The organism is Flectobacillus sp., from assembly GCF_049240685.1.
GTDB lineage: Bacteria > Bacteroidota > Bacteroidia > Cytophagales > Spirosomataceae > Flectobacillus.
On sequence record NZ_JBMLSD010000349.1, the window covers coordinates 1 to 57,671 of the forward strand.

A 57,671-nucleotide genomic window follows, 5' to 3' on the forward strand; every position below is an offset into this window, starting at 1 on the left:
TGCCCAGACATTGTTTTTAGCTAAATTTTAAGAAAATTCAGCTCCGAAAATAAATTCTATATTTTTTTGAAAAATAATTTAACTATTTTTCAAAATGCAAACTATTTGACCTCAATAGACGTTTTTATATTAAGCATCACAAAAAAGCCTTGCTATTAACATAGCAAGGCTTTTTTATTTTGGATTAATTTGAACATTTCAACACCGTTTTTTACTTCTTACTATCAGGCTTATCCTCTATTCCCAAAGTACTTATCGAAGGATTGATTGTTCGTGAGGTAATTACAATTTTGAAAATTTTATTCCCTGCAAAACTAAATTCTGCCACATATTTCCCCTTTGCTTTTAGGTTTCGATACACAGCCGTGTAATTCATTTTACTTTCCCAGCCATGCACCGCCAAAGCACCCAACAAATGGTCAAGGCATTTTTGAAGATTAGAAAAATAATTCAATACAGGCTCTTTGGTTCGAATAGTATTAAGCGAACCAATCGAGATTACGGCTACTTCGTAGATAGTTTGTTGTTTCATCTTGAAACCTTATGGGTTACTTGTTAATCTGTTATTTGAGATAAACTTGGAATCTTTATCTCCGTTTTCTCGTATTTGCTATCCACATCACAAGTCGTTAGAGAGTCTATTTAGATATAATTTTCAGCAATTTGAAAAAAATAAAATAAATATGAAAAATAATTTAACTATTTTTCAATACGTAAACTATTTAGGTTCTTCTGGCGTTTTACCTATATCAATCAACAAAAAGCCTTGCTAGCATTCCTAGCGAGGCTTTTCGATTTTTAAGATTTTAGCCTTTATGGTGGAGCTAGTCCATAAAAAAAAGCCAGTGAACAAATTCACTGACTTTTTCTTTTTGGGGTATATTGGATAGTTCCTTTACCTCCTTTTACTCCAATATATTTTATTGAGCAATGGCTGTAAATTCAATCTCTACTAAGTATTCTGGAGATACTAATTTAGAAATCTCATAGATCCCTGTTGTTGGTTTGATTTCGCCGAAATAAGCACCGTGAGCACGAGCAATATCATCAAACTTAGTAATATCGGTTGTGAAAATACGAGTTCTCACTACATCTTTTGTTGAAACCCCTGCTTCCTCTAATACTTTTGCGATACGTTCTAAGATATTCAATGTTTGAGCGTATGCATCGTCAGCTTTTACTTTTTCGCCATCTACAATAGCTACAGTACCAGATACTTCTACGATATTTCCGATTCTTACGGCACGGCAATAGCCCATTTTGTCTTCCCACGGTGAGCCCGTCAAGATATTTTGTCTAGACATACTTAATAATTGTTTTTTGGTTACGATACAAAGATAAGGTAAAAGCAGAGGGATATTTACTCAAAAAGGCATAAAAAAAGGCTCAAACTAATGCGTTTGAACCTTTACTATACCAAAAATCGTTGCCTTTACGCACGTACAGCTACTAAATTAGCTTCCATCAAAGAAGCCAATTCTTCTACAGTCTGCACTCTATCTATCTCTTGATCTGGTAATGTAATACCATACGTATTTTCTAAATAAGCTACTACTTCCAAGAACTCTAATGAGTTCATTCCCAAGTCGGCATAAAAGCGTTTTTGAGGAGCGATCAATCTCGGACTAATATAAAAATTCCGAGATAAAAACTTTGTTAATGTTTCTGTGCTGAATCTCATCGGTTTCTAAATTTATATATATTTTGACGATTGTTATGCAAGAATAACGAGTATAATTGAAAAATAGTGCCTTTATTTTAAGTTTTTTTTAGAAAAAATGAGAAAAATCAGTAAAACCATTCAAATATTATGCTTACAGAGTATTCTTGAACTATTTTGAGATTTATCTCATTCTTTTTTAAAAAATATTAAAAACAATTATGCTATTCTTACGAGTGATTATTTAGTGCTTGGTAGCTTCCTTTACGGGACTTATAGTAGGAGGTAGTAGCTTGTACATTACTGGGGTGACCAAGCGAGCTAGCAATGTTGAACTAATAATACCGCCAATCAAAACTAGCGCTAAGGGTGAGTACAATTCTGAATACTCAACTACCAATGGTACTAAGCCTCCTATGGCTGTTAACGAAGTCAGTACGATTGGCACAAAACGCACTTCGCCTGCTTCTCGAATCGCCTCCTCAAGTCCAAAGCCTTCTTCTCGAAGTTGATTGGTAAAATCTACCAACAATAAGGAGTTTTTGACCTCGATTCCTACGAGTGCGATAAAACCGATAACCGCCGTAAATGATAAGGTTTCGCCCCAAAGTAATAGCATCAAGATAGCTCCAACTATACCCAATGGAATTACCGACAATACAATCAGAGTAGATTTGAAATTGCGGAACTCCAATATTAGGATAGCTATCATTCCGAAGACAGTTATCAATACTATCACCCCTATGCCTCCAAAAGATTTTTCTGCATTTTCGGCCTCTCCTGCTACTCGGTACGAAAACCCTTTGGGAAACTTAAAGGCATTTAATTGCTTTATCAATTCTTGGTTGACTTGCGCTGTATTATAGCCCGATTTCAAAAAGGTTGAAACTGTCACATATCGTTCTTTGTCAAAGTGCAAAATTTGATTTTGTGATGTCTCTAACTTAATATCTACCAATTGTTTAAGCGGAATTGCTGTACCTAAAGCATTGTTGACATACAAACGATTAAATACATCCAAATCTTGTTGTACTCCTGTTCTTGGAATCGAGATATTGATATTATAACCGTCTTTTTGTCCATCTTCACGGTAAGTACCTACATTTAAACCTGCTATTCCTAAACGTACTACTCGGTCGATTTCGGCAGAGCTTACAGCCATCAATCCAGCTTTTTCTTTATTAACCACCACACGTATATCCGTTGGTTGAACTTTCAGTGGATTGTTTACATAAATGGCTCCTGGGTGATTAGCTAATATTTTCTCGATTTTAAAAGCTACATTTCTTAGCGTATCCAAATTTTCACCAAAGATTCTGTAAGCAATGGGGGCTTCTAATGGTGGTCCTTGTTCAAAATCTTTTACCTCAATTTTGGCATTTGGAAACAAGCCCATATTAGCACGTAATTCGTCGATTAACGCTTTTTTCTCAGAAGTCTCCATATCTTCGAGCAAGACAAAAATTTGCGCTCGGTTTTCGGATTGACCTCTTTCTACGGTATTGTAATAAATACGAGGATTGACACGCCCTACGTTTGAGGCAAAGTTTTTAATCTCAGGTACTTTCTTTAATTTTTCTTCTACATACTTCACAACTTTGGTCGTAGCAGCCATATTTGTTCCGACTGGCGTTTCGATATTTACTAAAAACATCGGTTTTTCGGAGGTTGGGAAAAGTGAAAAACCTAAGAACAATTTAGCCATCATCATCACCCCTACAAATACGCCTAATGCTCCTGCTAAGGTTGTTTTGGGATGTTTAAGACACCAATCCATTAATCGACCATAAGTAGCAGAAATGATTTTTTTCATTCCTCTCAAAACCATATTTCCTTCTGGATTATGATTTTCTGTTAATAAAACAGATGACAAAAACGGCACAATCGTCAAAGACACAATCATCGAAGCCAGTACCGTAAAGATTACTGCCATGGGTAAACTTCGAATAAATTCACCTGCAGCTTCTGGCAAGTTGGCAATTGGCAAAAAGGCAAAGCATAACAATACGGTACATCCTACAACCGCCAAGCCTATTTGTTTGGTAGCATCGATAGCCGCTTGTTTGCGTTTGATACCCATACGCATAAAGCGTTCAATGTTTTCAACAACCACAATAGAGTCGTCGACCAAAATCCCCAAAGCAACTATCATCCCTACAATTGACAATTGATTGATGGTATATCCAAAAACATTGAGCAATGTTAGACCAATAGCCAATGAAAGAGGAATCGAAATCATTACGACAATACTTGCACGCGTGCCCAAGGGCAATAGTGTGATTAATACTAGCAAAATCGCTATTCCGAAATCTTTAGCAAAACGAGTCAAACGTTTATCTACAGATTCTGCTTGGTCAAATACTTTTACGACATCGACACTTGGAGGAAGTTGAGCTTTGTATTTTTCAACTATTGGCTCAACTATCTTACGAATCGCAATAATATTCTGTCCTTGCTTTTGGCATGCTGTTACAAAAACACAACGGTGACCATTCAGACTTGTGATATGAGTTTCGTCTTCATAAGCAAATTTTACCTGAGCAATATCCTTAAGATAAACAATCTTGGTTCCATTCGTGTATACAATCGTATTCTGGATTTCGTTGAGGTCATTGTAGGCACCTGAGGTTTTTACATTTAGTTTTTTACTCGAAACATTGATACTACCACCAGGGATATTGACATTTTCGGACTGAATAGCACCCAAAACTTGATTAACAGGAATACGGTCATGCGCCATTTTCTCTAAATTCAACTCTACAGCTACCTTTCGAGCAGGAAAACCCCAAGATTTGATATTAGTCAGAGGTTTTACCTTTTCTAATTGTTTTTCCAAATCATCTGCATATTCTTTTAATTTGGAATAAGGTAAATTTTCGCTTACGAGTGCAAACTGATAAATATTTACATCGGTTGGTCTAAACTTTTGTACTCGAATGTCCAGAATTTCGGCTGGTAGGTCTTTTCTGATAGCATTTACTTCACGAACGATTTCCTGATATTTTTCTTCGGGATCTTGTTCAAAATCATATTCTATTTGAAATACAGCGGCTCCATCCAATATGACCGTACTTATGCGCTGAATGTTGTCTAGCTCATTAATTCTTTTTTCAAAAGGGTCAACTACTAGCTCTTCCATGTCGTTGGGAGTAGCTCCGGGATATATAATGGTAACTCCAAATTGGGGAGATTCAAACTCTGGGTCTTCGCCTCGTGGCATATTCAACAAGGAAAATAAACCAATAGAGAGCACCGCCAGAAATACCACCAAGGTAAACTGGTAATTTTTTACGGAAAATTCTGCGATTTTCATATATGATGAGTTGTCGGCATTAGTCGCTTTACAGTGACGTTATGCGCGTTTAGGTCTAAATAAAATTGATTTATTGTAAAAGCTTATTTCATCACTTTTACCTTTGTGCCCTCTACCAAATAAGCCGAACCATCCGTTACGACTTGACTCACACCCGCCAAACCATCACGAATAAATGCTTGTTGATTATTGACATAGGCAATAGAAAGAGAGATTCTTTTGGCCTTACCGTTTTCGAGCACATATACAAAAGCTTGATCGCCATTTCCTTCAATTATCGCATCTACAGGTACTGAGGCATACTGATGACGAATTGAGGGAAAAATAAGAGCCTTGGCAAATAAGCCAGTCGCCATTTTTTTACCTTGAGTACTAATTTTTAATTCTGCTTGATAGAGACCTGAGGCTTGGTCGGCACCTTGCGAAAGCGTGGTGACAGTTGCCAAAAATTTAGTATCAGGAAATGCATCGAGACTTACTTCGGCTTTATCGCCGATTTTGAGGCGAGTCCAATCTTTGTCGGCAATACCCACTTTTACCACCCAGTCGTTAGCGCCAGCGGCGTTTACAAAAAATACGGGGCTTCCTGGCGAAGCAAGCTCACCCTCATTCATCATTTTCTTTACCACTACACCACTAGTAGGGGCATAAATTTTGGAATACCCTTGATTGTATTGAGCTATTTGTAAGCTTTGTTTAGCAACACTCAATGAGGTCGTAAGATTTTGGACTTGTTCGAGTGTGGCAACCGAATCGCGATACAGCGCATTGACACGCTTTAAATCTCTTTCGATTTTACTTACATTTTCTTGTGCTTGTAAAACCTGTGCATTGATTTCAGTTAAATTAAGCGTTGCTAATAATTGACCTTTGGCAATATTTTGCCCTTCTTTTACGAAGATTTTTTCGATAATTCCGCCTGTTTTAAATGAAAGACGAGCTTCGTGCAAAGAGCTTATCAGGCCTGAAGCCTTGATAGGCTCTGTTGAATTGGCATTTGAAACATCTGCTAGTTTAACGGCCACTGTTTCATTGTCGGCCAAGGTTTTACGGTCGGTTTTCTTTTTGCCACAGGCAAATACAGTTGTGATGATTAGACCTAGAAGGAGGCTATTTTTTAGGGAAGTCAACATTTTTCAAGAGGATTTTAATTAGCCCAAGGCTAAAGAGATTTTTAGGTTTTTATTTATGCTTCGATTGCTATGTCTTTTTATTTCAAGTCATAGGCGGCAGCACTGCGTTCGAGGTCTACCCATTTGAGCCAGACATCGTATTGGGCAATTACTTGCTGTAGTTGAGTGCGAGTCAATTGTGTTTGAGCATCCAGTAGTTCTATAAAACTAAGATTGCCTTCTTTATAACGGCGCATCATATCGCGATAATAACGTTGAGCTGAACTTACCTGATTAGCCTTGGATTGATGGATTTCTTTGGCGGCAGCCAAAGCATTTTGTGCTAAGGTATTTTGTAAATCAAGTTGATTTTTGACTTGCTGCAACTGCGTATCTGCCGCGGCAACATCCATTTCGGCTTGTTTAACTTTGAGCTGATTGCGACCTGCAGAATAAACTGGCAAATCGATAGACACACCCACTAAGAAAAAGGCATTAGGAGAAATAAAATTCTTGTCAGCTGAGGCAATTTGGGCAAAACGTCCCTGCGAACCTAAATCAAGAGATGCTCCTATTTTGGGCTGATTGTAAGATTGGCTAAGTTTTAAGATTTGCTTATTGATACTCAAATTAGTTTCAAGCTTGTCGATTTCTTCACGGTGAGCTAGGTCTATTTTAGCAGAAATTACAATATTCTTAAAACTTGTATCAACTTTGATTTCCTGTGTAAATTCACGATTTAACAAGAAATTGAAATAGGCAGCTGCATTTTTCTGTGTTCCTTTGGCTGCTTCCACTTCGGACTCAATACTTGCTATTTCGTTTTTGGTACGAACAGAAACCGTCGCATTAGCCATGCCATTTTGAATCAGCGCTTGATTCACTCTTTCGCTTTCTCGCAGTAATCGTAAAGCGTTGTCATAAATGCTTAATGCCTCGGTTGCTTTCAAATAATTGAAATAAGCCATCTTTATATCCTTGACCAATTCGCGTTTATAGACATTAATTTCGGATTGTTGCAAACCTATCAGCTCTTTCTTGATGCTTTGATTATACTTCAGTTCGGCATTAATCAAAGGCATCGACGTTTTGAAACGCATATCATAAAAATCCTTTGGAATCAACTGCTCGCTTACGTTTGAGATTTGTGGAAAAGCATTCGAGTTGGTCAAACGATTGAGCGTCGTATACACAGGGTTTACTAAATCTCCTACAGGAATATCGATAGTACGACCACCCAAAGCAGAGGATAAGGTCGTATTAAAATTCACTGTAGGCTTGAACAAGCTTTTGGCTTCATCCAAAGCCCAAATAGCTTTTTGTAGCTGAAAACGTTGCTGTTTGAGCGTTTGGCTATTTTGTAATCCGTCTTGTACATACTGATTGAGTACTTCAGATTGTGCCATAGTTCCATAAGCGAGCCAACAGCACACCAAGGAAAGATAATACTTCATAGGTTTCATATATTAAACATTTGTAATTTTATAAACACTGTTTAGTAAAAGAATAAATAAAAAGCATTAATTCATGAGGAATCAATGCCGAATGGGCTTAAAGCTAAGGGGTTTTGGCTATCAGCACTAGTCATATAGTACACCAATATGAGCCGACCGCACAAAGCTGAATACTAAAAGCTGTCATAAGTCAGACCTGTGGGATATTTTATTACCCACAGGTCTTTCTAGGGGATTTTTAGATTTTTTCAGTTCAAGTAAACTGTTAAATCTTTACTGCTTAATTCACTTTGTAAATCCTTAAAATCAGTCAGTTACTGGTCTTTCAAAGATTCAAAGACAAAGTAACTAAAACTATTTAATAGTATTGCTTGTTGCAACCAAATTGGTTGTACATTTTGCAATTAAAATATCATCTTGGTTACGAATTTCGCCTTCTGCATGAGCGATTTTTTTTCCCATTCTTACAATTTTCGATTTTACACGAACGGTCTCACCTAGTCGTGCACTAAATAGATAATCTACCGAAAGGTTGACAGTGCTATAAAAAACACCATTGCCCATGATAAAAACAGTCATCCCGATAATATCGTCTAACATCGTAGCGGCAATCCCACCATGCAGAATACGAGCAGGGTTTACCATTTCTTCTCTGACCTGATATTCAATTTCGATACCATGCTCATGAACTCCTACTAGAACACCGTCAAGAAACTTAGCCACGGGCGAAATACTCTTTTCGGCTACACGAGTACCAATATATTCCTTAAAAACCTCTAATGCGTGTTTGTTACTCATTTTTCTTTTTTATAAGATTCAACATAAAGTCTAGCGACTCTCCTAGCATCTTCTCAAGTTGAATAGCAGGATTTAATTCACAAAATGGCTCAAACCGTCCTCTGATGTTCAATGACACCAAACCGTGTACATAAGACCAAATTGACATAGACAATACATCTATATCAGTGGGCAAAACAGAGCCCTGTTCGATACATAGTGCCAAGTTTTTCTGTAGTGCTATAAAATTTTCCATTCCACAATCCCAGCCAGCCTCTTGCTTTTTGAGAGCGTGCATTGGAGCTTCTTTAATAAACATCAAATCGTAAAGCTCAGGGTTTTCGAAAGCAAATTTTAAATAAATCAATCCTCTCGCACGTAGTTGTTGAAAACCATCTTCGATACTTTCAATGGAACGAGTCATTTCAGATAATTTTTCAAAACCTAATTCATGTACCGCATAAAACAACTCATCTTTGTCTTTGTAATGAAGATAAATTGTGGCAGGACTATACTCTATTTTATCTGCAATTGCCCGAATAGAAGCCTTATCAAAGCCTTCTTTAATAAAGATTTCTTTGGCAGCTTCCAAAATTCGCTGCTTTAACTCAAGCTTTTCGCGTTCTTTTCTTTCTAAAATACCCATTTCTTTCTAAACCAATCTTCTATGTACCAGCAAATTTACGCAAAGTGTACAGGCATTCCCAATAGGTAGCTGGCTTATTTCACTTTCGACCACACGGTGGTTCTTCCCAAAAGGGATACGCCTATAAAACCTCTAATTTCTAATTCATCAGCCTTTTTCAGTTTCATATTACAAGAATAGGTTTTACCGTTCTTGGGATCATAAATATTACCTTCTTCCCAAGCTTTACCCGTAAATTCAAAATTCTTTAAAATGACCAAACCCAGCAAAGGTTGATTGCGCAACGATGCATCAGGATTATTTACATCTTTTTTGGCAGCATCCTTTATCCACGAAAGCTTCCCATAATATTTTTCTCCTTGTTTGTAGATGAGCACTTTCCCATCTTTCGTCTCTGAAAGCCATTCGCCCAAAACAGCATCTTTTGAAGGATTTTGAGCTACTAAGATTTGTGAAAAAGCTAACAAGGTTGCGAGAATAAATAATAATTTTTTCATGAGTTTGTATAATAAATGGTTTTGTTTTAAAAGGTAGATGAATATATTCGATTGTTAAAGCTTGATTTCTACTTTGTTAGCCTTTAAAAGGTATCTCAACTTAAGTAAGTGGGCCAAATAGAGTTTAATCAGTCAGTCTTAGGCCTTCAAGTATAGGCTTTTGGCAAAACACGTAGTATAAACTTAGCAGGTTTTCTGCCGAATGCCTATCAAGCCTATCGCAGACAATATTAATTTTACTTTGCCTTACTACTTAGTATTATCAAAACTTCCAAAATGGTATATCCAACTACACCTCTTTGTCTTTATTAAAATTTAGCTCACCCTAACTAACTTATTTAAGGTTAGATAGTTCTGAATATCCACTAAGTTATACATAAGCTTCAAAGATTAATATTTTACCGTTAATCTTTTTTATAACATTGTAAAATTACTAAACAGTGTTTAGTAAACAAATTTTTGATAATATTTTTTCAAAAATCTATGAAAAATCATTTTTTCAAAAAAATTAAAACCCTAATAAACAGACACTTAAGTAAAAGTGATTATTATTTAAAGACAATCTAGTAAAATAGTAGTTTGTGCCATTTGGAAGATATTTCTAATTTTGCAAAATTGCACGTTCGAATTACCTCATTAATTGAATCAATCAAACAAATTATTTATTCTGAATAAGTGCAACAAGCACAACTTTGTTGTGCTTAAAACCAAATATTTAATCCCAGAAATTTCAAAAAATATGAATTACCAACTTAACCAGATTCCTGAGAGAACTGAAAAGCCACGTCAAAAAGGTTTGACAATGGTAATGGACAAAGGGCTTAGTCTCAGACAAGTTGAAGATTTCTTGGAGCTTGGCTCTGGATATACCGATATAGTGAAGTTGGGTTGGGCAACCTCATTTGTGACACCAAACTTAAAAGAAAAATTGGCTTTATATAAATCGGCAGGTATTCCCGTATATTTTGGAGGTACTTTGTTTGAAGCGTTTGTGGTAAGAGGTCAATTTGACGAATACCGTCGTGTTTTGGATCAGTATGGCATGGAATACGCAGAGGTTTCGGATGGTTCTTTGGAGATGGATCAAGACGAAAAATGTGGGTATATTCATACATTGGCCAAACAAGTAACTGTACTTTCGGAAGTAGGTTCAAAAGATGAAGCCAAAATCATTCCTCCATACAAATGGATTAAATTGATGAAAGCTGAACTAGAAGCTGGTGCTTGGAAAGTAATTGGTGAAGCTCGTGAGGGTGGCAACGTGGGTTTGTTCCGTGCTTCGGGCGAAGTTCGCCAAGGTTTAGTAGAAGAAATTTTGACAGAAATTCCTGAAGAAAAAATTATTTGGGAAGCTCCCCAAAAATCACAACAAGTTTGGTTTGTAAAGTTGGTTGGTGCCAACGTAAACGTTGGTAACATCGCACCAAACGAAGTTATTTCCTTAGAAACTATCCGTTTGGGCTTGAGAGGTGATACTTTCTCTCATTTCTTGGATAAAAAATAATTAAGATGCTCCAAAGAATGATTGGGCCAACTTACTTAGTGCCCAATCATTCTTCTTTATTTTTTGATTAAGATTCTCACTATCATTACGCACAAAGGTTACTCTTCAATACTTTTGTGATTTACTTTCACCATTTACTCCAAACCTCATTTGGACATTGTAAATCTTCCCAAACAATGGAAATCGTTCAATTTGTATTACAACTTCTCAAAGATCCTTTAACTGCCCTTACGCAGTTTATCACAGACAACGGTACGCTTACGTATGGTTTGCTGTTCTTAATCGTATTTGCCGAAACTGGTTTGGTAGTTATGCCATTGTTACCGGGCGATTCGCTATTGTTTGCGATTGGTGTATTGGCTGCTCCTGCCACAGGAGGCAAAATAGATATTACCTTTGTAATTCCATTGTTGATTGGTGCAGCGCTTTTAGGCGATAATGTGAATTATTTTGTAGGAAAATATTTGAGTGATTTTGTTAAATCAAAAGACAAAATCCTCTTCTTAAAACGTGAGCACATTGTTAAAACAGAGGAGTTTTACGAAAAAAATGGTGGTCAAACCGTTATTATGGCTCGTTTTGTACCTATCGTCCGTACTGTTGCTCCATTTGTAGCAGGTGCAGGTAGTATGAAATATGGCAAATACATTACATTCTGTGTAATTGGCGCTGTGGTATGGGTAACTTCTATTACTTTGTTGGGATACTTCTTGGGCAACAATGAGTGGGTAAAACACAATTTTGAGAAGGTTGTACTTGGTATCGTAGGTATTTCGGTATTGCCAATGATTATTGGTTTTGTAAAAAATCAGTTTAGTCAAAAGTAACTTATAGAAGAGGGTTCATGGATTTTCTTCTTATCACATAAAGTATTATTTCATCAAAGAGGCAAAAGTTTTCGTAACGATTGCCTCTTTGTTTATTTTTACGCTATGAAAAATTTATTTGCTCTTATTGGTTTTCCTTTGGGGCATTCGTTCTCGAAAGGATATTTTACAGAGAAATTCGAAAAAATTGGTCTTTCTCAGACCCATACGTATGAGAAATTTGAGCTCGAAAATATTGAAGACTTCCCAGCTTTGCTTCAATCACATGCAGGTGAGCTGAAAGGCTTGAATGTGACCATTCCTCACAAACAAAATGTGATGGCATATCTCGACGAAATCGACCCAGCCGCAAGCAAAATTGGTGCTGTGAATACCATTAAGTTTTTGGAAAATGGCAAAACAAAAGGCTTTAATACCGACTACTGGGGCTTTAGATGGACGCTCGAAAAATGGGATGCCTTCAATGAAATCGCTCCAAAAAAAGCGCTAGTACTTGGAAAAGGTGGTGCTGCCAAAGCCATTATCGTAGCCTTAGAAGATTTGGGTTTGGAAGTGCAATTGGTTTCTCGTACCAAAGAAAGTGACACCATCACCTACGAAGAACTAAAGCCAGAAATAATGTCTGAGCACTTGTTCATTGTGAATACTACTCCACTTGGGATGTATCCAAAAGTAGAGAATTGTCCCGCTATTCCTTACGAATTATTAAGTGAAAAGCATTTATTGTATGACATCGTATATAACCCACTCGAAACGCTATTTTTGAAAAAAGGCACTGAAGCTGGCGTGCGTGGTGTTCATTTTGGGCTAGAAATGCTACATGGACAAGCCGAAAAAGCATGGGAAATCTGGAACAGCTAGATAGGATTTTGGATTGGGAATTTTTGATTTTGGATTTAAACTTTTATTCTATTCAATCCGAAATCAAAAATCCCACATCCGAAACCAATTTTATTGTTCAATCGAATACCTCCACAAACTATTATCTCCTATTTCTTTTCTATCAACCAAACCTTTTGTTAGTATTGGTGCTGCGATGCCCTCTCCTATTGCTTGCGGACTTATCCAGCGATACGCTTCGTCCCACAAATGAGCATCAATACAAGACTGTAATAAGGCTCTACCACCTTCAACTATCACCGATTGGATTTTTCGTTGGTACAAATCATCTAAAATCATCGGAAGCCAAGAATTTTCCGAATTCATTTGGACATAGGAAATATGCCCTTTCTGTTCAGATTTGATGGAATTAAAGCAAATTGTAGGCGTTGTTCCTGCATAAATAGCCGAATCCTCCGCTACTTGTAAATGTTTATCAATCAACACTCTTATTGGATTTTTACCAGTCCAAAAACGTGTACTCAGCGAAGGATTATCGTATTGCGCTGTTCGTGTGCCCACCATAATGGCATCCTCCTCCGAGCGCAATCGGTGTGTCCAACGTCTGGATAAGGCGTTAGATATTTGTATAGTCTGGTAGTTTGGCAAGGCTATCTTACCATCCACCGACTCTGCCCATTTGAGAATAATATAGGGTCGTTTTTTTTCAAAAAAAGTAAAAAAACGTCTATTCAAAACACGCCCTTTCTTTTCCAAAATACCCGACACCACTTCAATTCCTGCCTCCCTCAGTTTTTGGATACCTTTGCCTGCTACTAAAGGATTGGGATCATCGTTACAAATATAAACACGACGAACGTTGTGCTTCACCAACAAATCGGCACAAGGAGGTGTTTTACCAAAATGCGAACAAGGTTCTAGCGTCACAAAAACCTCTGATTCGGGCAATAGGCTTTGGTCTTTTACATCTGCTACCGCATTTACTTCGGCATGCCAATGCCCATAGCGTTGATGCCAGCCTTCGCCAATAATTTTCCCTTGGTGTACAATGACACAGCCTACCATTGGATTTGGAGCAACAGCACCAGCACCCAATCGAGCCAAATCAAGTGCACGCTGCATATAGGCTTCTATACGAGCATCGCTCAAAACATGATTATTCATCGACATTTCCGTAATTTTGTATATTCATCTGTAAAAAGGAATGGCATTTCAAAATAAGTACATCCCTTAGCAACTTTATTTTGGTCAAAGGCTATTTTTCTGAAATAGTTTATTAGCGATATCTTTTCAGCATATTTTTACATTTACACAAAGCTAAAGCCCTGTACTTCCTAGCTAAAAATACTCTATTTCCCATGATTCAATCTTCCAAGCAAGTATATGCAGAATTAGTGGCCGAAATTACGGCTGTTTATTCAGAAAATGAAGCAAAAAGCATAGTCTATCTCTTACTAGATTCATTGCTTGGACTTTCAAAAACTGATATTCTTATCGACAAACCTATCGACATCCAGACAGATTTTAGGTCAATAGTTAATCGTCTAAAGGCTTATGAGCCCATACAGTATGTACTGGGGCTAGGAGATTTTTATGGTAGGCACTTCCACGTGAGTCCTTCTACCCTTATACCTCGTCCCGAAACCGAGGAGCTCATTGAGCCAATTGTATCTTTTGCTAAGTGTCTGAACCACCCTGCCGCTATCCTTGATATTGGCACAGGTACTGGATGCATTGCTATTACGATAGCCAGCGAATTAAAAAATGCTTCAGTAACAGCTTATGATATTTCGGAAGAAGCGCTCAAGATAGCCAACCAAAACAATCAACGACACCATGCTGGTGTGAATTTATGTCAAAAAGATATTTTAGCCCATCAATATGAAAAGCTAGAAAAACCTTTCGACATTATTGTAAGCAATCCTCCTTATGTAACCCTTCGAGAAAAAGAGGAAATGGAAGCTAATGTACTGGAATATGAACCTCATTTGGCTCTTTTTGTAGAAAATGATAACCCTTTGATTTTTTACAAAGCTATCGCCAATTATGCCTCTTTAAATTTGGTAAACAATGGTTTATTTTTTGTAGAAATCAATCAATACTTAGGACCAGAAACAGCTCAAGTTTTTATAGATAAAGGCTTTTCTTCAGTCACAATTATCAAAGATTTATTTGGACGAGATAGGTTCATTCAGGGTTTTCTTATAAAATAAAACGATAGTTACCTAAGTAAGTAAAGAGACGTTATTAGTTAATAGTATCTCAGTTATTGTAATATAATCAAAAGGTTATCCTAAACTTTTACCTTTGAGATATTATTGATTTAATCTTTGCCTGCCACGTAATCGTGTAGAATTAGATTTAAGTTTTTTGTTTTAGGTACAAGGCAAAGAGTGTACTTTAGGCTTCAAGCTAGGAGCTTTTGGCAATGGGATTTGGAAAAAGCATATCTGTTTTATTAAACCATTTTAACACTCTTTGCCTTCTGCCTAATGCCCAATGCTTTGCACCTACTGCCTAAAACTCAAGACTAAGATATAACATACTGATAATAAATGCCTTACATTAGAGATTCGCAACTCACAATTCAGCATTTATACTTAATCACCTCATCTCTCAGTCGGCTGATGCTTAAATGCTTCTGCTTCCAATCCCCTTCTTAGCTACATTAATTCATCAGGATTTTACTGAAGTAAGAATATCCTCCTTCTCTTTATCAGAAGCGTCTTTTTTACAAAATATAACAATTCAAAGAAAAAAATAAAATAGTATGCTTGCATAACAATTTTATTTTTCTTTAACTTTACCTATCGAATCAAAATCTCATAAACATATTACAATGAACCGTTCAATCAAGAAAGTAGCTGTATTAGGGTCAGGCATCATGGGAAGCCGTATTGCCTGCCACTTTGCCAATATTGGATGCGAGGTGCTCTTGTTAGACATCGTTCCTCGTGAACCCAACGATGCTGAAAAAGCTAAAGGTCTTACTTTAGAATCGCCTGCGGTACGTAATCGTATTGTCAATGAGGCATTTCAGAATACGCTCAAAGCTAATCCTGCCGCACTGTATTCTACGGCATTTGCTAACCGTGTCAAACTTGGCAACTTCGATGATAATCTCGCCGAAATCAAGAATTATGATTGGGTGATTGAGGTCATTGTAGAAAACTTAGCCATTAAAAAGAGTCTATTCGAAAAGGTAGATGCTCTTCGTAAGCCAGGCACGCTAATTACCTCAAATACATCGGGTATTCCGATTCATTTGATGGCGGAAGGTCGTTCAGAAGATTTCCAAAAACATTTCTGTGGTACGCACTTCTTTAATCCTCCTCGCTATTTGAAGCTATTGGAAGTAATCCCTACACCGCAGACTGATAGTAGCGTTGTGGATTTCTTGATGCATTATGGCGATAGATTTTTAGGAAAAACTACCGTATTGTGCAAAGATACTCCTGCTTTCATCGCCAACCGTGTAGGTGTTTACAGCATGATGAAAACTATGCAGGTAGTGGCTGAAATGGGATTGACAGTTGAAGAAGTGGACAAGCTAACTTCGGTAGTCGTAGGTCGTCCCAAATCAGGAACTTTCCGTTTGTCAGATTTGGTAGGTTTAGATACTACAATCAATGTTTCAAACAACCTATATGCCGCCCTCACACATGACGAGTCAAGAGATGCTTTTGTTTTACCAGAAATGATTAAAAAGCTTCAGGAAAACAAATGGTTGGGTGACAAAACGGGTCAAGGTTTTTATAAGAAAATTAAAGGTGCTGGTGGTAAGTCAGAAATTTTGGCTTTAAACCTTCAAACTTTTGAATATGAACCTTCTCAAAAAGTAAAATTCGATGTTTTCGAAAAAACCAAATCTCTAGCTTTAAAAGACCGTTTTGCTGTATTGTTAGCAGATAAAGGCAAAGCTGGAGAGTTTTATCGTAAAACCATTTTGGATGGTTTCAGATATGTTACCTATCGCATTCCAGAAATCGCTGATGAGTTATATCGTATCGATGCTGCTATTTGCGCAGGTTTTGGTTGGGAAATGGGCATTTTCGAAACGTGGGACGCTTTAGGTCTACAAAAAGGCTTAGAACTCATGAAAGCCGAAGGTATGAAACCTGCCTCATGGGTTCATGAGATGATTGAAAGTGGCGTAAACTCATTCTATAAAAAAGAGGGTGGAAAACGCCTTTATTACGACATTCCTAGCAAAAGCTACAAACTCATTCCAGGCACAGAATCGTTTATCATTCTTGAAAACCTCTCAGATGGTATCGTTTGGAAAAACGGCGAAAGCCATATCTACGATTTAGGCGATGGAATCCTTGGTTTAGAGTTCCGTTCAAAAATGAATACGTTTGGCGCAGGAGTTATCGAAGGCGTTCACAAAGCAATCAATCTAGCAGAAAAAGATTTCCGTGGTTTGGTAATTGGTAACGATAGCACTGAAGCTTTCTCAGCAGGAGCCAATTTGGCAATGCTATTCATGTATGCTGTAGAACAAGAATTTGACGAGGTAAACCTCATGATTGCGCAATTCCAGCAGACCATGATGCGTGTTCGTTATTCGTCGATTCCTGTTGTAGTCGCACCTCATACGCTTGCACTAGGTGGTGGTTGCGAAATTACCTTACACGCTGACCGTGTGGTAGCAGCCGCCGAAACCTATATTGGTCTCGTAGAAGTAGGTGTAGGGTTGATTCCTGCGGGTGGTGGTACCAAAGAAATGGCACTACGCTGTTCGGACCTCTATAAAGCTGGTGACCCAGAGCTCAATATTTTGCAATCAGCCTTCATGAACATTGCGACAGCCAAAGTAAGTACTTCGGGTTATGAAGCATTTGATATGAACTATTTCCGTCGTGGCGACGAGGTTGTGCTCAATCGCAGTCGTTTGATAGCAGATGCCAAGCAAGCCGCTATCGAGTTAGCAGAAGCTGGCTATACCCAACCGAAGCAACGTAACGACATCAAGGTACAAGGAAAAGCAGGTATCGCCTTATTCAAAGCAGGTATTACGTCAATGTTGATGGGTAAGTATATCTCTGAGCACGATGCCAAGATTGCCAACAAATTGGCCTATGCTATTTGCGGAGGAGACTTGAGTTATCCACAAAATGTTACGGAACAATACCTCCTCGACCTCGAGCGTGAAGCATTCCTATCACTATCGGGTGAGCGCAAGACTTTGGAGCGTATCCAAAGCCTTCTTAACGGAGGGAAACCGCTTAGAAACTAAGAGGGAGTATGAATGTAGAATTGCGAGTTGTGAATTGTGAATATAAAATACTGATAATTAAAATTTTACATTCAAAATTCACAAGTCATAATTCAGCATTCATACTTAAGTAAGTGAGCAAAATTAGATTTAAGTACTCGGCTGTAGGCTGTAAGCCGTAGGCCGTAGGCAAAAGGTCTTTATCATTTCATAAAAAACGCCTTTTTTCTTTAGCTTATAGCTTAATGCCTACAGCTTATTGCCTAATTTCATTTTTCTTATTCAAAATCCAGAATCAAACCATGAATGCATATATCGTTGCGGGCTATCGTACAGCAGTAGGAAAAGCCCCAAAAGGTACACTTAGATTCACTCGTCCTGACGAACTAGGAGCAGAAGTAATCAAACATCTTTTATCAACCCTTCCACAATTGGACCCAGTCCGTGTAGATGACGTAATTGTAGGTAATGCCGTACCAGAGGCCGAACAAGGAATGCAAATTGGGCGTTATGTAGCGCTATTGTCATTGCCCAAAGAAGTTTCTGGGTTTACAATCAACCGCTATTGTGGCTCGGGTGTTGAGGCTATCGCTATTGCTGCTGCTAAAATTTCAGCAGGTATGGCCGATTGTATTATTGCAGGTGGTGTAGAGTCTATGTCAATGGTACCAGTAATGGGTTATAAAACGGCTCTCAACTTTGATATTGCTCAAAAAACACCTGATTATTACATTGGCATGGGACTTACTGCCGAGCAAGTAGCCAATCAATATAATATCAGTCGTGAAGATCAAGATGCTTTTGCGTATGCTTCACATCAAAAAGCCATTGCGGCTCAACAGGCTGGTTTATTTGACCCTGAAATTGTACCTATTACCATCAAAGAAACTTATTTTGATGCGAATTCAGGTAAAAAGAAAACAAAAGAATCTGTCTTTAACAAAGACGAAGGTCCTCGTGCAGATACCAGTGTAGAAGCACTTGGCAAACTCAAACCTGTTTTTGCCGCAGGTGGTTCGGTTACGGCAGGTAACTCATCTCAGACTTCAGATGGCGCTGCTTTTGTAATGGTCATGTCTGAAAAAATGGTGAATGAGTTAAATCTAAAGCCTATTGCTCGTATGCTGTCGTATGCAACAGCGGGTTGCGAACCACGCATTATGGGTATCGGTCCTGTATTTGCTGTACCAAAAGCCCTTAAGCAAGCTGGTTTGTCATTAAATGACATTGACCAAATTGAATTAAATGAAGCCTTTGCTGCTCAAGCGCTGGCTGTAATTCGTACCTTGGACATCGACCCAAGTAAACTCAATCCAAATGGTGGTGCTATTGCATTAGGACACGCACTAGGCTCTACAGGCGCTCGTTTGTCAGTTCAACTATTCAATGAAATGCGTCGTCGTAATCAAAAATATGGTATGGTGACAGCTTGTGTTGGTGGTGGACAAGGTGTGGCTGGTATTTATGAGCTTTTGTAAACAGGTATCGGCTTTCGGCGGTGGGCTTTGGAAAAAGCATGTTAACACTCTTTACCTCGTGCCTGTTGCCTAGGCATTTTAAATCTTATTTTGCACGATTACTTAATTTGACTAGTGAGTGGTCAATATCAAATTAACTTGACTCTCATAGGCTCTATTTTTACGGAGTATGTTAGAAAATACATTCAGTTTTCTAGCATACTCCGTAAATCTTATGACTGGACACAACAAGTAAGGGGAATGCAGGTGTTTAGACTTCGTTACTCAACTTTGTTGACACATATTTAAACTGTTTAAAAAAATAAGTCCAAGACTAATTCTTGAACTAGTAATTGCGCTCGAAATGAGTTTTTCAACCGCCTTTTTTGAAATAATCACTCATGCGCTAAATTGCTAAATGTAGGAGTGACTCTTTTTGAATAGGAATATATCGTTTTCATTTACATAGGCTTTCTCTTAAAACCATAAGGACAATGTTTGCAGCCATTTTTACAGCAATATCCCCGCTTTAGGTGGTATTCTTTCGTAAATACCATAAATCCCTGCTCGTTATAATAATAATCTTCAGGCTCTAGTCCTCGATTAGCTTTTATCTTCCCTTCATTTTTCATATTCAAGTGTCAAAGTTAACAACAACCCAAACAATAGGTTGCTTGGGTCATGGCCTTTTTTATAGATTTTTCTGTCAATAGTTAGGTTATACCTTCATTTTTCCAACTTGTAGTTTAAGCAAAATGTTCAAAATATTGTATTTTTGTAAAAGTCATGCCAAGCAATTTTACATATCGTACCAATTACAAGACCATGTGCCCTCCTCTCACGACGAGTGCACTTTATGGGCATTTCTGTAAAATTCACCGAATATTAGAATCATCTACGCTACTCATCTACGTTATCTGGCTTTTTTCTGCTGTGTAATACCCTTCTAAAGTTTTGATACTTTAGACAAAAGGCTATGCTGTGATTTTACGGTAGCTGATTTTGTCATTTCTTTATTTTAATATCATTTGTAAAAAGACTAAAGCAATGGTAGCAGATACACTGTTATCAAATTACCTTTTTACCTTAAAGAATTACGACAATGAACATTTCAGAAAAATATTCAGAAGAACTAACTGCCACTGAATTTGCCATTACGCTTGAAGACCATTATGGTGCGCACAACTATCACCCGATGCCAGTAGTATTAGAGCGTGGTCAAGGTGTTTTTGTTTGGGATGTAGAAAATCGCCCGTATTTCGATTTTCTTTCGGCTTATAGTGCTGTAAACCAAGGGCACTGTCACCCAAAAATTGTGCAGGCAATGATTGAGCAAGCACAAAAACTCACGCTAACCTCTCGTGCTTTTTACAATAATCAATTAGGAATTTGTGAAAAATATTTGTGTGAATACTTTGGTTACGACAAAGTGTTGATGATGAACTCAGGTGCTGAAGGTGGCGAAACAGCTTTGAAATTGACTCGTAAATGGGCCTACAAAGTAAAAGGTATTCCACAAAATCAGGCTAAAACGCTTTATGCTTCAGGTAACTTCTGGGGACGTACCATTGCGGCTATCTCATCATCGACTGACCCTTCGAGTTATAACGATTATGGTCCGCTATTGCCAGGTTATGAAATCATTCCTTACAACGATTTAGAGGCCTTGGCTGAAGCTCTCAAAGACCCGAATGTAGCCAGCTTTATGGTAGAGCCTATTCAAGGCGAAGCAGGCGTTGTTGTCCCAGCGGAAGGATACCTTAAAAAAGCTTACGAATTATGTCGTGAGCATAATGTTTTGTTTATCGCTGATGAAGTGCAAACAGGAATCGCTCGCACAGGCAAGCGCCTTGCATGCGACCACGAAGGTTTCCAACCAGATATATTGATTCTAGGCAAAGCCCTTTCAGGAGGAACGTATCCTGTATCTGCGGTTTTGTGCCGTGACGAAATCATGCTCACTATCAAGCCAGGAGAGCATGGCTCTACTTATGGTGGAAATCCATTGGCATGTGCTGTAACAATGGCAGCGCTACAAGTTGTAAAAGATGAGAATCTTGCCGAAAATGCAGAGGCCATGGGACAAATTTTCCGTGAAAGAATGACACAGCTCAAAAATCAACGCCCAGACATAATCACAGAAGTAAGAGGAAAAGGTTTATTAAATGCGATTGAAATCAACGATACAGAGGAAAGCGAAACCGCTTGGAACTTGTGTATGGCATTTAAAGAAAAAGGATTATTAGCGAAACCAACACATGGTAATAAGATTCGTTTTGCCCCACCATTGGTCATCACCGAAACTCAAATGGACGATGCTTGCTCGATTATTGAAAAAGTAATTTTGGAGTGGAAATAGGTATCAGTGCTGAATAATGATTTGATAACTAGCATTTTGTCTTTTAAACAAAACTTATGTAGTGGCAACTCTTGCAGTTGCCACTACATAAAAAATACCAATGATAAGAATTCTTTTGAACAAGATAAAATCCTTAGTACAATCCTAATTATGAATTATGAGTATAAACTTTTAATTATCAAATTTGACCTTTAAAAGTTATTCCAGCTGTAGAGACGCAATGATTGCGTCTTTTGTAGTGGTACGTTGATTATACTTAATCTCTAAACTAAAGATAGATCCACTTTTTCAGACTTCACTCACAAAAAAACGTAACCACTCAATACTTTTGATATCAAATGATTACGTTTTTATTTGTAGCCCCGGCAGGAATCGAACCTGCATCTTAGGTACCGGAAACCCACATTCTATCCATTGAACTACGGAGCCTTGCCAAAATTTTAGCCTCGCAAAATTAAGAAAACTTCTCTAACTGTTTCACCAAAACCTCGAAATCTTTAGGATATGGCGCCTCAACGGTAATACGTTCGCCGTCCATTAGGTTAAAAGTCAATGAATGTGCATGCAAGGCCACACGTTTCATCAGAGGTAGTTCGTCTGTATTTTTCTTAAGGTTAAACCCTCTTTTCAAATCTGAAAGATATAATGTATCTCCCCCATAAGTTGGATCACTCACAATTGGAGCCTTCAAACAAGCCAAGTGAATCCTAATTTGGTGCATACGACCTGTAATAGGCATACACTCGATTAAGGTATGTTTACGATATACTTTAATAGTGTTAAAAATAGTCTCGGCTTCTTTACCTTTCTGACGGTCAATCACCACTTGAGTACCATCACGCTTTTGTGCAATAGGCAAATATACCGAAATCATATCCAAATCATGGATACCATTTGCAACTGCATGGTAACGCTTAGCCACCTGACGATGCTCAAACTGCATGGACAAATGACGATAAGCCGCAGGGTTTTTAGCAATAGCCAAAATACCAGATGTTTCTTTATCAAGGCGGTGGGCCAGCTGTGCATCATCAGAATATTCTTTTGCTAATCGCAAAATACTCTGTGAATTATCAGCCTGACGCTCGTCGAGAGATGAAATATAAGGTGGTTTATTTATAACTATGAAGTCGTCGTTTTCGAAAAGAATTATATCTTTGAAATTAATGCGCATAAAAAAAATAAATATTAGTAAGTTATCGTGCAAAATCAGATTTAACTTGAGTGCTTTAGGCTGTAAGCCGTAGGACATAGGCAAGTACAGGTCTTTTTCCTTTCATAAATACTCCTTTATTTCTTCGGAAAAAACATATTTATCGTTACTCAAAAAAATACACACTCGTTGCCTTGTGCCTTCAACAAAAAACTTAAATTTAATTTTGCTCTTTTACTTTGACTCAATATGAGCCAATAATCAAACGATTAGACAATACTGCAAAGTTCCTACTTTTTTTGCAAACTCTCGGTATCTTCCTGAAACAGTTTGTATTTTCTTTTGCAATGCCTTCATTTAAAGCTAAAAAAGGTGCAAGAAATATCCCGCACCTTCAGTATTATGTTTTTTAATCTTCTGCTTCTTGTTTTTTAATCGTAGCTAGCCTTGCAACAACTCATGTCGCTCGGGAGAACTAGCAGGATAATCCATTTTTAGCTTGCTTAATCTGTCATGAATGACTTGCGCTACCATCAAGCGCATATTTTTTTTATCATCAGCAGGAATCACATACCACGGCGAATGCTCGGTTGCGGTTTGGTCTACTAACTCCTGATAAGCCTCATGATATTCTTTCCAGAACGCTCTTTCTTTAACGTCTTGCTCCTCAAACTTCCAGTTTTTATCAGGGTCTTCAATGCGTTCGATTAGGCGTTTGCTTTGTTCTTTTTTTGAAACATTCAAAAAGAATTTGACCACTTCAAATCCATTTTGATGCAAATGTTTTTCATAATGCTTAATAGAATCGTAACGTTCCTCCCATACTTTCTCCAAGTCTTTGGTTTGCTCTTCAGGCAAGCGTTGTCCCTCTAACAAAATAGATGGATGAACTTTTACCACCAATACCTCTTCATAATACGAACGATTATGGATAGCCAATTGTCCTCTTTGAGGCATTTTGAGCATACTTCTCCAAAGGAAGTCATGGTCGAGTTCTTCGGCTGATGGGCGCTTAAAACTATGTACTACGATACCCGCAGGATTAATTCCTGAAAAGACCGCCTTAATGGTTCCATCCTTGCCAGCGGCATCCAAAGCCTGAAATATAATTACCATTCCATACCTTCCATGCGCATACATACGCGATTGAAGTCTATCGATTTTTTTATGAAGTTCAGATAATTGAGCTAAATAGTCGGCTTCATCGACATAGATATCTTGAATTTTGGTAGGAAGTTTTTTGATAGAGAAGTTTCCATTTCCATCAAAACAAAAGTCTTTTATTTCAGGCTTTGCCATAGTGTTTTTATTTTTCGTAAATACCTTTTGCTACTTTTTCGGTAATAGATTTAGGCGCTAACCAAGCCATAAAAGCCCCTAATTTATTAATGAACCCAGTTACTACTTCGGTAGAGCCTCCAAACATAGATTTTACTGCGATTTGAGCTACTTCTGTTGGCGTCATCATTACTTTCTCAGCTGCTTTCATTGCTTTTTCTCCTACTTCTGCTCTATCGTTAAAGTCTGTGGCTGTTGAGCCTGGGCTAATAGCCGTTACCGAAACAGCTGTACCATCTAACTCATGCTTTAGTGCTCGAGTAAAGTTGAGAACAAATACCTTAGTGGCTGCATAAATCGCCATGTGAGGCAAGGCCTGATAGGCTGTTGAGCTTGCAATGTTCATGATATATGATTTTGATTGACGTTTGAGCATCGGCAAAAATGTTTGACACATTTCTGTCAGGGTAAGCATATTCAAAGTCATCATATCACGATTTTTTTCGATAGAATAATGCCCTACTGGACCAACCAGCCCATAGCCTGCATTATTGACCAAAATAGACACTTCATAGTTTTTGGAATTTACCCAATCATATACTTGTTGAGCTACTCCAATTTGGGCTAAATCAATGGCTAAATAGTCTACTTCTACCTTATAACGAGATTTTAATTCAAAAGCCACTTTTTGAAGTAACTCTTCGGAGCGAGCCACCAATAGAAGATTGTATTTTCTACTAGCAAGTTCTGCTGCTATTTCTTTTCCGATACCTTTACTGGCACCTGTAACCAATGCGTATGACATAATAATGAGAATAGTCGGTTGAGTCTTATGATTTGCAAAATGCAATCCCTCAAAATTAACAAAGCCCCACCAAATGGCAGGGCTTCGTTTTGAATAATTTATCTAAAATTATTTTTTAGGCGCTGGAGTTGCAGGTGTAGCACCTGGCAACATTGTTTTCAAACCATCAGGATCTTCAGGTTTGATTTCGAGCGCTTTCTTAATAGCTTCTTCAGCTTTTACAGTGTCTTTCGATACTGTCAAGTAGTAACCAGCCAAATAGCGAAGAGCTTCGTAAGTGTCGTCTTTTTTCTCTTTGTAAGTAGTTGAGTTTTCTGCTTTAAGCGCATCAATTACTGTCAAATACTTCTCGTAGTAAGGAACCGACAACCACTTATCTCCTGTGTAGTCGATATAGTTGTTGGTACGAGCACGGAACAAATAGAACGGAGGCCATTTAGCATTGATTTCGATAGCTTTACCAAAAGCAGTATCACCCTTCATTGCATAAGAAACACGATTTACTGAGTCAGTTTTTGGTGTGTAAGCCGCAGCGAAGTAGTATGCTAAAGCAGCGTTGTACCAGTCACCTGAAGTAATTTGTAACTTCTTCTTAGTTTTCCAGTCGATTGACTTGAATGCAGCGTCAGCAGCATGAGAATATTTCTTTTGCTTATAACGAATCGAGTAGATTGACAAGTGGTGGTTATTGTTTGTATCTAATGGAGCCGCTTGCTCATAATAGTGAACTGCCAACGAATCGTTATTCAAACACTGATATCCTTTTGCGAAGTATACATTATCCAAGTAATAAGGTTTTACACCAGCTTTAACCATTTGCTCAAGGTTGTTGATACCATCTTGGCATTTGTTCAATTCGATGAACGAATAACCTTTCATACGGTAAATATCGTTATCTTTTGCACCACCTGCCTCTGCTTGGCTAGTAAATTCCATTGCACCTGTGTAGTCTTTTGCCAAGAACAACAATTTGGCAGTACTCAACAAAATCGTTGGGCTAGCTTCAGCTTTGCTAACATACTTTCTATAATACTTAGAAGCGTCTTTGTAACGATTGAAGATATTATAGTATTCACCAAAACGCTTATAAATTGGAGCGTAGTTAGAGTCAGTTTCAACAGCACTTTGGTAAGCATTCACTGTATATTGGTAGTTTTTACCACGAAGGTAAACTACCCCAATTTTTGTGTATAACTTAGCACTTTTTTCTTTGAAGTTAGCTTGTTCGTAAGCAGAAACAGCAGGACCACCATCGTTTTTGATAAGGTATGCATCGCCTTTTACGGTATTCATTTCAACTGTTAACTCCTTCACTTTAGTTTTTTCAGGAATCATATCAATCAAACGAATAGCTTCAGCAGGGTCATTATTTCCTTTGTTTGCCTCTTCACCATTGTTTACGTCATAGAACATTACATAGGCTTCAGCGATGCGGAATAAAACATCTGCATTCTTTGATTTTGTATCAGCAATAATTTTGTCAAAATCAACTTTAGCATCAGCTACTTTGTGGTTAGCAACTTTGATAGCTGCCAAACCCACTGAGTTGAGTGGATTTTTAGCATCAATAGTCAAACCTTTTTCGAAAGCAGCTTTCGCAGCATCAAGATGGCCTACACGCAAATTGTAATAACCTAAATAGAATTGGTTCTCTGCCGTCGGAGCAGCCGCTACCAAGCTCTCAAAAGTCGCCTTCGCTTTACTTGGCTGGTCTCCATCCAACTGCGACAAACCTTGCTGTACTGTTTGCGCATTTGCAGCACCTGCAAACAGTAAACTAACAGCCACCAACAGAGATTTCATCTTTACTTTCATTTGTGTAATTAGTTAGTTGGGATTAAGATTAATTAATAAATAATTTTATTTGATTTAGTATTTAGGAAAAGATCTAATCTTAAGTGAATAATCTTGTAAATTTTATAATGTTCCTTTTTGAAGTTCTAACACAAAATTAAATTAAAATTTCCAATAAAAAGGCAAAATTTTATTCTTTATAACTAGAATATAAGATTTATTAAAAAGGACTTAAAAATTCATTAGCAATTCATTGTCAATCAAATGAATAATAGTTCATTTTGATACAAAGACCTTATTCTCCAATTTTTACTGTACGAATTTGAATTGGTCTAGTCAAAGGTAAAAGCCCTCCTTTCAAGACAATTAGCTGCCCCTGGTCCATACACATGTAATTGATAAAGCCCGTACCTAAACCCATGTGTGATTCTTTCAAAACACATTTGATCACTCTTGTTAGCGGATATTTCTTTAGTGCTAAGTTATATCCAAAAGGTTGGAAGTAATCATCCTTTGTAGGATTTGCCTTGTCTGTTACTGACATCACATTAATATCTTTGATAAAACCCAGAGAAGCCGGATCATCACCATCACTAATCCAATTGGTACCGATAATACCAATAGCATTTGTATGAGTTTTTACATACTCGATGACTTCTTTATTTGACTTCATAGCAAAGAATGGTACTTTATCTTTTTTTCCAATACCAAACTTATCCATCAAGAAAGTCAAGTTACTTGAATTAGCATTATCAAAGACCAAAACAACATTCTGATTCGATCCGCCTTTTCCAAACTCCGACCACTTATTTTTTTTACCTTTCATCAGGTCTTCAACATCCTTTACGCTAATCAATGTGTCTTTGTTTGATTTATTCGTGATTAAAGCAAGTGCATCGCCCGCAAATTTGTAGCTACGATAAGTGATTCTATCATCTGTAAAAACCTGCTTTTCTTTTTCAGTCAAATCTCGAGCTACCACTACCATTCGAGCCTTATCATTGAGCATCATATTTATTGCCTCAGTTTCGGGCTTGTAAACTACATTAATTTTGGTGTATTTGTAACTTTGTTCGAAAGCGAACTTTTCGGCATCTAATATATTTTGAAATGACTCATCTACTGCCACTGTAATTTCTCCTTTAGCAGGGGTATCGGTAGGTGCATTTTCATTCGGACGATTACCAACATGCCCACATGAGGTAATTAAGGCACCGAGTACACCAAGAGCTGAAACTAACTTAATATACTTATTCATCGTTTTTGAGATTTATTATATTAACGAAGCACCTAGATGCGTCTATATATTTTCTTAAAATAATTCAATTTCATTAACTAACATTAACAAAGAAAACCTTTGTAATGGTGCATACTTATCTGAGCAAACAATAAGCCTTATCAACTCTTACCATCATAATAACGATACTGACTTTCCTCCTCTTCCTCCTCGTTATCTTCTTTATATTTTTCAATTGCTCGCCACCCCCTATAGAGTCCATAAATTATCAAAATTGCACCCCAAGCATAAGACCATTTTACATTTGGGAAAAATACCTGAGCAAAAGCTGAATCAGGCACAACAATCAGGAACACACCTATACCCACATAGGCAATCGACATAAGCCCAGCAATGATAATTACTGAAAGCGAATAATATTTTTGTGAATCTCTTTTTGGCATCTTTCAAAAAATTAAGTCCCTCTAAAAATGAAACCTGTCAGTTTCCTGACAGGTTTCATAATACTTTAAGACTATAAAAATGCATATTACTCCGACAATACGAAGTTGATAGGCACTGTAAATCTTGAACGAACTGGACGACCAGACTGTTTACCAGGATTCCATTTTGGAACCATTTTGATTACGCGAACAGCTTCTTCATCGCAACCAAAACCTACTGACTTCAATACTTCAACACCTTGGATAGAACCGTCAGTGTTTACAACGAACTGAACGTATACTTTACCTTGAACGTTTGCGCGTTGAGCAGCAGCAGGGTATTTAAGGTTTTTCTGCAAGAATTTTGCAAAAGCAGGAATACCACCAGGGAATTCAGCTTGTTGTTCTACCGCAGTAAAGATTTCTTCTTCAACTGGTTTTGGTGGTTCAACAGGAGCTTCTTCTTTAGCAGGTCTTGCATCTGGATCTACTGGAGGAGCGATATCATCGGTATTACCTTTAACGCTTTCTGTTGCAGTATTACCTTTGATGTTATCTACCTCTGGTGGAGGTTCAGGTTTTTGTACCTCTTCATCACGTTTGATTTCCGGAGGTAAGAACTTTGTAGTTGTTACTTTCGGAATATCTTTCGGTGGTGGTGGTGGCGGTGGTGGCGGTGGTGGTGGAGTATCCTGTTTTTTAGGAGGCTCAGCCACTTTCATCACCTCTGCAATCACCTCTGTCTTTTCGTTATCTTTTGGCGTCAAGCTACTAATAATAAATGGTAGAGCAAGCGCACCAGCGAAAAGAGCAGAACCTATCATTACTGACCTCTTGACGACAGCTTGATAATTCTTTCTCAAAAAATAAGCACCGTATTCCTTATTCTTATCTTTAAAGATTATGTCGTCAAGCGTTGCATTTGGGCTAATTACGTTTGACATATTTTCTCGTTTTGTTAACTCTGTTGAAATTCTTTTTTCGTTTTCAGAACCACAGAACTAAGATAAAACTATTTATTTAGTTTTACAACTATTTTATTAGTTTTATTTTAATTTCATTGGTGTGCTAACCTATTTGCCTGATTTCTTAATCATTTCCTCATCAATAGGAGTGATTTCAAGAAGAGCATAACGCTTGTTATCAGTAATTGCACACTCATCGAGCATATCCACCATGTTTTTATACTTAGCTTTTTTAGTTGCTTTGATAACGATGGTAAAGTTTTGTCCGACTTCTTTTTTCAATCTAAATAATACTTGTCTGATACCTTGATCTGAGTAGTCAGTTACTTGAACGACTGTAGTAGCATCACCTGGTTTACCTTGATAGTAGTAAACTTTATTTTCGTCTGGCAACACTGTAAGTGTTTCAGACGCTTTTACAGGAGATGTTTCCTTTGTCTCAGTTTTATCAGGCATACTAAGCTGCATTGTCACGGGCTTAGCCAACGTAGTTGTTAGCATGAAGAATGTGATAAGCAAGAAACCTAAGTCTACCATTGGCGTCATGTCAATCTTGGTAGACGCTTTCTTACTACGCTTTTTACCACCTTTCTTACCCCCACCGGACTGGTCTATTTCTGCCATAGTCGTTGAGTAGTTTTAATGTTGTTAATAGGATATCAATCTAGTTGCTTCGAAGGTTATGAGTACCCTACCCCACAATGCAGGGCAGGGTTAATAAACTACTGAGTACAACTTAATTAATTTCTTGGTTTGTTTTCAGGACCTGTGATCAACTGGAAAACGTTGATGTTTTGTTCTTGTAATGTACCTACAACCTGGTTGAAAACTTTGTAATTTGAGTTACCATCACCTTTGATAGCTACTTGTAGACTTGGGTTTGCTAGCTTAGCATAAGTAACCCACAAGAAAAGCTCGTTGTTTGCCGAATCGCAAGGGATACCTTGGTAGTATCCTTTAGCTTTCCATGCTGATGGTTTTTCTTCCAATACTTGTTTCATTGCTCCAGCAGGGTAGCCTACAATTTCAGAAGCCATAAAGTTTTTCTGCATCGTAGCCGATACCGGAACACCAACACGGTTAGCCATTCTTTCCAACATCATCTGCTGTGCTTCCTTATCGTCAACACCCAAGAAAATTTTACCATCTGGCGCAACTGAAATGGTAATAGTACCTTTTTCAGCAGGAAGCGGCTTTTCTGAGATCGACGTAGGAGGCGTAATGGAAACAGCTTCTTCAGGACGGAACTTGGCCGTCAACATGAAGAAGGTGAGTAACAAGAATGCCACATCACACATCGCTGTCATGTCCAAAGACACACTCTGTCTTTTTGCTTTTACCTTTGGCATAATGTTATTAATTTGAAAATTTGAGAAAACTTACATTTGAAAACAATCTTGGGATTCAGAAGAGTGAACTCTTCAGATTTTCAAATTGCCCAATTTTCAAACTATTAACTATGGTGAGAAGCGAAGTTTTGGTTAACGCTCAAACCAATTTCGTCAATGCTATAAGTCAATTCGTCAATTTTAGACGTAAAGAAGTTATAACCGATGATACATACAGCTGAAGTACCGATACCCAATGCAGTGTTTACAAGGGCTTCAGAGATACCGTTTGCAAGAGCTGTAGAGTCAGTTGAACCACCTGAGTTACCCAAAGCCGAGAACGCTTTGATCATACCGATTACAGTACCTAATAGACCGATTAGGGTAGATACTGACGCTAGTGTAGCGATAATAGTAAGGTTTTTCTCCAAAATTGGCAATTCTAATGAAGTAGCTTCTTCAACTTCTTTGCTCAATGCAGCCAATTTTTGTTCTTTGTCCAAAGAACCATCTGTAGTTAATTGCTTGTACTTCTTAACAGCAGCCAAAGTAACGTTACCTACTGAACCTTTTTGTTTGTCACACTCTTTCAATGCACCTTCAACATCATCCTTGTCCAAAGAAGCTTGGATTTTACGAACGAATGCGTTGATGTCACCTGTTCCTTTTGCTTTGCCAATTGTAAGCAAACGCTCAATAGAGAAAGTCAAAGAAATCAAGAAACATGTCATCAACACTGGTACGATGATACCTCCTTTGTAAACGATACCGAAGTAGTCACCTGGAATTGGGTGTCCGTCTGGGTTGTTGTTCTCAAAGTGAGAAGGATCTCCCATTACGAATTTGTAAAGAGAAAGTGCTACAGCAAAAAGAATCAAAATGATTACGCCCGCAGGAATACCTCCTGACTTTTTGTTTGCTGGTGCTGCTGGCTTTGGAGCAGCTGGTTTTGCTTGTTGTGTACTCATTAGTTTGGTAATTTGGGTTTAAGTTAAAAAACAATTTTTAGGTGATTTTTTAAAATAAATCTACAGAAAACTGTTTCAAGACAAAAGATTATTTCGATTGTTTTATGTTTTCTAGTAATGACAAAACTAACATAAAATTCTTTTAATTCTCATACCTCCATTATCAAGTTTTTTTTAAGAAATCTGTCACTATTACACAAACATTGTATTATAGTAATATTTTAAAGCCTTATCTAATATTTTTAATGTACTTTTTAAAGAATTTAATTTTTACAAGAAAATATATAAACTTTCAAACAATATCTTATTTCGGGTAAATCTTATCAAGGATTGTTTCAATTTTCTCTATTTCGTAAGTATTTATTACTGACTTTTGATAAGAAAAAACACTCATGTATTTTTCAAGAATTGGATGGCTACCCTCGAGGCGTATGTTAACTTTTGAGGATTTGTCTGCCAATATTGATATTATATTACCGACTCCGCCTAGATTGGCATCGCTGTCTGCTTCAATCAAAACAAAAATATTGGGCACTGTAGCAATACGTCCTTTCAACTGATTCAGAATGATATTTTCGGTGTGATTGTCGATATCGAAAGACTCATATTCGTTTTGCCATCCCTCCTCACAAATCAGGTCGTGTAAAGGATTTTTATATTTTACCTCCAGTGGATTATTTTTTACTTGAATATATAGCAATAATGTGTTCATTGTATTAATACTTTTTTCAGCTATTCGCCGTACCTTTGAGTGATTATTCCTTACAGATATGGCACAATACTATTCATATAATCGAGAAAACGCAAAACGTAAAACTAGCTCTTCTTCACTGAAAGAAGCTATTGAAGACATGCTTGAGTTTTATAAGCTTCGTACAAAGTTTGACGAGACTTATGTGGCAGCACATTGGGAACAAATTATGGGTGCTCCGATTGCAGCAAGAACTACAAAAGTATATATCACAGAGGCTAAACTATATATTCAGTTAGATTCTGCTTCGTTGCGAAACGAACTACTAATGGCCAAAAACAAGATTTTACAATTAATCAATCAAGCCATTGGTGCTGAATTAGTTAATGAAGTTATTTTTCTTTAAAAAAAATCCCTCGTGTTGTCATTACACAAGGGATTTTTTTATAATTGTGCTGTTGCCTTTCTCAACAAAGCAATTGTTTTTTTAATTCCTTCTACTTCAGTCAAGGTTTCTCCCTCATACTCGATACCAATAATCCCTTTAAAACCTGATTGTTTGATAATCTTCATCATACGAACATAGTCAATATTGGGCTCATTGCCTTGGGCGTCAAAATTGAAAGTCTTGGCACTCACTCCTTTGGCATAGGGCATCATTTGGGCCGTGCCTTTATAGGGATCATATTGTGTTTTACATTCGCTATGCCACTCGGCTCCGCTCCACTCCAGACAGAAATTTCCAAAGTCAGGTAAGGTACCGCAATTTTTCATACCGACTTCTTTCATGATGCCCGCCAACCACTCACCATTAGCCGAATATCCGCCGTGGTTTTCTACGATGATATTAATTTGATATGCTTTTGCAAATTCACTTAACGTTCTCAAGCTTTCTACACATCGCCTAGCCACTTCCTTGGGGTCTCCTTCTCCCCTAGAGTTCACTCGAATAGTTTGGCAGCCTAAATACTGTGCAGCCTCCACCCATTTATAGTGATTTTCAACGGCTTGCTTACGTTTTTGGGTATTGGCTTCGCCCAATTCACCTTCAGCATCAATCATGATTAAGTGATTGCGGATTCCTTCCTCCACAGATCTTGTTCGCAATTCTTTGAGATAGGTTTTATCGTTGGCTTTGTCTGGAAAAAATTGATTTACGTATTCAACAATCTCTAAGCCAAACTCCTTTTTAGCAAATTGAGGAAAATCAAGATTACTTAATTTGCCTCCGAAGATTGTTTTATGTAAAGACCATTCGGCTAGGGATATTTCGTAAAAAGGTTTGCCAGCACTTTTAAACATGTCGCCTGATGACAAAGCTAGTCCTGCGAAGCCTATTGAGGATTTTTTGAGAAAATCCCTTCTTGTTTGATGTATCATAGTAAGTATTGGTATGAAGGGTAAGATAATATTGACTAAGCTATTTGTTGAATTTGGTGCTTTTTTCCTCTAAAATCAAATGAATCGCCCACAACTTTCCCCATCAACAATGCACCAATTGGCGATTGAGACGACACTACCATCACTGTTTGGCCTTGCACTTTGATTGAACCTAAACTAACTGCAATAAAAAAAAATCCCATACTTGTGTGTACAAGCGCTCCCAAGGACACATGCAGTGGCGTATGCAAAGGTTCTATTCTTTCTATTAAAACTCTTTCCTGACGGGCTTGTTCATACTGACGAGCATACATATCGCGATCTAACTGACCCATTGCTCGTGCCGTTTCGTACTTATCTCCTGCCGAGCTTTTGCTTTCTTCATTGGCAGAAGCCTGTGCTGCCTGCATAGCATTCCAAGATGCTTGCATACGCTCATCAAGTTGTAGTTTGATATATTCAATAACTTGTATTTTCATCGTTTTTTGACCATCGATTGACTTGCTTGTCGAGCAATGCCATGACAATCTTTATTTTGTGATAATCAAATTTTCCTTGAAGCAAATCAAAGACTGGCTTTACGGGATCTCCTTTTTTAGTACCCAAGGACTTGATAGCTTGTCCAATGGTATTGTATTCTATTGTTGTGACAAATTTGCGTAAATCAACAGGATGTCCCTCCTCAAAGAATTTTACTAAATGAGATACAATCGTTACCGGACTCAAGCCCCTTTGTTCGGCAATGGCCTCAAGAGTGAGGCCTTGTTCGTACAATACAAAACTTACCTTTGCGGTATCACCTTTTTCTCCAGGTGACCTGTCAAAAGTTTTCAGAAATTCACTTATCTCTTTCAAGAATGCATCGCCATATTGTCGGAACTTCTGCTCACCAACCCCCGAAACATTTAGCATTTCGACAGGAGATATAGGTTTCTTTTGAGCCATATCAGAAAGTGTTGCATCCGAAAAGACCACAAATGGAGGAATATCCAAGCTATCCGCAATTTGTTTACGCAACAAACGCAACCGTTCAAACAATTCATCACGCACGATTTCTCGTTTGGTTTTCTCTTTAGGTACCACATTGGCTTCACGTTCGGCCTGCTTTTCCTCGAATGGTCTAAAACGTACCAGTTGAACTTTTTTCCCATCCTTCAATACCGACCACGACGTGTTGTTTAATTTAAACGTGTGTTGCTCGTCATAGGCAATATCCATAATACCCGAATTTAGCATTTGTTGAATATAATCTGCCCACTCCTCATATTTCAAGTCGCGTCCTGCACCAAATGTTTTGATTTCGTGATATCGATGTTCGATAATACGACGATTATTAGAACCCCGCAAAATATCTATCAGCATTCCCATTGCAATTTTTTCGTTGGTACGAGCAATGGCTGAAAGTGCTTTTTGTGCTAACACTGAGGCATCGAACCGAACTGGAGGGTTTTTACAAACATCACAGTTGCCACAATCTTTGTCTACTTCTTCGTTAAAATAACTCAAAAGAATACGTCTTCGACAGATTTCGGCCTCGGCATATTGCTTTAATCTATCCAATTTAGCCAATTGAACTTCCTTCATTTCTGGAGGCAACTCAGATTGGGCGAGCATATCCTTTCGGACAACTAAATCGTTGTAAGAATAAAACAATAAGGTATCTGCTTTGACGCCATCGCGACCTGCACGACCAATTTCTTGATAAAAACTTTCGATATTGGCTGGTAAAGAATAGTGCATTACCCAACGAACATTGGACTTGTCGATTCCCATTCCAAATGCAATCGTTGCACATATAACCTGAATATCGTCACGCAGAAACTGATCTTGCACTTTGGCGCGTTCGTCGGTACTCATACCAGCATGATAGCATCGGGCAGATATTCCTACTTTCAGTAACGAGTCGGCCAACTGTTCTGTATTTTTACGACTTAAGCAATAGATAATGCCTGCTTTTCGAGGGCGTTCCTGAATAAACTTCTGAATCGTTTTCAAGCGATTTCGTCCTGGTTGTACAGATAATGATAAATTGGGGCGGTCGAATGAACTTATAAAAACACGAGCTTCGGGAATTCCTATTTGTGTGAGGACATCTTTTCTAGTAACTCTATCAGCTGTAGCAGTCAAGGCCATAAACGGCACATGTGGCAAAGCAGATTTCAATTGATGCAACTGCGTGTATTCAGGCCTAAAATCATGTCCCCAAACCGATACACAGTGCGACTCATCCACAGCAACCATACTAACCTGGAGAGATTTCACCCAATCTAGGTAACCTGAAGAGAAAAGTTTTTCGGGAGAAATATAGAGTAGTTTTATTTCTCCTGCTCTACACTGTCGCTCAATGGCAGATCGCTCAGCTCCCGAGAGCGACGAGTTGATATAAGCCGAAGGAATACCATTAGCCTGAAGGGCTTGTACTTGGTCATGCATTAATGCAATAAGCGGAGATATTACAATGGTAATTCCTTGCATCATCAAGGCTGGTACTTGAAAACATAGAGATTTTCCGCCTCCAGTTGGCATCAATACCATACAATCTTGCCCATACAAGACCCAATCAATTATATCAGCCTGAAGAGGTCTAAATTTATCATACCCAAAATATTGCTTGAGTACTTGTTCTTTTGTCAATGCCATTTTAGCAAAATATAAATAGTGAACGATGATGAAGATGTCTGAAAACATAACGTGTAGAATTTTACATCTTCAATACAAAGTTAGCAAATGTTTGGTTTTAGGATAATCAAGTTGGAGGCTTGTACAAAATAAGAGCGGGCAAACACTGTACGTATTTACCCGCTCTTGGAAATATTTTTATTTTACAAAAACTAGTAAGCTCTGATTTCTACACCTTTCATAAAGTTCACAAAAGCTTTATTCACTACTTTGTTACCTCCTGGTGTTGGAAAATTGCCTGTAAAATACCAGTCACCTAAGTTATAAGGACAAGCTTTATTAAGGCTTTCTACAGTTTGATAAACAATAGCTAATTCAGCTTTCAAGTCTGAAGGTTTTACGATATCTGCAATTTTGGCAGATATCTCCTCATTAGTAAATGGTTCGTAAATGGCTTTTACAAAATTTTGAGTATGAGCTGTACCCATCTCAAATGCACTTACGCAACGCCCTAGGGTATCTTCAAGAACCTCCTCCATGTGTCTTTCTTGTAACAACTCATAAGCCGCACGAAAGGCTACGAAGTCTTTCATTCTAGACATATCTATACCGTAGCAATCTGGATAGCGAATTTGTGGTGCCGAAGAAACGATAACAATTTTCTTAGGCCCTAACTTATCCAACAACTTCAAAATTGAGCGTTCTAGCGTTGTACCTCTCACAATCGAGTCATCAATCAATACTACATTATCTACGCCTTTCTTGATTACCTCATAAGTAGTATCATACACGTGCGACACCATGTCGTTACGATCGGCATCGTTTGTAATGAAAGTACGAAGTTTTACATCTTTAGAAATCAATTTCTCGACGCGCGGACGGAAGGTTAATAATTCCTCCAAGGTTTCCTCTGCCAAGCCACCACCCATAATGGCCTTCTTACGCTCTTTGGCAAGATAGTCTTCTAAGCCTTCAATCATACCCAAGAAAGCAGTTTCGGCAGTATTTGGAATGTAGGAGAATACCGTATTTTTGAGGTCGTAATTTACTTCTTGAAGTACTTGAGGGATTACCAAACGTCCTAACTCTTTACGTTCGGCATAAATATCTGGATCTGAAGCACGCGAGAAATAAATTCTTTCGAAGCTACAAGATTTCTTTTCGAGAGGCTCAATAAATTTCTTTTCAGAATAGTTACCACGTTTGTCAATAATCAAAGCATGACCCGGCTGAACTTCCTGTATATCTTCATAATTACAGTTAAACGAAGTTTTAATAGCTTGTTTTTCTGAGGCTACAACCACCACTTCATCATCGGCATACCAATAAGCGGGACGAATACCTGCTGGGTCGCGAGCTACAAAAGCAGAACCATGTCCTGTCACACCACACATAGCATATCCACCATCAAAATCACGGCATGAACGCTGTAATACTCTTTGCAAATCAATATTGTCTTCTATTACGTCAGACAACTCTGGGTTTTCGTAACTGTGTTTATGGAAGTCAAACTGACGTTGGTTTTCTTCATCTAAGAAATGACCAATTTTTTCCATTACTGTCACTGTATCCACTTTTTCTTTGGGATGCTGCCCTAAGGAGATTAACTTCGTAAAAAGTTCTTCTACATTAGTCATGTTGAAATTACCAGCAACTACCAAATTTCTACTTCTCCAGTTGCTTTGGCGCAACATTGGGTGGCAGTTTTCAATCTCGTTCTGACCATGGGTACCATAGCGCAGGTGTCCTAAAAATACTTCACCAGAGAATGCCACATTTTCTTGTAGCCATTTGGCGTCTCTAGCTTTGTCCTTATGGTCTTTTAGGCCTTTACGAAACTTTTTGTAAATTTTTCCGAAGATATCAGCAACGGCATTTTGCTCAACAGAACGGTATCTACTAATATACCTATGCCCTGCGGGTACATCAATTTTGATATTGGCTACACCAGCACCGTCTTGGCCTCGATTTACTTGCTTTTCCATCATCAGGTAAAGCTTGTTGATACCATACAGGGGTGTTCCGTACTTATTGATATAGTACTGATAGTCTTTTCGGAGACGGATGAGTGCAATGCCACACTCGTGTTTGATTGCGTCAGACATGACTTTACTTGGTAGTTATTTTGCGTTTGTTGAGTATTATTTAAAAATAGTACTCCTGAAACCAATTATACTGATTAAAGTGGTTCGGTTATTTATCGCAATAAAATTCGGATTAATAGAGGGTTAACGATGGGTTATTTTTCAGTAAACAAAATTAGGTAGAAAATTCTGAGATTACCAAGAATTTTTGTGCCATATTTTCGAATGATAAAGTAAGAATTTGATACTTAATGGTTATTGAAAATTAAATCTTTATTTACTTATAGTTTCATCTGAGATTTTCTACAGGTTTTTAAAAGACTTTCGTTTTTGACATTACAATTCAAAGCTACAAGCTATTTTGGAAAACTACTAATGGTTTTCGGTAAGCGACCAACTTTAGTTATAATTGCGATACAATACTCTATGTAAATAAGTTCCTAGTTAAGTATAAATACTGAAATATCAATCACTTTAGTAGATTTTTCTCATTATTTAGGACAGTTATCCACACTCTATAAAAAAATGGATAACTGTCCTCGATAATTTATTCAATTTCAATGACTACTCCCGAGGAAGCTGGGTGAGCCACACATGTCAAGATATAGCCTTGTTTGATTTCATTGTCTGTCAAACCATCCTCTTCATCCATCTTAACTTTTCCGCTCAAACATTTGCCCATACATGCTGTACACATACCCGCTTGGCATGAATACGGCAAATCGATATCTTCGCGAAGTGCTGCTTCGAGGATAGTTTCGTGTGGTTTTACCAATACTTGATAATCTTCTCCTTCGTATTGGATAGTGACCATTTGTTCTTTCAGGCTTCCACCTTCTTCTTCTTCTTCAGCTTCGTTGGCCGCAGAATCATGAGCACTAAAGAAATGTTCTTTATGAATTTGAGCGTCGGTTACGCCAAAAATTCTAATCGCATTTTCTACTTGCTCCATCATACCTTCTGGTCCGCACAAGTAATATTCGGCCTTGGCAATATCTAGTCCAAAATCTTGTTTCAAAAACGTTACTGCCGAGGCTTGATTAATGCGCGTTTTATAACCTGTCCATGTGTAAGAAGGTTGACTTAGTACGTGTAATACTCTAAAGCGCCCCTGATATGTTTTTTCTAATTCTTCTAATTGCTTTTTGAAAATGATATTTTCTTCATCTCTCGAGCCATACACTAAATATACCTTGGTTTCGGTTTCTACTGGCAAAACAGATTTTGCAATAGACATCAACGGTGTAATACCTGAGCCTCCCCCAAACAATACAACCACACGAGACTTAGTAGGATTGGGCTCAATCACAAAATGGCCCATCGGCTCCATCATCTCGATTGCATCTCCAACCTTCAAATGATCACAAAGGTAATTTGACACCAAGCCACCAGGTACTCGCTTGATGGTTACAGCAATAGACGCATCTTTGTTGGGTGAACTAGACATTGAATAGCTACGGCGAACTTTTTTGCCATCTATCTCAGGAATTAGTGTCAAAAACTGGCCCGCTTTATAACTTACTGCCTGATGAATCGGATGCCAAAATGAGAAAGTCTTGGTGTCTGGAGTTTCTTCGATTACCTCCTTTACAGTTAAATGAAAATATTTTGCACTCATCTAAGATATAACAGTTTAAAAAATACGATAACAACTTCATTAAAGTCAATCGATAGTATTGTATGTAAGTCATTACAATGAATAAATATCCCAAAAGTTCAATTTTCGAATATAGAACTTTTGGGATATTTTCGGTCACAAAACTACAGCAATCTACTGGGGTATCAAAGGATAATTTTCCCTAATGCATGGATAAAAAGTAATAACAACATTAAAGTCGAGCGATTACCTCTTCTACATTTTTAGTATCTGGGAAAAACGACAACAGTCGCAAGAGTATAGCCTCGACAACTGCATCGGGGCATGATGCTCCACAAGTGAGCATTATGGTAGTGATATCTTTATTTGGCAAGAAGTTATCACTGACTTTTTCACTTTTTGTGTGAAGGTCAAAATGACTAATAAGATTTTCGGACAAAATTTTATCGGCAGAAGAGATAAAATAAGTAGGGAGCTTTTGTTCACACAACTCCACCAAATGAGAAGTATTGGACGAGTTATATCCCCCTGCAACAATCGCTAAATCAGCCTCTTTTTCCAAAAGCCCGTAAGTGGCGCTTTGATTGTCGTTTGTAGCGTAGCAAAGTGTGTCGCGTGTGTCAGCAAAATAAGCCGTGATATCGATTCCATCTACATGATATTTTTCACGCATGACGTTTTTCAAATAATCAGCAATAGCCTGTGTATCAGACGCCAGCATGGTTGTTTGATTTACGACACCAATTCGTTTTAAATCTTTCAAAATATCAAAACCTTCCGAATACTGTCCTTTAAATTCTGTGTAAAAGTCTTCGGCAGGTTTTTCACCAGTGATATATTTGGCTAATTCAACCGTTTGCTTCATATCTTTTACTACAACCGTTGGAGCATTTTGCTTGGCATGAGAAAAAGTAGCGCGAGTTTCTTCATGTGAAGGTTTACCATGCACCACAATAGTGTAATCTTTTTGACCAATAGCAGAGGCACGATTCCAAACTTTTTCAACAAAAGGGCAAGTTGTATCGTACTGATAGGCATTGATGCCAATATCAGCTAGTTTTTGCTGTATTTCGAGGGTAGTACCAAAAGCAGGCACAATTACGACATCTTCACTTGTAAGGGTATTCCAATCAATGAGTTGCTCACCAGAGGTATTCATAATAAACTGAACGCCACGGCTTACCAAATCGGCATTCACATCAGGATTGTGAATCATTTCCGAAAGCAAGAAAATACGTTTATTGGGGTTTTCATCTATGGTCTTATAGGCAATTTCTACCGCATTTTCAACACCATAGCAAAAGCCAAAATGCCTTGATATCAAAAAACGTACAGAGCCACAATCCAGCATAGTAGGCGTGAAATCCTTTTTTAGCTTGTCTCGTTGGCGACGTATTTCTTTGATTCCTCCAATGATACTACTCTTGTAGAGTTCTGGTATTTGAAAAGACTTCATTTTCTTCATTTTTTTGCGTGCCTCCAGACCAACAGACTCAGCACCTGAGTTTGACGCACGTTGTGCTTCCATAACGGGAGATTTGGTAAATAACTCCATTTTAATAAACTAGTTTTTGGCCTAACAGTTTTAAAAATTGTCGTTTTATCACAAAAAAATTGTAAAATCTCACAAACACCGGTTTTCAGTGATTGTTTTTGGTACTGTTAGACATAATTGCTGTAATACACAAACCTTTAGTCCTTGAGGATTTTTAGGAAAAGTACATCAAAGATAATGGTTGTATTACGGATATTTTCACAATGGCATGTATCTTGTTTTTATAAAAAAAATATAGGTCATGCTTTGGCCTTATTTTCAAGGATTAGGAAAAAACATCTTTCTATAATTTTGAACACATTTTATAACAAGATTAGTTCGAAAAATCCAACTCTGATGATTGAGTATCTTAGTTACATTAACTCAAAATGATGATTGCTCAAATCCCTACTATTTTGATTAGCTACTCATATTAAGTTTGTATTAAATATTGCTTGTTTATTAATATCACTATTGAATATTTAGAGAATTGTTATATTATTTTTCACTAACCTACCTTGTACTTCTTAAATACCGCAAGCTTACAGCTTACAATTAAACAACTATAAAACAATAACTTACAGGTAATTTAAAAATATTTTCTTATTTTACTGTAACTTTTTGAGCACTTTCTACGTCACCATAAAAGGAATCGTCAGTATTCTAACGATTGTTTGGTAAATATCAAAAACAACCGTTTAATAACTTTAACTCTAAAGTATTCGATTTCCTATTGATAAAATAATTTTAGTATTCTACTTTTGTTGTTGATAGATAAAAAAAATACAACTCTACTGCAAACAGCATATTTACACGGTACGTATTTTTAAAAACTACAAACAGTAAGAGTACTCACATAAGTACACTTAACAATATAAGTTCATGAAAATCAGAACAAGGCGTTTCTTCCGAAACCCGATGATGCTATTAGGAGTTTTACTTTGCTTCGTTGCTAGCTTAATATCATTTAGTCATGGAGTGGCAGACTTCAACCAAGGTACGCAGGGTTATTTTAGAGGAAATATAAGTTTTGAAGCCAATCAGGAGCATTCCTTCAAAACATCCAAAGTAGTTGTAAAAAAACTCAATGAAAGAGGTGGAAATAGTATTACGATAATGGCCACCGATGATAGTACATCTGAGTCTGTTTATGTAAAGTTGTATAATGTAGATAAGGCATCCACTTTTTTTATTCCGGGAAATGGTTTACACAAAAACACTGGAAATATTGTAAAAGATGCAGATCAATACAGAGACCTCAGTAATTTTTATCAGGCATCACTTCCAAACGCCGAGGGTTTGCTCAATGGGGTTGGTCGTGTAAACATTGTCAAATTAACGGACGATGAGATTGAGGGCGAAATTATTATTATGGCCAATAACTCAGAGGGCGAACAAGCACAGTTATCATGGTCAAAATTTAAGGCAAGAATTCAGTAAACACAAAAGCGGTAGCTTTTTGTAGACAAAATATATTTAGTGGTTAGGTGATACAAAAACGCTTGTTGCAGTTGCGACAAGCGTTTTTTGTTGCTCGAAATAATCTTGGATTAATCCAAAAACACATTTGTTGGCTTTATTAATGAAAACTTATCGTGATAATTTTTGTATTTCGCTAAGATTCAGTAATTTTGCACCCTGATTTTAAGATGGTTAGTCATGTCAAATTCATTAATAATTGAATATTAGAAATTTGCGAGAAGAACTAGCCAACTAATGACGAACGAAAAAAAACTAAATAATCAACATTTAAAATGGCAAGGGATTTAAAATACACAAGAAACATTGGTATCGCTGCCCACATTGACGCTGGTAAAACTACCACTACTGAGCGTATTTTGTATTATGCTGGTGTAAGCCACAAAATTGGTGAGGTACACGACGGTGCTGCTACTATGGACTGGATGGAGCAGGAGCAAGAGCGTGGTATTACTATTACTTCAGCAGCTACTACTGTAAACTGGAACTATAGAGATGAGAAATACCATATCAACATTATTGATACTCCAGGTCACGTTGACTTTACAGTAGAGGTAAACCGCTCATTGCGTGTATTGGATGGTCTTGTATTCTTGTTCAGTGCTGTTGATGGTGTTGAGCCTCAGTCAGAAACTAACTGGCGTTTGGCTAACAACTATAACGTACCACGTTTAGGTTTCGTTAACAAAATGGACCGTTCGGGTGCGGACTTCTTGAACGTTTGCCGTCAGGTAAAAGAAATGTTAGGTAGCTACGCTGTACCTCTTCAATTGCCTATCGGTGCTGAAGATAAATTTGAAGGTGTAGTTGACTTAGTAAACTTCCGTGGTATCAAGTGGAATGAGCATGATAAAGGTATGACTTTTGAAGTAGTACCTATTCCTGATGATATGTTGGAAGAAGCTACAGAATACCGTGAGAAATTATTGGAAGCAGTAGCTGAATTTGATGAGACATTGATGGAGAAATATTTCGAAGACCCAGAATCTATCTCTGAAGATGAAATCTTGGCTGCTCTTCGTGAAGCTACTATCTCAATGAAAATCGTTCCTATGTTGTGTGGTTCATCTTTCAAAAACAAAGGTGTTCAAACAATGTTGGATTATGTAATGGCGATTCTTCCTTCTCCATTAGATAAAGAATCTATCAAAGGTACAGACCCTCGTACTGATGCTGAAATCGTTCGTAAACCATCTACTTCAGAGCCGTTTGCAGCGTTGGCATTTAAAATTGCAACTGACCCTTATGTAGGTCGTTTGTGTTTTGTTCGTGCTTACTCTGGTGTATTAGAGGCTGGTTCTTATATCTTGAACAACCGTTCTGGAAACAAAGAGCGTATCTCTCGTATCTTCCAAATGCACGCAAACAAGCAAAACTCAATCGAGCGCTTGGAGGCTGGTGATATTGCTGCGGTAGTAGGTTTCAAAGACATCAAAACTGGTGATACCCTTTCGGATGAGAAAAACCCTATCGTTCTTGAATCAATGGTATTCCCTGACCCAGTTATCGGTTATGCTATCGAGCCTAAGAAAACTGCTGACCAAGATAACTTCTCGAAAGCTATTGGTAAATTGATTGAGGAAGACCCTACTTTGCAAGTTGAATCTAACGAAGAAACTGGTCAGACTATCATCAAAGGTATGGGTGAGCTTCACCTTGAAATCATCATCGACCGTATGCGTCGTGAATTCAAAGTAGAAGTAAACCAAGGTGCTCCTCAAGTAGCATACAAAGAGGCATTGACAAAAACTACTGAACACCGTGAAGTTTACAAAAAACAATCAGGAGGTAAAGGTAAATTTGCCGATATCGTATTCGAAATGGGACCAAGAGAAGATGGTAAAGAAGGTTTGGAATTCATTAACGGTATCGTTGGTGGTGTGATTCCAAAAGAATTTATCCCTGCTATCCAAAAAGGTTTTGAAGGTGCTATGAAAAATGGTGCTTTGGCAGGCTTCCCAATGGATTCAATGCGTGTTCGTTTGTTCCATGGTTCATTCCACGATGTCGATTCAGATGCGTTGTCATTCGAATTGGCTGCTCGTATGGGTTACAAAGAAGCAGCAAAAGCAGCAGGTGCTAAATTGATGGAACCTATCATGGCTGTTGAAGTTGTTACTCCAGATGAATACACTGGTCCTATCACAGGTGACATGAACCGTCGTCGTGGTATGATGAAAGGTATGGATTCAAAACAAGGTGCTGTAATCTTGAAAGCAGATATTCCATTGTCTGAATTGTTCGGTTATGTAACTGACCTTCGTACAATGTCTTCTGGTCGTGCTACAGCTAACTTGACTTTCTCTCACTATGAATTCGTTCCGCAAAACATTGCTGACGAAGTAGTGAAAAAAGCAAAAGGTTTGTAATAACACGCTAGCTTGCTAGTTGTATATAAGCTACCGCCTCCTCGACTTGTCGTGGGGGCGGTTTTATTTATCTCCTATGTCAATGACACTCCCCATTCTTTATCAAGACGAATATCTTGTAGCTATCAATAAGCCTCATAATTTGTTGGTACATCGTTCGCCTATTGCGGCCGAAGAAACTGTATTTGCCTTACAGCTACTTCGAGACCAATTGGGCGTTTGGGTAAGTCCATGTCATCGAATTGACCGTAAAACGGGTGGCGTACTATTATTTGCCTTGAATAAAGAGGTTGACAAAATGGTCAAACAACAATTTGAGAACCATACTACCCGAAAAAAGTATTGGGCGCTTGTGCGAGGATATTTACCCGATGAAGGATTTACAGATAGGCCACTAGCCAAAGACAATGGAGATATGCAAGAAGCACTAACTCGATTTAAGTGTTTACAACGAGTTGAGCTACCCATAGAAGTAAGTCGCTATCCAACATCCAGGTATTCGCTGGCAGAAATATACCCCGAAACAGGTCGTATGCACCAAATACGTAGGCATTTTGCACAATTACGCCATTATCTTATTGGCGACAAAACTCATGGCGAATGCAAACATAATAAGATGTTTGAGCAGCATTTTGGACTAAATACCATGCTCCTTCATGCAGCATCGTTGGAGATTGCCCATCCTATTACGAATAAACCATTATTGATTGAAGCACCCATGCAAAATGAGTTCTTGGAAATTCTACAAAAGATTGGAATTTCAACTAATGGTTTGCTTATCGAACAGCAATAGATACACCATTAAGCGATACCCCATTTTGTTTTTATAAAAATATCTAGATTAGCATTTGCTCAATAACTTGTAAATCAGTAATTTTGCAGTCCCAAATCCGAAGCAAATGGTACTTTCGGCTTTGGTTTTACCATAACGTACCAATTCAGATGAATCAAAAAATCAGAATCAAATTGAAGTCATTTGACCACACTTTAGTGGACAAATCGGCTGAGAAAATCGTGAAGGCTGTTAAGGCTACAGGTGCTGTTGTTTCAGGCCCTATCCCTTTGCCTACAAAAGTGGAAAAATTCACAGTTTTGCGTTCACCACACGTTAACAAAAAAGCTCGTGAGCAATTCCAATTGTGTACTTACAAGCGTCTAATCGACATCTACTCATCATCTCCAAAAACAGTTGATGCTTTGATGAAATTAGAGTTGCCTTCAGGTGTTGACGTTGAAATCAAAGTGTAGTTTGCCTTGATTCCAAATCATAAAAAATCCCATCTAGACCAAGTCTCGATGGGATTTTTGTTGTACACCAGTCAATAATTCTTAGTTTTTCAGCGCATTTAGTTCGGCTTGCAAAAATGTCATCAATGAGGCAATATGCTCTTTTGAAAAATCAAACGGAATATTTGCCGCATTATAAACCGATGCCATCGGTTTGGTATATCCTAATTTCAATGCATTCAAATAGCCCTCTAAGCCCTTTTGTGGATTTTCTTTGTAGTTTTTCCATACGCCGATAGCTCCCAACTGCGCAATACCATATTCGATATAATAGAAAGGTAATTCGAATATATGTAACTGTCGATGCCACATACTTGATTTGTAAGCTTCCAAACCCGACCAATCAGTAACCGAATCAGCAAATTGTTCATAGATACGAAGCCATGCCTGTGTACGTTCTACGGTAGTATGGGTAGGATTTTCGTAAATCCAATGTTGGAATTTATCTACAGTAGCTACCCAAGGTAAGGTACTCAAAATATCTTCTAAGTGCTGTATCTTTGCACGACGTAAATCTTCCTCATTATCAAAATACACATGCCAGTAATCCATCGTAATCAACTCCATCGACATAGAGGCTAACTCTGCTACCTCTGACGGAAAGTTACGGAAAGTATTCAAGGCTAAATCTTTTGTAACAATCGAATGAACAGCATGTCCGCCCTCATGTAGCAAGGTAATCACATCACGCATCAGTGATGAGGCATTCATGAAAATAAACGGAAATCCCGTTTCTTCAAGCGGATAATTGTATCCTCCTGGTGCTTTACCTACCCTCGACTCCAAATCCAAACGTCCCATTTGCTTCATCAAGGTCAAACATTCGCCTAAGAAAGGATCAAGAAGATTAAAGCACTCAATAGTTTTGTTGAGTAAATCTTCACCTCCATTGAAGGGATGCAAAGCTGGACGTCCTTTTACATCTACACCTTTGTCCCAAGGACGCAATGAATCTAATGCTAATGTTGCTTTGCGTTCCTCAGCCAATTGATTCAAGATTGGAACAATCGTTTCTGCGACAGATTCATGAAAATCAAAACACTCTTTTGGTGAATAATCAAAGCGCTTTAAGGAAGCAAACGAATAGTCACGGAAGTTTTCGAATCCCGCATTCAAGGCAATCTGATGACGAACCGTTTTGAGTTTATTGAATACTTCATCTAATTTATCACGATCCTGAATACGGCGTTCTTGGATTTTGCGATAAGCCATTTCGCGAATAGCCCTATCGGCATTTTCAAGAAAAACTCCCGCTTGTTGCAAAGTTTTAGTCTGACCATCTATCTCAACAGTCATTACCCCTACAGTGCCTTGGTATTCACTTGAAAGGTTTTGAACCTCAGTAAAAAGATTAATATTTTCGGTTCTGAAGATTTCCGTAGCTTTTTTGATTCCTCGAAATGTAATATAAAAAGCTTCAGCTGCCTCGCCTTCCGTAGTCAAAATATCTAAAAAAGGGCTTTCTAAGGTCTTTTTATTCAGCGTATCATCATAGCTTGCTAGCTCTGGCTGAATCTCAGAAACAAACTGGTCGAAATGTGCTTTTACTTCCTTATCGGTAGTATCACAAGTCATTTTGATGTAGCGCCAAGCAAAATTTTCGGAAAGATAGCTTTCCAATTCTGAGCGATCTTTCAGAAATTTCTTAAATTCTTGGAGCGTATCTATCGGTCTTTCTACCAAATTTTCATAAAAAGGCTTGACACTTTCTACATTGGTCAATTCAAAATTATCTCCCAGAAAGGTACGAGCTGGAGGAGTAGTCGATATTGTAGCAGTCATAATTATTGATTAAGATTGTTATGCCTATAAGCAGTTGGATCAAAACAAAACACTTTTGGTTATTTCAACATACCCGATGCATTATTTGTTACAGCTTCTAGAAATTTACCACCAACTAAACTAGTAAACTTTCTACAACAATGCAATCAAATTCATTAACCAGTCGGCTTTGAAGAAAAATCCCAACAATGGCATACCTAAAATACACGCCAAAACATACTGACCTGTAGAAATAGATGCATCAAATTCTTGCTCAGCGTTTTTGAAAAACAAATAAAATGGTATTTTGAGGTAAAAAAATAAGGAAACAGCGGTATTAAATAAGCCAAAAATAAACAGCAACAATAAAATATTCTTTTGACTATCTGCCTTTTGATAAGCTTCCCAAAGTGACGAAAATATATTAAATTTAGCGAAAAATCCTGCTGTTGGAGGTAATCCAGCCAACGAGACTAATGTAATTAATACTAACACACCTAAAGCTGGATTTTTACGCCCAAGCCCTTTGATATGTGCAATGTCAAAATCTTTTTTTGTTCCTAAATATACCGCCAGTAAATCAATTAAATAAAACACTGCAAAGTTGGCAAAAAGATACGTAACTAAATAAAATACAATACTTTTGACACTTAGCTCAGACAAAGCAACTAATCCAACCAACAAAAAACCCGAGTGTGCAATCGTAGAATAGGCCAGTAATCGTTTGGCGTTGCTCTGCCACAAGGCCGAAAAATTACCAAACGTAATTGTAGCCAAGGCTATAACACCGGTAATTAGTCTTAAATCGTTGGGAATTGCCATATAAAATCTAAGCGCAACAAGCATTGTAGCTACTTTTGGCGCTACAGAGAAAAACGCAACAATTGGCGTTGGTGCAGCCTGATAGGTATCTGGCGTCCAAATATGAAAAGGAGTTGCTGAAAGCTTAAACAAAAAACCTGAAAGTGTCATGACCACCGCCACAGTGGTAGCCAGCTCGTCTACTTGAGTAAGCCCTCTGCTAAAATCTGGCGAAGTAATAGACAGTGTGCCTGTCATGCCATAAAGTAATGACATACCATATAACATAATCGCTGATGAGGTAGCACCAAAAATAAGATATTTGATACCGCCTTCTGCACCAACTTTATCTTTATTGATGGTTGTCAAAATATAAGATAGTAAAGATACCATTTCGATTGCCAAATAAATCATCAATAAATTGACAGACATAGTCATCAATTGTAATGCAATAATCATAGCAATCGCTATAGCATAAAACTCGTTGGGAAATTGGTACTTGTTGATATAAATGTGCAGAAGCATCAAGATACCTGAAAGACTTATCAATGCCTTAAAAAAGATAGCTTTAGCATCAATAAAAAGCATTTTATCGAATAAAAAAGTATCATTAACCGACGTAAATTGGTCTATGACTTGATACAAATTAATCAATAATACGATTATTGCAACAAAAGTAAAACTTACAGAGGAAGGATTTGAGACAATAAGCTTGGAGGACTGCCTAGTAATAACTAAGTCTGCGATGATAAATATAACAAAAACACCTGCCAAAAATGCCTCTGGTGTAATTATACCAAAGCTACTCAGTATTTGTAAAAGCTGCTGTTTTAAGTCCAAAATATTTGTCATCTTTATTCTACACAGAAAATGAAATTTCCGCCTTTGTTTATTTTTAATTATATTTACTCATCAGAGCTAATTGATAACCATGAAGAGAAACACGTTTTATTGGGTAATACAGATTATGAGTTGGTCATTCGTAACACTTACGTCTTTGAAGTATAGCGAACTAACCCATGAAAGCGCCTTGTACAGATTATATTACGTTTGTACCTATATGATTTTGGGGATGGGAATTAGCCATCTTTACAACTATATTCATGAAAGTTATGACCCCGAAAATTTTACTTCAAAACAATTTATCGTATTTCCGTTGCTTGGAAGTTTTACAATTGGCACTTGTTTTGCCTTAACTGACTTCTTTTTCTACAATCGTAGTCGATACCTGCATGGAGAAATCGATGAGATGGATAGCTTCTTTTTTGTTTTTGATAATATTTGGCTCGTAATTCCATGGTTTTTGTTTTACCATCTCTACCGATTTGTGCAAGTGCACGAAAGTCGTAGACAAAGAATACTAGCCGCTGAGAAAATGTTAAAAGTCGTTGAACTTGAAAATCTTAAAAAACAACTCAATCCTCATTTCTTGTTTAATGCCCTAAACAGTATCAAAGCCCTCACCATAAGCGACAGCCGTCAAGCTCGTGATGCTATCATGCAGCTTTCAGACCTATTACGCCTTTCGCTCAATCTCGGCGACCAGCAAAAAGCTATGCTTAGCGAAGAAGTAAAACTAGCTCAGGATTATCTAGCCCTTGAAAAGGTACGTTTTGACAATCGTCTTCGATATGAATTTAATATTCAGGAAAACATTGATGATATATTAATCATTTCAATGTCGTTGAATACACTCATCGAAAATGCAGTAAAACATGGTATTTCGAAAACTAAAAATGGAGGCCTTATTCAAATTGATATTCACACTCTTGGGCACGATGTAATCATTAAAGTTAGAAATACAGGACAATATAACCCCCAGCCTCGTACAAGTGCCAATGGTATTGGGCTAGACAATCTTAGAAAACGCCTTGAACTTCATTATGGTACGAAGGCTTCATTTTCGATTACGAATGAAGAGGATACCGTTCTTGCTACTATAGTAATGCCATTCTAAAGCTTTTTGTAAAGATATATCGCCTACACAAAAAGCTTCATCAATTCGTTGACAGCCTGATTAGACACATCAAAAATCAGATTGGGAAATATTCCAAAAATCAATGCCAAAAGCGCCAAAGGGAAAAGCATGAGCTTTTCTCTAGTATTCAAATCAATCAATATAGACTCTTCATATCTTGACCAATACTTCCCAAAAAACATCCGTTGTAAAGTCCATAGAAAATAGGCAGCGCCCAAGACCAAACCCAACACGCCTAGTCCTGTAATCCATTTGGGGAAATACAAACTATTAAAGCCTCCTATCAATGTAAAAAATTCTCCGATAAATCCAGAGAAGGCTGGTAATCCAAGAGAAGCAAAAAACGCTACCGCCGTCAATGCCGTAAAAACTGGCATTTTGGTAGCCAAGCCCTGATAACTATTGATACGGCGATCGTGCGTGCGACTATACAATACGCCCACCAAAACAAATAGCATTGCCGATAATATGCCATGTGAAAACATTTGGAAAACGGCACCATTAACCCCTTCGCTTGTCAAAGAGGCTATTCCCAATAATACAAAACCCATGTGCGATACCGACGAATAAGCAATGAGCTTTTTGAGATCATTCATCGCCAAAGCATTATAGGCTCCATATAATATAGATATCACACCCACTATGGCAATTATGAATGCTAGCTCGCTTCCTGCTTCTGGAAAAATAGGATATGCGATTCTTAAAAGTCCGTACCCTCCTATTTTCAATAAAATACCAGCTAACACTACCGATACTGGAGTGGGTGCTTCAACGTGCGCATCGGGCAACCACGTATGAACAGGCACTGCTGGTAATTTAATACCAAAACCAATCAATAAAAATACGAATGCCCATTTCCGCAAACCCATTCCTCCTACACTAATATTTGAGAATATATGAAGCCATGACTCTGGTAAAAAGTTGTTAGGGTCAGGCAAAAATCTTAGATCAAAAGTATGTACAAGTTGCTCTGAGGGAAGTTTTCCTTCAGTCAACAAGTGTTGAATCTCTGAAATCAAATTTGGCGTTACCTGATCTAATTCACTAATCAAACCTGTTTGTAAAGCTGTTTCTACAGGATCTATAGCCGATAAGTATAGACCTATCATCACAACCAAAATAAACAAAGAACCAACTAAAGTATAAATAAAGAATTTAATAGATGCATATTCCTTACGTGGCCCCCCCCAAATACCTATCAAGAAATACATTGGCAACAACATAAACTCAAAGAATAGGTAAAACAGAAACATGTCTAAGGCTACGAAACAGCCTACAACCGAGCCCGTCAACAACAAATAAAGCGAGTAATAGGCTTTTTCTTTTTTTGCAATTTCAAATGAAGATATTGAACCAATAAACATTACCAAGCCCGTAAGTAACACCATTGGCATACTGATTCCATCTACCCCAATAAGATAGTCTATCGATGCAACACCCAAGCTTCCTAGTGGCAAGGTAATCCAGTCTTTCTGTACCAAAAATTGAAAGCCTTCGGTATGCTGGTCAAATTGTAAATATACCCATACACTCAAGATAAATTCTAAGGCAGTTACCCCAACGGTAATCCATCTGAAATAGCCTTTCTGATTTTCTGGTAGTAATAAGATTACTAGCGAAAACGCTATAGGTAAAAATATAAGTAGTGAAAGTACTGACATTGTAACCGTTTTTTCTTCGCCTCAACGATTCCTTGTTATCGACGAATGATTTTTTTAATATATAAAGAAAAATATTAAGCCCAATAATCCTACGAGTGCCGCAAAAATATAAAACTGTACTTTGCCGTTTTGCACAGCTCTGGTCATTTTGCCAACCACACCCACCACACGAGCCACTAACCCAACGCCACCATCTACGATAGAGGCATCTGTCCAAGACACAGCTTTTGCAATTGTTTTTTGTACAAATGCTATTTGATTTACACCCCCATCAATCCAATTAGCATCAATATACTGAAGAAATCTTGCTAAGAGCAAAGTTGATTTTACAAATACCAACTCATACAAAGCATCAAAATAAGTTACTGCATTTCCTACAGATTGAGGCTTCGACCCATGCTCGGAGATAGGTTTTACAAAAATCCGTTTATATAAACTTTCTAGAGTTGGAATATCTATAATAAATACTCTATTTCGGGTAAGATACCCTAAGCTAATCCCCAAACCAGCACTTGCCATAGAGGCAAATCCAATCCATGAAGAGGCCGACAAATGGAAGTCGCTATCGATAAAATGCCAAAACCAAGCATGATCGGCATGAAATGGATTTGTTGCAAAAACTACACCCAAAGACAAAACGGCCAGCAATATCAAAGGGAGTTTTAGTTGGAATGAGCCCTCATGAATATGTTCAAATGGTACATCTTTGGCACGATACTCTCCCATAAATACCTGCCATACCTGCCTGAACATATAAAACGCCGTCATTACAATTCCTACAAAAGTAAAAATACCAATGATTTTGAAGTAACTATTCATTTCGGCCAAATGAAATAGATTAGCTAAAATAGCATCTTTTGATAAAAAACCTGAAAATAGTGGTAATCCAGCCAAAGAAGCCGCAAATATCACAAAGGTAATAAATGTCAGAGGAAGCTTTTTTCTTAATCCACCCATAAGCCTCATGTCTTGTGCATCAAAATCATGGTTGTGCGAAGCATGATGTAAGGCATGAATCACAGAACCTGCCGCCAAAAATAAACCTGCTTTAAAAAAGGCATGTGTTAATAGATGAAACAAAGAGGTTGCAGTACCCAAACCAATCAACATCAATCCCAGTTGTGAAATCGTCGAATAGGCTAACGTCTTTTTGATATCTGTCTGAAAAATAGCATAAAAAGACCCCAACAGCATAGTGATACACCCAATTCCTGCAATTACTTCAAAGGCATTATCCGTAAAAACTGGTTGAATCCTTGCCAGCAAGAAAATCCCAGCTGCAACCATAGTTGCGGCATGTATCAAGGCCGACACTGGCGTAGGACCCTCCATGGCATCAGGTAACCAAGTATGCAAAGGAAACTGAGCAGATTTTCCGACGCAACCACAAAATAATAGTAGTCCAGTAATGGTGGCTAATGCTGGGGTCAAATGCGCTGGTGTTTGTTGTAATACTGAAAAACTTAAACTTCCCCAATAACGATACACCATGAAAATACCCAACAAGAAACCCAAATCTCCCACACGATTTACCAAAAAGGCTTTTTTAGCAGCTTGTGTTGCCGAATCTTTCTGATACCAAAATCCAATAAGAAGATATGAGCTTAAACCTACCAATTCCCAGAAGGCATATATCCCTAGTAAATTGTCGGTCAGGATAATTCCCAACATGGAGAATACAAATAACTGTAAAAATGCGAAGTATCGATGTTTGGAAGGATCGTCCTCCATGTACTCCAAGGAGAAAAGCTGTACTAAGAATGCTATAAAATTGACTAATAAAAGCATCATTAATGCCTTTGAATCAAATAAGAACCCAAAAGAGAAATCTATTTGACCTATCTTAAACCATTCCACACGTAGGTTGGTAGGCAATACCACACTCTTGCTGAGCCCTAGTGTAAACAAGAGATTCAAGACCGACAAGCCAGCAGTAATCCATCCAACAATATCTTTGCGACTTTTGCCTAGTCCCAACGAAATAGCGAATCCTGCTAGTGGAGTCAGTAGTACAAACCAAAAGAGAGTTGCAGGAGTCATTCTGTAATAATTTCTATCATAAGCTGTTCAAAACCAAGATATTCATGGTTTTATGCTCATTTTCTTGGAAAATTTCTATTTTTATGCAAATATACGTGTCTATTTCCAATTAAGCCTAATTGTTTAGACATAAATCTACTAAGTTTGTGGACTTATTTTTTTTATCTGTATTTAGCCTTCAGCTAGTAGTCTTTGAGACTGTCTTTTGAGGATAAGCTTTTGATACAAAACTTTTCAAAAATTACATTTGTTCAAAAACATATTCTTTAAACGTAATTTCAGACGCTAGCTAAACCACGAAATTCATGGAAAACGCAAAATCTGTTAACTCTTCAAGAACAACAATTACTGAATTAATGATTCCTTCGTATGCCAACTTTGGGGGAAAAATCCACGGGGGAATTTTATTATCACTGATGGATAAAGTGGCTTATGCTTGTGCTGCCAAGCACGCAGGTGCTTATGTAGTGACCGTTTCGGTCGACAATGTAGAGTTCAAAAAACCAGTAGAAGTTGGTGAATTAGTTTCGCTTCATGCTTCGGTCAACTATGTCGGGCGTTCTTCCTTAATTATTGGTATTAGAGTGATTGCTGAAAATATCAAATCTCAAGAAGTCAAACATACTAATACGTCTTACTTTACAATGGTAGCCAAAGACGAAGATGGTAAACCTACCGAGGTACCAGGACTTATTTTGGAATCTGACGATGATATCCGAAGGTTTCTTGAGGCTATTAGAAGAAAAGAAATCAAAAATGCTTATAAAGGCCTATTAGATGACGCCAAAACCAGTATAGATATCGATCAAAATTTATACCTTTTACAAAATGAAAGATGTATCGTAAAACGAGATCGAGATATGGAAAGTCTTTGGTAAACTGTTCGATAGCTTTTCACTTCGGTGGAAAGCTATTCTTTTGTGATGTGCCATAAAATATATTATCTTGCGGACTAAAACTCCCAAGCTCAATACCTTATTCAATAGACTATCATTCTTTAAAACAATGGCACAATCTTTTTCGATGATTAAATTATTACGCATAGTCCTTGTGCTTCTTGCACTACTTGCTGTTGGTTTCGTAGGAATGCGTTTCTATACCAAATCTTTCAGTCCTTCTGACAACGCCGAATTTTCGCACAATGGCTTAGAAATCTCTGTCGATTACTGTCAACCTGCTAAAAAAGGACGCCTCATTTTTGGCCCTCAAAACTCCAAGGCTTTGGTTCCTTATGGTAAATGGTGGCGTACTGGCGCCAACGAAGCTACTGTAATAAGTTTTAATAAAAATGTACTCATTGCTGGTAAGCCTCTCAAAGCAGGAACTTATACTTTATTCACAATTCCTGAAAAAGATGTTTGGACAATCATCATCAACGAAGAGGTAGGTCAGTGGGGGCTTTCTTATGACCCAAGCAGAGACATTCTCCATGCGCCAGCCATAGCTATCAATAAATCCGATACCGTAGAAAAGTTTTACATTGAATTTAATGAACAATCCAACGGTGCCGATATGTTACTCAGATGGGACAAGGTAGAGGTTGTAGTACCTGTAAGAGTCCAATAACCACCTGAAAACGCTGGCTCATTGTTACTTCCATGTATCCTTATTAAAACAAAGCAACGTTCGGGAGTCATCCCATGTCCTAGTTGTTAGTCGTTTACTTTTATTTAAAGCCGCTACTATTGCTCCAAACTACGACTTTCTTCTGACCAATCTTTCACGAAGAAAGAAACTAACAAAGGAAGACTTTCGTTAGAGCTTTACAAACTAAGAATATCTTAAACCCCAATCATGAAGAAGTTACTATTAAGTACTTTGTTGTTATTGACCTTAACAACAATCAGCTTCGCTCAGAAAGTTAATCCTGCCAAATGGACTTGGACTTTATCAAAGCCCAATCCCGAAGTAGGCGAAACTGTTGACGTCATTTTTACCGTTTCAATCCAAAAAGACTGGTATCTCTACTCATCTGATTTTGATCCTGATTTAGGGCCAACCGTAACCACTATCAAATTTACGCCAAATGATTCTTACGAAACAGTAGGTAATCTTAAAGCAATTAATCCATCAAAAAAGTTTGACAAGGAAATCTGGAATGGCGAATATACTTACTTTAAGGGCAAGGCTGAATTTCGTCAGACCGTAAAAATCCTGAAAGACAAAATCAACATCGATGGTGTGTACGATAGTCAGTCCTGTTCGGATGTAACTGGCATGTGTGTGCCCATCAAAGGAGCTTTTTTGATTGAAGCACAAACTGCAACTGCCAAAAAATCAGAAGATAAAAAGCCAAACCTAGATTCTTTAAAAGCTATCGAAGAAGCCTCTAAGCTCAAGGTTGACTCCGCAGCAAATGTAGCTACAGCAGATTCTGCTAACTCTGATTCAAGTGCAGTATCGGAAGACGGTTTATCAGAAGCAACCGACGAAGAAAAACCAGAAGATGCCTCTTTATGGAGCTTTTTCTTATTGGCTTTAGGAGGTGGATTTGTAGCTCTTTTGACTCCATGTGTGTATCCATTGATTCCAATGACTGTTTCGTATTTTACCAAACAAAAAGGAGGACTTCAAAAGGCTCTTTTGTATGGTTTCTTTATCATTGCAATTTATGTGTTATTCGGAACTATCATTGCTTATGCTTTCGGACAAGCAGCTCCTAACTTTATTAGTACTCACTGGATTCCGAATATGTTGTTTTTCATCGTATTTGTAGTCTTTGGAGTGTCATTTTTAGGTTGGTTTGAGATTGTCCTGCCATCGTCGTTTGTCAACA

The 57,671-nt window shown here is 37.8% G+C and carries 48 protein-coding genes and 1 tRNA gene (1 of these 49 running past the window's edge); 16 read left to right on the forward strand and 33 right to left on the reverse strand.

The genetic code is table 11. The features are described 5' to 3' along the window. Positions 1–211: 211 nt before the first annotated feature. From ACOVQ4_RS15485 to ACOVQ4_RS15525, 9 genes are all read right to left on the reverse strand, one after another. Positions 212–532 carry a hypothetical protein gene (locus tag ACOVQ4_RS15485; protein WP_421821534.1) on the reverse strand — a complete coding sequence of 107 codons (321 nt, stop codon included), beginning with the start codon at positions 530–532 and terminating at the stop codon, positions 212–214. Positions 533–920: 388 nt separating this feature from the next. Then, positions 921–1,304 (reverse strand): RidA family protein, encoded by a 384-nt coding sequence (locus ACOVQ4_RS15490; RefSeq protein ID WP_421821535.1) that lies wholly within the window; start codon positions 1,302–1,304, stop codon positions 921–923. Between the two features lie 128 nt (positions 1,305–1,432). Then, a complete protein-coding gene (locus tag ACOVQ4_RS15495; RefSeq protein ID WP_095166922.1) occupies positions 1,433–1,681 on the reverse strand; it encodes an acyl carrier protein in 249 nt (82 codons plus the stop codon). Between the two features lie 223 nt (positions 1,682–1,904). Continuing rightward, on the reverse strand, positions 1,905–4,973 hold the full coding sequence (locus ACOVQ4_RS15500; protein ID WP_421821536.1) for an efflux RND transporter permease subunit: 3,069 nt from the start codon (positions 4,971–4,973) through the stop codon (positions 1,905–1,907). 83 nt (positions 4,974–5,056) lie between these two features. Next, positions 5,057–6,106, reverse strand: coding sequence for an efflux RND transporter periplasmic adaptor subunit (locus tag ACOVQ4_RS15505; RefSeq protein ID WP_421821537.1), 1,050 nt, complete (start codon positions 6,104–6,106; stop codon positions 5,057–5,059). Positions 6,107–6,183: 77 nt separating this feature from the next. Next, a complete protein-coding gene (locus ACOVQ4_RS15510) occupies positions 6,184–7,539 on the reverse strand; it encodes a TolC family protein (protein ID WP_421821538.1) in 1,356 nt (451 codons plus the stop codon). A 354-nt stretch (positions 7,540–7,893) separates the two neighbouring features. Beyond that, the gene (locus tag ACOVQ4_RS15515; RefSeq protein WP_421821539.1) at positions 7,894–8,337 is read right to left on the reverse strand and encodes a PaaI family thioesterase; all 444 of its coding nucleotides are present in this window, start codon (positions 8,335–8,337) and stop codon (positions 7,894–7,896) included. Further along, positions 8,330–8,962, reverse strand: a complete 633-nt coding sequence (locus tag ACOVQ4_RS15520) for a TetR/AcrR family transcriptional regulator (RefSeq protein WP_421821540.1) — start codon at positions 8,960–8,962, stop codon at positions 8,330–8,332. The genes ACOVQ4_RS15515 and ACOVQ4_RS15520 overlap by 8 nt, the downstream gene beginning before the upstream one ends. Positions 8,963–9,036: 74 nt before the next feature. After that, entirely contained in the window at positions 9,037–9,459 is a 423-nt protein-coding gene (locus tag ACOVQ4_RS15525; protein WP_421821541.1) for a DUF2147 domain-containing protein, read from the reverse strand. Positions 9,460–10,198: 739 nt separating this feature from the next. On the opposite strand from ACOVQ4_RS15525, the gene ACOVQ4_RS15530 reads away from it, so the two are divergent. The 3 genes from ACOVQ4_RS15530 (at position 10,199) to ACOVQ4_RS15540 (ending at position 12,651) form a co-directional block, all read left to right on the forward strand. Beyond that, positions 10,199–10,963 carry a phosphosulfolactate synthase gene (locus tag ACOVQ4_RS15530; RefSeq protein ID WP_421821542.1) on the forward strand — a complete coding sequence of 255 codons (765 nt, stop codon included), beginning with the start codon at positions 10,199–10,201 and terminating at the stop codon, positions 10,961–10,963. 176 nt (positions 10,964–11,139) lie between these two features. Further along, on the forward strand, positions 11,140–11,790 hold the full coding sequence (locus ACOVQ4_RS15535; RefSeq protein WP_421821543.1) for a VTT domain-containing protein: 651 nt from the start codon (positions 11,140–11,142) through the stop codon (positions 11,788–11,790). A gap of 105 nt (positions 11,791–11,895) precedes the next feature. Further along, complete coding sequence (locus ACOVQ4_RS15540) at positions 11,896–12,651, forward strand: shikimate dehydrogenase family protein (protein ID WP_421821544.1); 756 nt, start codon at positions 11,896–11,898, stop codon at positions 12,649–12,651. 90 nt (positions 12,652–12,741) lie between these two features. Here the strand turns inward: ACOVQ4_RS15540 and ribD are convergent, their stop codons facing one another. Further along, positions 12,742–13,794, reverse strand: coding sequence for a bifunctional diaminohydroxyphosphoribosylaminopyrimidine deaminase/5-amino-6-(5-phosphoribosylamino)uracil reductase RibD (gene ribD, locus ACOVQ4_RS15545; protein WP_421821545.1), 1,053 nt, complete (start codon positions 13,792–13,794; stop codon positions 12,742–12,744). A 194-nt stretch (positions 13,795–13,988) separates the two neighbouring features. Here ribD and prmC point away from each other — a divergent pair, with 194 nt between their 5' ends. The 3 genes from prmC to ACOVQ4_RS15560 all read left to right on the forward strand — a co-directional run bounded on the left by prmC (position 13,989) and on the right by ACOVQ4_RS15560 (position 19,326). Further along, a complete protein-coding gene (gene prmC, locus ACOVQ4_RS15550; RefSeq protein ID WP_421821546.1) occupies positions 13,989–14,843 on the forward strand; it encodes a peptide chain release factor N(5)-glutamine methyltransferase in 855 nt (284 codons plus the stop codon). A gap of 626 nt (positions 14,844–15,469) precedes the next feature. Beyond that, positions 15,470–17,869, forward strand: a complete 2,400-nt coding sequence (locus tag ACOVQ4_RS15555; protein WP_421821547.1) for a 3-hydroxyacyl-CoA dehydrogenase/enoyl-CoA hydratase family protein — start codon at positions 15,470–15,472, stop codon at positions 17,867–17,869. Between the two features lie 281 nt (positions 17,870–18,150). After that, on the forward strand, positions 18,151–19,326 hold the full coding sequence (locus ACOVQ4_RS15560; protein ID WP_421821548.1) for an acetyl-CoA C-acyltransferase: 1,176 nt from the start codon (positions 18,151–18,153) through the stop codon (positions 19,324–19,326). 440 nt (positions 19,327–19,766) lie between these two features. Here the strand turns inward: ACOVQ4_RS15560 and ACOVQ4_RS15565 are convergent, their stop codons facing one another. Continuing rightward, a complete protein-coding gene (locus tag ACOVQ4_RS15565; protein WP_421821549.1) occupies positions 19,767–19,937 on the reverse strand; it encodes a DUF5522 domain-containing protein in 171 nt (56 codons plus the stop codon). Positions 19,938–20,407: 470 nt separating this feature from the next. Here ACOVQ4_RS15565 and rocD point away from each other — a divergent pair, with 470 nt between their 5' ends. Continuing rightward, the gene (rocD, locus tag ACOVQ4_RS15570; RefSeq protein ID WP_421821550.1) at positions 20,408–21,664 is read left to right on the forward strand and encodes an ornithine--oxo-acid transaminase; all 1,257 of its coding nucleotides are present in this window, start codon (positions 20,408–20,410) and stop codon (positions 21,662–21,664) included. Positions 21,665–22,021: 357 nt separating this feature from the next. On the opposite strand, the gene ACOVQ4_RS15575 is transcribed toward rocD, so the two are convergent. The 12 genes from ACOVQ4_RS15575 to ACOVQ4_RS15630 form a co-directional block, all read right to left on the reverse strand. Beyond that, positions 22,022–22,093: transfer RNA gene (locus ACOVQ4_RS15575), tRNA-Arg, on the reverse strand. A gap of 25 nt (positions 22,094–22,118) precedes the next feature. Further along, a complete protein-coding gene (locus ACOVQ4_RS15580) occupies positions 22,119–22,838 on the reverse strand; it encodes an RluA family pseudouridine synthase (protein WP_095166956.1) in 720 nt (239 codons plus the stop codon). Between the two features lie 420 nt (positions 22,839–23,258). Then, positions 23,259–24,116, reverse strand: coding sequence for a PPK2 family polyphosphate kinase (locus ACOVQ4_RS15585; protein WP_421821551.1), 858 nt, complete (start codon positions 24,114–24,116; stop codon positions 23,259–23,261). A 7-nt stretch (positions 24,117–24,123) separates the two neighbouring features. Next, complete coding sequence (locus ACOVQ4_RS15590; RefSeq protein ID WP_421821552.1) at positions 24,124–24,900, reverse strand: SDR family NAD(P)-dependent oxidoreductase; 777 nt, start codon at positions 24,898–24,900, stop codon at positions 24,124–24,126. A 108-nt stretch (positions 24,901–25,008) separates the two neighbouring features. Further along, the gene (locus tag ACOVQ4_RS15595) at positions 25,009–26,715 is read right to left on the reverse strand and encodes a tetratricopeptide repeat protein (RefSeq protein WP_421821553.1); all 1,707 of its coding nucleotides are present in this window, start codon (positions 26,713–26,715) and stop codon (positions 25,009–25,011) included. Positions 26,716–26,989: 274 nt separating this feature from the next. Further along, positions 26,990–27,952, reverse strand: a complete 963-nt coding sequence (locus ACOVQ4_RS15600) for a PstS family phosphate ABC transporter substrate-binding protein (protein WP_421821554.1) — start codon at positions 27,950–27,952, stop codon at positions 26,990–26,992. A gap of 140 nt (positions 27,953–28,092) precedes the next feature. Beyond that, on the reverse strand, positions 28,093–28,374 hold the full coding sequence (locus ACOVQ4_RS15605) for a hypothetical protein (protein ID WP_421821555.1): 282 nt from the start codon (positions 28,372–28,374) through the stop codon (positions 28,093–28,095). Between the two features lie 86 nt (positions 28,375–28,460). Further along, complete coding sequence (locus ACOVQ4_RS15610) at positions 28,461–29,177, reverse strand: TonB family protein (protein WP_421821556.1); 717 nt, start codon at positions 29,175–29,177, stop codon at positions 28,461–28,463. Positions 29,178–29,426: 249 nt separating this feature from the next. Beyond that, on the reverse strand, positions 29,427–29,942 hold the full coding sequence (locus tag ACOVQ4_RS15615) for an ExbD/TolR family protein (RefSeq protein ID WP_421821557.1): 516 nt from the start codon (positions 29,940–29,942) through the stop codon (positions 29,427–29,429). Positions 29,943–30,058: 116 nt separating this feature from the next. After that, the gene (locus ACOVQ4_RS15620) at positions 30,059–30,667 is read right to left on the reverse strand and encodes an ExbD/TolR family protein (protein ID WP_421821558.1); all 609 of its coding nucleotides are present in this window, start codon (positions 30,665–30,667) and stop codon (positions 30,059–30,061) included. Between the two features lie 104 nt (positions 30,668–30,771). Continuing rightward, a complete protein-coding gene (locus ACOVQ4_RS15625; protein WP_421821559.1) occupies positions 30,772–31,614 on the reverse strand; it encodes a MotA/TolQ/ExbB proton channel family protein in 843 nt (280 codons plus the stop codon). A 304-nt stretch (positions 31,615–31,918) separates the two neighbouring features. Next, the gene (locus tag ACOVQ4_RS15630) at positions 31,919–32,326 is read right to left on the reverse strand and encodes a hypothetical protein (protein ID WP_421821560.1); all 408 of its coding nucleotides are present in this window, start codon (positions 32,324–32,326) and stop codon (positions 31,919–31,921) included. Positions 32,327–32,384: 58 nt separating this feature from the next. Between ACOVQ4_RS15630 and ACOVQ4_RS15635 the strand changes: the two genes are divergently transcribed. Beyond that, positions 32,385–32,711 (forward strand): DUF721 domain-containing protein, encoded by a 327-nt coding sequence (locus tag ACOVQ4_RS15635; protein ID WP_421821561.1) that lies wholly within the window; start codon positions 32,385–32,387, stop codon positions 32,709–32,711. Between the two features lie 38 nt (positions 32,712–32,749). On the opposite strand, the gene ACOVQ4_RS15640 is transcribed toward ACOVQ4_RS15635, so the two are convergent. From ACOVQ4_RS15640 to ACOVQ4_RS15665, 6 genes are all read right to left on the reverse strand, one after another. After that, positions 32,750–33,685 (reverse strand): sugar phosphate isomerase/epimerase family protein, encoded by a 936-nt coding sequence (locus ACOVQ4_RS15640; protein WP_421821562.1) that lies wholly within the window; start codon positions 33,683–33,685, stop codon positions 32,750–32,752. A gap of 35 nt (positions 33,686–33,720) precedes the next feature. Beyond that, complete coding sequence (locus tag ACOVQ4_RS15645; protein ID WP_421821563.1) at positions 33,721–34,164, reverse strand: transcription elongation factor; 444 nt, start codon at positions 34,162–34,164, stop codon at positions 33,721–33,723. After that, complete coding sequence (recQ, locus tag ACOVQ4_RS15650; RefSeq protein ID WP_421821564.1) at positions 34,145–36,373, reverse strand: DNA helicase RecQ; 2,229 nt, start codon at positions 36,371–36,373, stop codon at positions 34,145–34,147. Before recQ ends, ACOVQ4_RS15645 begins: the two co-directional genes overlap by 20 nt. A gap of 143 nt (positions 36,374–36,516) precedes the next feature. Continuing rightward, positions 36,517–38,409, reverse strand: coding sequence for an amidophosphoribosyltransferase (locus ACOVQ4_RS15655; RefSeq protein WP_421821565.1), 1,893 nt, complete (start codon positions 38,407–38,409; stop codon positions 36,517–36,519). 526 nt (positions 38,410–38,935) lie between these two features. Then, positions 38,936–40,006, reverse strand: coding sequence for an FAD-binding oxidoreductase (locus tag ACOVQ4_RS15660; protein WP_421821566.1), 1,071 nt, complete (start codon positions 40,004–40,006; stop codon positions 38,936–38,938). 211 nt (positions 40,007–40,217) lie between these two features. Continuing rightward, positions 40,218–41,441 (reverse strand): 4-hydroxy-3-methylbut-2-enyl diphosphate reductase, encoded by a 1,224-nt coding sequence (locus ACOVQ4_RS15665; RefSeq protein WP_421821582.1) that lies wholly within the window; start codon positions 41,439–41,441, stop codon positions 40,218–40,220. A gap of 960 nt (positions 41,442–42,401) precedes the next feature. Between ACOVQ4_RS15665 and ACOVQ4_RS15670 the strand changes: the two genes are divergently transcribed. The 4 genes from ACOVQ4_RS15670 (at position 42,402) to rpsJ (ending at position 46,615) form a co-directional block, all read left to right on the forward strand. Continuing rightward, positions 42,402–42,959, forward strand: coding sequence for a hypothetical protein (locus ACOVQ4_RS15670; protein ID WP_421821567.1), 558 nt, complete (start codon positions 42,402–42,404; stop codon positions 42,957–42,959). A 314-nt stretch (positions 42,960–43,273) separates the two neighbouring features. After that, on the forward strand, positions 43,274–45,367 hold the full coding sequence (fusA, locus tag ACOVQ4_RS15675) for an elongation factor G (RefSeq protein WP_421821568.1): 2,094 nt from the start codon (positions 43,274–43,276) through the stop codon (positions 45,365–45,367). Between the two features lie 82 nt (positions 45,368–45,449). Beyond that, a complete protein-coding gene (locus tag ACOVQ4_RS15680) occupies positions 45,450–46,160 on the forward strand; it encodes a pseudouridine synthase (RefSeq protein WP_421821569.1) in 711 nt (236 codons plus the stop codon). A 149-nt stretch (positions 46,161–46,309) separates the two neighbouring features. Further along, positions 46,310–46,615, forward strand: a complete 306-nt coding sequence (gene rpsJ, locus ACOVQ4_RS15685) for a 30S ribosomal protein S10 (RefSeq protein WP_095167108.1) — start codon at positions 46,310–46,312, stop codon at positions 46,613–46,615. Between the two features lie 81 nt (positions 46,616–46,696). On the opposite strand, the gene ACOVQ4_RS15690 is transcribed toward rpsJ, so the two are convergent. Next, positions 46,697–48,436, reverse strand: a complete 1,740-nt coding sequence (locus ACOVQ4_RS15690; RefSeq protein WP_421821570.1) for a M3 family oligoendopeptidase — start codon at positions 48,434–48,436, stop codon at positions 46,697–46,699. A 132-nt stretch (positions 48,437–48,568) separates the two neighbouring features. Continuing rightward, on the reverse strand, positions 48,569–50,068 hold the full coding sequence (locus ACOVQ4_RS15695; RefSeq protein ID WP_421821571.1) for an NADH-quinone oxidoreductase subunit N: 1,500 nt from the start codon (positions 50,066–50,068) through the stop codon (positions 48,569–48,571). Positions 50,069–50,147: 79 nt separating this feature from the next. Between ACOVQ4_RS15695 and ACOVQ4_RS15700 the strand changes: the two genes are divergently transcribed. Further along, the gene (locus ACOVQ4_RS15700; RefSeq protein WP_421821572.1) at positions 50,148–51,173 is read left to right on the forward strand and encodes a sensor histidine kinase; all 1,026 of its coding nucleotides are present in this window, start codon (positions 50,148–50,150) and stop codon (positions 51,171–51,173) included. A gap of 23 nt (positions 51,174–51,196) precedes the next feature. Here the strand turns inward: ACOVQ4_RS15700 and ACOVQ4_RS15705 are convergent, their stop codons facing one another. Together ACOVQ4_RS15705 and nuoL are read right to left on the reverse strand one after the other, a co-directional pair. Continuing rightward, positions 51,197–52,855 carry a complex I subunit 4 family protein gene (locus tag ACOVQ4_RS15705; protein WP_421821573.1) on the reverse strand — a complete coding sequence of 553 codons (1,659 nt, stop codon included), beginning with the start codon at positions 52,853–52,855 and terminating at the stop codon, positions 51,197–51,199. Between the two features lie 54 nt (positions 52,856–52,909). Then, positions 52,910–54,895, reverse strand: a complete 1,986-nt coding sequence (gene nuoL / locus ACOVQ4_RS15710) for an NADH-quinone oxidoreductase subunit L (protein WP_421821574.1) — start codon at positions 54,893–54,895, stop codon at positions 52,910–52,912. Between the two features lie 305 nt (positions 54,896–55,200). Between nuoL and ACOVQ4_RS15715 the strand changes: the two genes are divergently transcribed. The 3 genes from ACOVQ4_RS15715 to ACOVQ4_RS15725 all read left to right on the forward strand — a co-directional run. Then, positions 55,201–55,773, forward strand: coding sequence for an acyl-CoA thioesterase (locus tag ACOVQ4_RS15715; RefSeq protein ID WP_421821575.1), 573 nt, complete (start codon positions 55,201–55,203; stop codon positions 55,771–55,773). A 127-nt stretch (positions 55,774–55,900) separates the two neighbouring features. Beyond that, complete coding sequence (locus ACOVQ4_RS15720) at positions 55,901–56,461, forward strand: DUF2911 domain-containing protein (protein WP_421821576.1); 561 nt, start codon at positions 55,901–55,903, stop codon at positions 56,459–56,461. 228 nt (positions 56,462–56,689) lie between these two features. Then, positions 56,690–57,671, forward strand: the 5' portion of a protein-coding gene (locus tag ACOVQ4_RS15725) for a thioredoxin family protein (RefSeq protein WP_421821577.1). The gene runs 1,109 nt beyond the window's last position; 982 of the gene's 2,091 nt are visible here — the first part of the coding sequence; it begins with the start codon at positions 56,690–56,692; its stop codon lies beyond the right edge, outside the window.

Bases quoted from the DNA above. Each gene is read 5' to 3' on its own strand.
- ACOVQ4_RS15485 (WP_421821534.1), bottom strand. From the start codon at position 532: ATGAAACAACAAACTATCTACGAAGTAGCCGTAATCTCGATTGGTTCG.
- ACOVQ4_RS15490 (WP_421821535.1), bottom strand. From the start codon at position 1,304: ATGTCTAGACAAAATATCTTGACGGGCTCACCGTGGGAAGACAAAATG.
- ACOVQ4_RS15495 (WP_095166922.1), bottom strand. From the start codon at position 1,681: ATGAGATTCAGCACAGAAACATTAACAAAGTTTTTATCTCGGAATTTT.
- ACOVQ4_RS15500 (WP_421821536.1), bottom strand. From the start codon at position 4,973: ATGAAAATCGCAGAATTTTCCGTAAAAAATTACCAGTTTACCTTGGTG.
- ACOVQ4_RS15505 (WP_421821537.1), bottom strand. From the start codon at position 6,106: ATGTTGACTTCCCTAAAAAATAGCCTCCTTCTAGGTCTAATCATCACA.
- ACOVQ4_RS15510 (WP_421821538.1), bottom strand. From the start codon at position 7,539: ATGAAGTATTATCTTTCCTTGGTGTGCTGTTGGCTCGCTTATGGAACT.
- ACOVQ4_RS15515 (WP_421821539.1), bottom strand. From the start codon at position 8,337: ATGAGTAACAAACACGCATTAGAGGTTTTTAAGGAATATATTGGTACT.
- ACOVQ4_RS15520 (WP_421821540.1), bottom strand. From the start codon at position 8,962: ATGGGTATTTTAGAAAGAAAAGAACGCGAAAAGCTTGAGTTAAAGCAG.
- ACOVQ4_RS15525 (WP_421821541.1), bottom strand. From the start codon at position 9,459: ATGAAAAAATTATTATTTATTCTCGCAACCTTGTTAGCTTTTTCACAA.
- ACOVQ4_RS15530 (WP_421821542.1), top strand. From the start codon at position 10,199: ATGAATTACCAACTTAACCAGATTCCTGAGAGAACTGAAAAGCCACGT.
- ACOVQ4_RS15535 (WP_421821543.1), top strand. From the start codon at position 11,140: ATGGAAATCGTTCAATTTGTATTACAACTTCTCAAAGATCCTTTAACT.
- ACOVQ4_RS15540 (WP_421821544.1), top strand. From the start codon at position 11,896: ATGAAAAATTTATTTGCTCTTATTGGTTTTCCTTTGGGGCATTCGTTC.
- ribD (WP_421821545.1), bottom strand. From the start codon at position 13,794: ATGAATAATCATGTTTTGAGCGATGCTCGTATAGAAGCCTATATGCAG.
- prmC (WP_421821546.1), top strand. From the start codon at position 13,989: ATGATTCAATCTTCCAAGCAAGTATATGCAGAATTAGTGGCCGAAATT.
- ACOVQ4_RS15555 (WP_421821547.1), top strand. From the start codon at position 15,470: ATGAACCGTTCAATCAAGAAAGTAGCTGTATTAGGGTCAGGCATCATG.
- ACOVQ4_RS15560 (WP_421821548.1), top strand. From the start codon at position 18,151: ATGAATGCATATATCGTTGCGGGCTATCGTACAGCAGTAGGAAAAGCC.
- ACOVQ4_RS15565 (WP_421821549.1), bottom strand. From the start codon at position 19,937: ATGAAAAATGAAGGGAAGATAAAAGCTAATCGAGGACTAGAGCCTGAA.
- rocD (WP_421821550.1), top strand. From the start codon at position 20,408: ATGAACATTTCAGAAAAATATTCAGAAGAACTAACTGCCACTGAATTT.
- ACOVQ4_RS15580 (WP_095166956.1), bottom strand. From the start codon at position 22,838: ATGCGCATTAATTTCAAAGATATAATTCTTTTCGAAAACGACGACTTC.
- ACOVQ4_RS15585 (WP_421821551.1), bottom strand. From the start codon at position 24,116: ATGGCAAAGCCTGAAATAAAAGACTTTTGTTTTGATGGAAATGGAAAC.
- ACOVQ4_RS15590 (WP_421821552.1), bottom strand. From the start codon at position 24,900: ATGTCATACGCATTGGTTACAGGTGCCAGTAAAGGTATCGGAAAAGAA.
- ACOVQ4_RS15595 (WP_421821553.1), bottom strand. From the start codon at position 26,715: ATGAAAGTAAAGATGAAATCTCTGTTGGTGGCTGTTAGTTTACTGTTT.
- ACOVQ4_RS15600 (WP_421821554.1), bottom strand. From the start codon at position 27,952: ATGAATAAGTATATTAAGTTAGTTTCAGCTCTTGGTGTACTCGGTGCC.
- ACOVQ4_RS15605 (WP_421821555.1), bottom strand. From the start codon at position 28,374: ATGCCAAAAAGAGATTCACAAAAATATTATTCGCTTTCAGTAATTATC.
- ACOVQ4_RS15610 (WP_421821556.1), bottom strand. From the start codon at position 29,177: ATGATAGGTTCTGCTCTTTTCGCTGGTGCGCTTGCTCTACCATTTATT.
- ACOVQ4_RS15615 (WP_421821557.1), bottom strand. From the start codon at position 29,942: ATGGCAGAAATAGACCAGTCCGGTGGGGGTAAGAAAGGTGGTAAAAAG.
- ACOVQ4_RS15620 (WP_421821558.1), bottom strand. From the start codon at position 30,667: ATGCCAAAGGTAAAAGCAAAAAGACAGAGTGTGTCTTTGGACATGACA.
- ACOVQ4_RS15625 (WP_421821559.1), bottom strand. From the start codon at position 31,614: ATGAGTACACAACAAGCAAAACCAGCTGCTCCAAAGCCAGCAGCACCA.
- ACOVQ4_RS15630 (WP_421821560.1), bottom strand. From the start codon at position 32,326: ATGAACACATTATTGCTATATATTCAAGTAAAAAATAATCCACTGGAG.
- ACOVQ4_RS15635 (WP_421821561.1), top strand. From the start codon at position 32,385: ATGGCACAATACTATTCATATAATCGAGAAAACGCAAAACGTAAAACT.
- ACOVQ4_RS15640 (WP_421821562.1), bottom strand. From the start codon at position 33,685: ATGATACATCAAACAAGAAGGGATTTTCTCAAAAAATCCTCAATAGGC.
- ACOVQ4_RS15645 (WP_421821563.1), bottom strand. From the start codon at position 34,164: ATGAAAATACAAGTTATTGAATATATCAAACTACAACTTGATGAGCGT.
- recQ (WP_421821564.1), bottom strand. From the start codon at position 36,373: ATGTTTTCAGACATCTTCATCATCGTTCACTATTTATATTTTGCTAAA.
- ACOVQ4_RS15655 (WP_421821565.1), bottom strand. From the start codon at position 38,409: ATGTCTGACGCAATCAAACACGAGTGTGGCATTGCACTCATCCGTCTC.
- ACOVQ4_RS15660 (WP_421821566.1), bottom strand. From the start codon at position 40,006: ATGAGTGCAAAATATTTTCATTTAACTGTAAAGGAGGTAATCGAAGAA.
- ACOVQ4_RS15665 (WP_421821582.1), bottom strand. From the start codon at position 41,441: ATGAAGTCTTTTCAAATACCAGAACTCTACAAGAGTAGTATCATTGGA.
- ACOVQ4_RS15670 (WP_421821567.1), top strand. From the start codon at position 42,402: ATGAAAATCAGAACAAGGCGTTTCTTCCGAAACCCGATGATGCTATTA.
- fusA (WP_421821568.1), top strand. From the start codon at position 43,274: ATGGCAAGGGATTTAAAATACACAAGAAACATTGGTATCGCTGCCCAC.
- ACOVQ4_RS15680 (WP_421821569.1), top strand. From the start codon at position 45,450: ATGACACTCCCCATTCTTTATCAAGACGAATATCTTGTAGCTATCAAT.
- rpsJ (WP_095167108.1), top strand. From the start codon at position 46,310: ATGAATCAAAAAATCAGAATCAAATTGAAGTCATTTGACCACACTTTA.
- ACOVQ4_RS15690 (WP_421821570.1), bottom strand. From the start codon at position 48,436: ATGACTGCTACAATATCGACTACTCCTCCAGCTCGTACCTTTCTGGGA.
- ACOVQ4_RS15695 (WP_421821571.1), bottom strand. From the start codon at position 50,068: ATGACAAATATTTTGGACTTAAAACAGCAGCTTTTACAAATACTGAGT.
- ACOVQ4_RS15700 (WP_421821572.1), top strand. From the start codon at position 50,148: ATGAAGAGAAACACGTTTTATTGGGTAATACAGATTATGAGTTGGTCA.
- ACOVQ4_RS15705 (WP_421821573.1), bottom strand. From the start codon at position 52,855: ATGTCAGTACTTTCACTACTTATATTTTTACCTATAGCGTTTTCGCTA.
- nuoL (WP_421821574.1), bottom strand. From the start codon at position 54,895: ATGACTCCTGCAACTCTCTTTTGGTTTGTACTACTGACTCCACTAGCA.
- ACOVQ4_RS15715 (WP_421821575.1), top strand. From the start codon at position 55,201: ATGGAAAACGCAAAATCTGTTAACTCTTCAAGAACAACAATTACTGAA.
- ACOVQ4_RS15720 (WP_421821576.1), top strand. From the start codon at position 55,901: ATGGCACAATCTTTTTCGATGATTAAATTATTACGCATAGTCCTTGTG.